Source organism: Anaeromyxobacter sp. SG64 (genome assembly GCF_022690745.1).
Taxonomy (GTDB): domain Bacteria; phylum Myxococcota; class Myxococcia; order Myxococcales; family Anaeromyxobacteraceae; genus Anaeromyxobacter; species Anaeromyxobacter soli.
Genome location: NZ_JALCZB010000002.1, coordinates 113,198 through 158,219, shown reverse-complemented (window position 1 = coordinate 158,219; position 45,022 = coordinate 113,198). Strand labels below are relative to the sequence as shown.

39 protein-coding genes and 1 pseudogene (1 of these 40 only partly in view) are annotated in these 45,022 nt (G+C 66.9%); 25 read left to right on the top strand and 15 right to left on the bottom strand.

The features are described from left to right. The first annotated feature begins 552 nt into the window (after window positions 1-552). The 7 genes from MNZ29_RS01405 to MNZ29_RS01375 all read left to right on the top strand — a co-directional run bounded on the left by MNZ29_RS01405 (window position 553) and on the right by MNZ29_RS01375 (window position 14,158). A complete protein-coding gene (locus MNZ29_RS01405) occupies window positions 553-2,067 on the top strand; it encodes a hypothetical protein (protein WP_242352385.1) in 1,515 nt (504 codons plus the stop codon). After that, complete coding sequence (locus MNZ29_RS01400; protein WP_242352383.1) at window positions 2,067-4,628, top strand: PglZ domain-containing protein; 2,562 nt, start codon at window positions 2,067-2,069, stop codon at window positions 4,626-4,628. Before MNZ29_RS01405 ends, MNZ29_RS01400 begins: the two co-directional genes overlap by 1 nt. A gap of 3 nt (window positions 4,629-4,631) precedes the next feature. Continuing rightward, window positions 4,632-6,674: a protease Lon-related BREX system protein BrxL gene (gene brxL, locus MNZ29_RS01395; protein WP_242352381.1), complete on the top strand. Its 2,043-nt coding sequence runs from the start codon at window positions 4,632-4,634 to the stop codon at window positions 6,672-6,674. A 697-nt stretch (window positions 6,675-7,371) separates the two neighbouring features. After that, window positions 7,372-8,823 (top strand): DUF4365 domain-containing protein, encoded by a 1,452-nt coding sequence (locus MNZ29_RS01390; protein ID WP_242352379.1) that lies wholly within the window; start codon window positions 7,372-7,374, stop codon window positions 8,821-8,823. Continuing rightward, complete coding sequence (locus MNZ29_RS01385) at window positions 8,813-10,258, top strand: hypothetical protein (protein ID WP_242352377.1); 1,446 nt, start codon at window positions 8,813-8,815, stop codon at window positions 10,256-10,258. Before MNZ29_RS01390 ends, MNZ29_RS01385 begins: the two co-directional genes overlap by 11 nt. A 49-nt stretch (window positions 10,259-10,307) precedes the next feature. Then, complete coding sequence (locus MNZ29_RS01380) at window positions 10,308-11,159, top strand: Hachiman antiphage defense system protein HamA (RefSeq protein ID WP_242352375.1); 852 nt, start codon at window positions 10,308-10,310, stop codon at window positions 11,157-11,159. Further along, window positions 11,156-14,158, top strand: a complete 3,003-nt coding sequence (locus MNZ29_RS01375; RefSeq protein WP_242352372.1) for a DEAD/DEAH box helicase — start codon at window positions 11,156-11,158, stop codon at window positions 14,156-14,158. Before MNZ29_RS01380 ends, MNZ29_RS01375 begins: the two co-directional genes overlap by 4 nt. A 209-nt stretch (window positions 14,159-14,367) precedes the next feature. Here MNZ29_RS01375 and MNZ29_RS01370 read toward each other — a convergent pair whose 3' ends face one another. Both MNZ29_RS01370 and MNZ29_RS01365 read right to left on the bottom strand, forming a co-directional pair. Further along, on the bottom strand, window positions 14,368-14,646 hold the full coding sequence (locus tag MNZ29_RS01370; protein ID WP_242352370.1) for a helix-turn-helix domain-containing protein: 279 nt from the start codon (window positions 14,644-14,646) through the stop codon (window positions 14,368-14,370). 113 nt (window positions 14,647-14,759) lie between these two features. Further along, the gene (locus MNZ29_RS01365) at window positions 14,760-15,881 is read right to left on the bottom strand and encodes a site-specific integrase (RefSeq protein ID WP_242352368.1); all 1,122 of its coding nucleotides are present in this window, start codon (window positions 15,879-15,881) and stop codon (window positions 14,760-14,762) included. Between MNZ29_RS01365 and MNZ29_RS24790 the strand changes: the two genes are divergently transcribed. The 3 genes from MNZ29_RS24790 to istB all read left to right on the top strand — a co-directional run bounded on the left by MNZ29_RS24790 (window position 15,814) and on the right by istB (window position 19,677). Continuing rightward, window positions 15,814-16,818: a recombinase family protein gene (locus MNZ29_RS24790; RefSeq protein WP_308197034.1), complete on the top strand. Its 1,005-nt coding sequence runs from the start codon at window positions 15,814-15,816 to the stop codon at window positions 16,816-16,818. The two genes, MNZ29_RS01365 and MNZ29_RS24790, sit on opposite strands and share 68 nt — an antisense overlap. 483 nt (window positions 16,819-17,301) lie before the next feature. Next, window positions 17,302-18,825: an IS21 family transposase gene (gene istA, locus MNZ29_RS01355; protein ID WP_242352363.1), complete on the top strand. Its 1,524-nt coding sequence runs from the start codon at window positions 17,302-17,304 to the stop codon at window positions 18,823-18,825. A 93-nt stretch (window positions 18,826-18,918) separates the two neighbouring features. Further along, window positions 18,919-19,677 (top strand): IS21-like element helper ATPase IstB, encoded by a 759-nt coding sequence (istB, locus tag MNZ29_RS01350; protein WP_242352361.1) that lies wholly within the window; start codon window positions 18,919-18,921, stop codon window positions 19,675-19,677. A gap of 340 nt (window positions 19,678-20,017) precedes the next feature. Here the strand turns inward: istB and MNZ29_RS01345 are convergent, their stop codons facing one another. Beyond that, a complete protein-coding gene (locus tag MNZ29_RS01345) occupies window positions 20,018-20,200 on the bottom strand; it encodes a hypothetical protein (protein ID WP_242352360.1) in 183 nt (60 codons plus the stop codon). Between the two features lie 872 nt (window positions 20,201-21,072). Here MNZ29_RS01345 and MNZ29_RS01340 point away from each other — a divergent pair. Further along, complete coding sequence (locus MNZ29_RS01340; RefSeq protein ID WP_242352358.1) at window positions 21,073-21,582, top strand: hypothetical protein; 510 nt, start codon at window positions 21,073-21,075, stop codon at window positions 21,580-21,582. Between the two features lie 140 nt (window positions 21,583-21,722). Here the strand turns inward: MNZ29_RS01340 and MNZ29_RS01335 are convergent, their stop codons facing one another. Both MNZ29_RS01335 and MNZ29_RS01330 read right to left on the bottom strand, forming a co-directional pair. Beyond that, window positions 21,723-22,859 (bottom strand): helix-turn-helix domain-containing protein, encoded by a 1,137-nt coding sequence (locus MNZ29_RS01335; protein WP_242352356.1) that lies wholly within the window; start codon window positions 22,857-22,859, stop codon window positions 21,723-21,725. Then, window positions 22,856-23,485 carry a hypothetical protein gene (locus MNZ29_RS01330; protein ID WP_242352354.1) on the bottom strand — a complete coding sequence of 210 codons (630 nt, stop codon included), beginning with the start codon at window positions 23,483-23,485 and terminating at the stop codon, window positions 22,856-22,858. Before MNZ29_RS01330 ends, MNZ29_RS01335 begins: the two co-directional genes overlap by 4 nt. A gap of 93 nt (window positions 23,486-23,578) precedes the next feature. Between MNZ29_RS01330 and MNZ29_RS25110 the strand changes: the two genes are divergently transcribed. The 4 genes from MNZ29_RS25110 (at window position 23,579) to MNZ29_RS01315 (ending at window position 27,753) form a co-directional block, all read left to right on the top strand. Beyond that, complete coding sequence (locus MNZ29_RS25110; protein ID WP_374109393.1) at window positions 23,579-23,899, top strand: ATP-dependent endonuclease; 321 nt, start codon at window positions 23,579-23,581, stop codon at window positions 23,897-23,899. 91 nt (window positions 23,900-23,990) lie between these two features. Beyond that, a complete protein-coding gene (locus tag MNZ29_RS01325; RefSeq protein ID WP_242352352.1) occupies window positions 23,991-25,400 on the top strand; it encodes an AAA family ATPase in 1,410 nt (469 codons plus the stop codon). Next, window positions 25,393-26,799, top strand: coding sequence for a UvrD-helicase domain-containing protein (locus MNZ29_RS01320; RefSeq protein WP_242352350.1), 1,407 nt, complete (start codon window positions 25,393-25,395; stop codon window positions 26,797-26,799). Before MNZ29_RS01325 ends, MNZ29_RS01320 begins: the two co-directional genes overlap by 8 nt. Before the next feature lie 30 nt (window positions 26,800-26,829). Then, window positions 26,830-27,753, top strand: a complete 924-nt coding sequence (locus tag MNZ29_RS01315) for a hypothetical protein (protein WP_242352348.1) — start codon at window positions 26,830-26,832, stop codon at window positions 27,751-27,753. A gap of 290 nt (window positions 27,754-28,043) precedes the next feature. On the opposite strand, the gene MNZ29_RS01310 is transcribed toward MNZ29_RS01315, so the two are convergent. The 3 genes from MNZ29_RS01310 to MNZ29_RS01300 form a co-directional block, all read right to left on the bottom strand. Beyond that, window positions 28,044-28,526 carry a cupin domain-containing protein gene (locus MNZ29_RS01310; RefSeq protein WP_242352347.1) on the bottom strand — a complete coding sequence of 161 codons (483 nt, stop codon included), beginning with the start codon at window positions 28,524-28,526 and terminating at the stop codon, window positions 28,044-28,046. A gap of 141 nt (window positions 28,527-28,667) precedes the next feature. Then, window positions 28,668-29,234 (bottom strand): dihydrofolate reductase family protein, encoded by a 567-nt coding sequence (locus tag MNZ29_RS01305; RefSeq protein WP_242352345.1) that lies wholly within the window; start codon window positions 29,232-29,234, stop codon window positions 28,668-28,670. Window positions 29,235-29,312: 78 nt separating this feature from the next. Next, window positions 29,313-30,218, bottom strand: coding sequence for a LysR family transcriptional regulator (locus tag MNZ29_RS01300; RefSeq protein WP_242352342.1), 906 nt, complete (start codon window positions 30,216-30,218; stop codon window positions 29,313-29,315). 212 nt (window positions 30,219-30,430) lie between these two features. On the opposite strand from MNZ29_RS01300, the gene MNZ29_RS01295 reads away from it, so the two are divergent. The 3 genes from MNZ29_RS01295 (at window position 30,431) to MNZ29_RS01285 (ending at window position 33,273) form a co-directional block, all read left to right on the top strand. After that, window positions 30,431-31,318: an aldo/keto reductase gene (locus MNZ29_RS01295; RefSeq protein ID WP_242352340.1), complete on the top strand. Its 888-nt coding sequence runs from the start codon at window positions 30,431-30,433 to the stop codon at window positions 31,316-31,318. Between the two features lie 33 nt (window positions 31,319-31,351). Next, window positions 31,352-32,113, top strand: a complete 762-nt coding sequence (locus MNZ29_RS01290; protein WP_242352338.1) for an SDR family oxidoreductase — start codon at window positions 31,352-31,354, stop codon at window positions 32,111-32,113. A 179-nt stretch (window positions 32,114-32,292) separates the two neighbouring features. Then, on the top strand, window positions 32,293-33,273 hold the full coding sequence (locus tag MNZ29_RS01285; protein ID WP_242352336.1) for an aldo/keto reductase: 981 nt from the start codon (window positions 32,293-32,295) through the stop codon (window positions 33,271-33,273). 19 nt (window positions 33,274-33,292) lie between these two features. Here the strand turns inward: MNZ29_RS01285 and MNZ29_RS01280 are convergent, their stop codons facing one another. After that, on the bottom strand, window positions 33,293-33,808 hold the full coding sequence (locus tag MNZ29_RS01280) for an SRPBCC domain-containing protein (protein WP_242333067.1): 516 nt from the start codon (window positions 33,806-33,808) through the stop codon (window positions 33,293-33,295). After that, window positions 33,805-34,149: a helix-turn-helix transcriptional regulator gene (locus MNZ29_RS01275; RefSeq protein WP_242333065.1), complete on the bottom strand. Its 345-nt coding sequence runs from the start codon at window positions 34,147-34,149 to the stop codon at window positions 33,805-33,807. Before MNZ29_RS01275 ends, MNZ29_RS01280 begins: the two co-directional genes overlap by 4 nt. A 298-nt stretch (window positions 34,150-34,447) precedes the next feature. Here MNZ29_RS01275 and MNZ29_RS01270 point away from each other — a divergent pair, with 298 nt between their 5' ends. Both MNZ29_RS01270 and MNZ29_RS01265 read left to right on the top strand, forming a co-directional pair. Continuing rightward, the gene (locus tag MNZ29_RS01270) at window positions 34,448-35,476 is read left to right on the top strand and encodes a hypothetical protein (RefSeq protein WP_242333063.1); all 1,029 of its coding nucleotides are present in this window, start codon (window positions 34,448-34,450) and stop codon (window positions 35,474-35,476) included. A gap of 430 nt (window positions 35,477-35,906) precedes the next feature. Continuing rightward, window positions 35,907-36,881 carry a hypothetical protein gene (locus tag MNZ29_RS01265; RefSeq protein WP_242352335.1) on the top strand — a complete coding sequence of 325 codons (975 nt, stop codon included), beginning with the start codon at window positions 35,907-35,909 and terminating at the stop codon, window positions 36,879-36,881. A gap of 8 nt (window positions 36,882-36,889) precedes the next feature. Here the strand turns inward: MNZ29_RS01265 and MNZ29_RS01260 are convergent, their stop codons facing one another. Then, entirely contained in the window at window positions 36,890-38,104 is a 1,215-nt protein-coding gene (locus MNZ29_RS01260) for an SUMF1/EgtB/PvdO family nonheme iron enzyme (protein WP_242352333.1), read from the bottom strand. A gap of 396 nt (window positions 38,105-38,500) precedes the next feature. Here MNZ29_RS01260 and MNZ29_RS01255 point away from each other — a divergent pair, with 396 nt between their 5' ends. The 3 genes from MNZ29_RS01255 to MNZ29_RS01245 are packed head-to-tail and all read left to right on the top strand — an operon-like array spanning window position 38,501 to window position 41,517. Then, entirely contained in the window at window positions 38,501-39,115 is a 615-nt protein-coding gene (locus MNZ29_RS01255) for a dihydrofolate reductase family protein (protein WP_242333057.1), read from the top strand. A gap of 49 nt (window positions 39,116-39,164) precedes the next feature. Next, on the top strand, window positions 39,165-40,163 hold the full coding sequence (ligD, locus tag MNZ29_RS01250; RefSeq protein WP_242352330.1) for a non-homologous end-joining DNA ligase: 999 nt from the start codon (window positions 39,165-39,167) through the stop codon (window positions 40,161-40,163). Between the two features lie 43 nt (window positions 40,164-40,206). Beyond that, window positions 40,207-41,517, top strand: a complete 1,311-nt coding sequence (locus MNZ29_RS01245) for a DNA polymerase IV (RefSeq protein ID WP_242333053.1) — start codon at window positions 40,207-40,209, stop codon at window positions 41,515-41,517. A 71-nt stretch (window positions 41,518-41,588) separates the two neighbouring features. Here the strand turns inward: MNZ29_RS01245 and MNZ29_RS01240 are convergent, their stop codons facing one another. Beyond that, the gene (locus MNZ29_RS01240) at window positions 41,589-42,062 is read right to left on the bottom strand and encodes a VOC family protein (protein WP_242333051.1); all 474 of its coding nucleotides are present in this window, start codon (window positions 42,060-42,062) and stop codon (window positions 41,589-41,591) included. Window positions 42,063-42,335: 273 nt separating this feature from the next. Between MNZ29_RS01240 and MNZ29_RS01235 the strand changes: the two are divergent. Both MNZ29_RS01235 and MNZ29_RS01230 read left to right on the top strand, forming a co-directional pair. Then, a pseudogene (locus MNZ29_RS01235) lies at window positions 42,336-42,602 on the top strand (cupin domain-containing protein); the annotation flags it as partial. A gap of 148 nt (window positions 42,603-42,750) precedes the next feature. Beyond that, window positions 42,751-42,906, top strand: coding sequence for a hypothetical protein (locus MNZ29_RS01230; RefSeq protein WP_242333175.1), 156 nt, complete (start codon window positions 42,751-42,753; stop codon window positions 42,904-42,906). A 518-nt stretch (window positions 42,907-43,424) separates the two neighbouring features. Here the strand turns inward: MNZ29_RS01230 and MNZ29_RS01225 are convergent. The 3 genes from MNZ29_RS01225 to MNZ29_RS01215 all read right to left on the bottom strand — a co-directional run. Further along, window positions 43,425-43,949, bottom strand: coding sequence for a membrane dipeptidase (locus MNZ29_RS01225; protein WP_242333049.1), 525 nt, complete (start codon window positions 43,947-43,949; stop codon window positions 43,425-43,427). 90 nt (window positions 43,950-44,039) lie between these two features. Beyond that, on the bottom strand, window positions 44,040-44,774 hold the full coding sequence (locus MNZ29_RS01220) for an ABC transporter ATP-binding protein (protein WP_242352328.1): 735 nt from the start codon (window positions 44,772-44,774) through the stop codon (window positions 44,040-44,042). Beyond that, window positions 44,771-45,022: the 3' portion of an iron ABC transporter permease gene (locus MNZ29_RS01215; RefSeq protein WP_242352326.1), read on the bottom strand. 1,335 nt of this gene lie beyond the right edge of the window; only the last 252 of its 1,587 coding nucleotides appear in the window; its start codon lies off the right edge, out of view; the stop codon is at window positions 44,771-44,773. The genes MNZ29_RS01220 and MNZ29_RS01215 overlap by 4 nt, the downstream gene beginning before the upstream one ends.

The window sequence follows — 45,022 nt, the reverse complement described above, 5'->3', positions numbered from 1 at the left end:
TGGACCGACCGTCGCTATCTGGACCTGTCGATGCTGAAGTCGAAGGACGTCGCCGCCGCCAAGGCGGCGTGATTCAGCCGAGGAGCTTCACGCGGAGTTCCATTCACACAGAAGACGGGACTTGACCACCGCTTCGAGGACGATGCGGACTCCTTCGCGAAGATTCCGGGCGCGCCGTTCTCATATTGGGTTCCGCTGAAGATTCGCCGGCTCTTCGCGACCGAGGAGCGATTCGAAGGCGACGAGCGTGTCGCTCGCACGACGAACAACATCGAGGATAACTTCCGCTTCGTTCGGCTTGCCTGGGAGGTCTCGAAAAGTGATTCGTGGCGTCCCTGGGCCAAGGGGTCTACGCGAAGATTCTATTCCGACATCGACTTCGTCGTCGCATGGGACAGTCGTCGACGTTCGTACCGAGCGTTTCTCGGGTCGGTGCACCGCCCAATGGAACGCCCGGCATCGGTGGACCTATTCGAGCGCCCTGGCATCACATGGCCGCTACGAGCGCGCGACTTCTCTCCCTCGGCCCTGCCTGCAGGCGCGATCTTCAGCGTGCGCTCCTTCATGCTGGCTGCTTCCGAGGCTGACCTGCCCTGGTTGCTCGGTCTCAGCGCGAGTCGCGTAGTCGACTACCTCTACAAGGTGCTCCTCGGGCGCTTCGAGTTCCCGGAGTTTGTTGTGACCGCGATGCAGCGTCTCCCGCTGCCGCCCGCGCTTCCCAGCGACGCCAAACGCGAACTGGCGGAACTTGCCGTTCGCGCTTGGGATGCCGGTCGGACGATTCAGTCGGTGGTCGAGACCTCGAGTGAGTTCGTGCTCCCGCCCGCCCTGCGAAGTCGTCAGCCGGGCTTGTCGACTACGGAGGCAAACGCCGAGCTGGCTAGCATCCAGCAACGCATCGATGAAATCGCAGCTCGCCTGTACGGTGTAGACCTCGGACAGCTTGCCCCTTCGGCTGAAGAGAACGACGGTACGGGCGCCGAACTGAACGGTGCTGTTGAGCCGGCTGAAGACGATCCTCAGGTGGCCGTCGTCTCCACCGACGATCACGAGGCGACAATCTCCTGGGCGGTCGGAGTTGCCTTCGGCAGGTTCGATGCCGGCCTCGCAACCGGCAAGACTGAGTTGCCTGGCGGGCGTCGAGAGCCGTTTGCGAAGCGTGCGTGGCGAGCGCCTGCAGTCACCGATGGCGTTGGCGCCAGCGATGTGCTCGTGGACGACGAAGGACATACCGGTGATCTCGTGCGCAAAGTCGAGGGGGTTCTTGACGACGTTGGCCTTGCTTCCATAGACAGCCTCCGCCGCGTCATTCGAAACGACTTCTTTTCGAGGCACCTCCAAGCGTACGGGCGATCCGGCAGGCGGGCCCCGATCTACTGGCAGCTCGCGACGCCTTCGGCGGGCTACTCGGTCTGGCTCTACATCCACGCCTTCAGCAAGGACACGCTCTTCCGCGTCCAGAACGACTACGTCGCGCCGAAGCTCGTGCACGAGGAGCGCCGCCTCGAGTCCCTCACGGGCGATCTGCGCGAGGGCGCCACCGCCGCCCAGCGCAGGGCGCTCGCCGCCCAAGAGGCGCTGGTCGAGGAGCTGCGCGCCTTCCTCGACGAGGTGAAGCGCGTCGCCCCGCTCTGGAAGCCGAACCTCGACGACGGCGTCATCATTAACTTCGCGCCGCTCTGGCGGCTCGTCCCGCAGAACAAGGCTTGGCAGAAGGAGCTGAAGGCGACCTGGGACGCGCTCTCCGAGGGCAAGTACGACTGGGCCCACCTCGCGATGCACCTCTGGCCCGAGCGCGTGGTGCCGAAGTGCGCGAAGGACCGCAGCCTCGCCATCGCCCATGGGCTCGAGGACGTGTTCTGGGTCGAGGACACCGACGGTAAGTGGACCGCGCGCAAGACGCCCACCCGCAGCGTCGAGGAGCTCGTGCGCGAGCGCACCTCGCCCGCCGTGAAGTCCGCACTGAAGAGCCTGCTCGAGGCGCCCGTGGCCAACGGCAAGAGCGCCGGGCGCAAGGGCGGTGGTCGTCGCAAGGCCGCTGCCGCCGCCGAGGGAGGAGACGCCTGATGCACCCGCTTCACGAGTACGTGGCGAAGCAGCTCGCCGACAAGCTCAAGGACCGTCGGGTCGTCGTCTGGTACGACGAGCGCCGCGAGTTTCAGCCCTTCGTCGACGAGGTGCGCGGTGGACCTCGTTCGGCGAGTGAGCCCGTTCCGGTCGCCGTCGGCGGCACCAAGGCGAGCCTCGCGGAGTACGCGGGCTCTCTTTTCGAGCTGCGCGCGGTCGTCGAGCCGCTCGTGAGCGGCGACAAGCCGGACGCGCTGGTCGTCTACATTCCCGGCCTCGCGCACGACGCGAAGGCGTCGGTGCTGATGGAGCTGGAGAAGGCCGGACGGACTTGGAAGCCGGAGCTGAAGCAGCTCGCGAAGAACGTCCTGCTTCAGAAGTACACGCTCGGCGTCGTCGACGAGATGCTGCCATTCGAACGCAAGGTCACCTACGAGGACCTCGCGCGCGCAGCGGCCGGCAATTCCGGCGCGGAGCCGCCGTCGATCTTGAAGAGCATCTTCCACGATGTAAGCGGCAACGACGGGCTCCTCACGGCGTGGCTCGTGAGCGACACGCGCGACGCCGAGATCGTGAGCAAGGAGGCGATGCGCGAGCTGACGAAGCTCGTGAAGGCCCGCCTCGGGCTCGATCTCATTGCGGACTCGCCGCTGGCGAAGCTCCGCGCTATCACGCTGCGCTACGTGCTCGCGAGCGAGTTCCGGCTCGACCTCGCGTGTGACCCGCCCGCGTCGCTCGATAGCGTCGCGAAGCCGCCCACGAAGGACGAAGAGGGCGCCGTGCGCGAGATCGCGCGGCGCCTCCGCACCGGCCACGCCGATGCCTACGCGACACTCGCCGACGGCGTCGAGGAGGAGCTGGGGCTCAAGAACGCCAAGCTGCCTGCGGGCGCGCTCGGGGCCATCGACACGTTCCGCTTCGAGGAGCGTGCGCTCCTGGGCCATGCCGGTGACCTCATCGCGAACGGCAAATTCGAGGGCGCCTTGGCGCTCGTGGCCGCGCGAGAACAGAGCTTCTGGCTCGTCCGTGACGTCGCTCGGAAGGCCCAGTGGGAGGCCACTCGGCGCATGGCCGAGCTCGGCAACGCGGCGGTTCAGGTGAAGGCGGCGGTCGGCAAGACATCAGGCGATGCAGCGGCGTGGCTCGATGCCTACGCCGCCACGCAGACCGGCTCCGGCTGGTTCCGCCTCGACCAGGCCCAGCGCCGCCTCGAAGCGTGGGTCGCGAACCTCGACGAGGAGCCCGAGGAACGCCCCCTCGCCGTCGTGCGCCGCGCCTACGAGGACACCGTCCACGCGATGTCCGAGGGCTTCACCAAGGCGCTCGGCAAGGCCGGGTGGACGGTGCCCGGCGCGCTGCACCAGACGCGCATCTGGAGCGAGGTCGTCGCCGACAAGCCGAAGCCCGTCGCCTACTTTCTCATCGACGCCATGCGCTTCGAGATGGGCGTCGAGCTGGCTGAGCGCCTTCCGAAGACCTCCGAGGTCTCCGTGCGCGCGGCCGTCGGCGCGCTGCCGAGCATCACGCCCATCGGCATGGCGGCGCTCATGCCCGGCGCGTCGGCGAGCTTCTCGGTCGTCGAGGAGAAGGACAAGCTCGGCGCCCGCATCGACGACACCTTCCTGCCCGACCTCGCGGCGCGAAGAAAGTTCGCCGCAGCGCGCGTGCCGAAGCTGGTGGACCTCACGCTCGACGAGCTGTTGAGCCTTCAGCCGTCGAAACTCGCGAAGAAGGTCGAAGGCGCGCAGGCCGTCGTCGTCCGCTCGCAGGAGATCGACAACGCCGGCGAAACCGGCTTCACGTTTCAGGCGCGCAAGGTGATGGACACCGTCATCGATAACCTTGCGCGCGCTCTCGGCAAGCTCGCGAAGGCGGGCATCGAGCACGCGGTGGTGAGCGCCGACCATGGCCACCTGTTCTTCGCCAGCGACCGCGACGAGTCGATGCGCACCGACGCGCCCGGTGGCGCCACCGTGGAGCTGCATCGTCGGTGCTGGATCGGGCGCGGCGGCGCGACGTCTGTCGGCTGCGTGCGTGTCTCGGCCTCGTCGCTCGGCTACGCGTCGGACCTCGAGTTCGTGTTCCCGGCCGCGACGGGCGTCTTCAAGGCGGGTGGCGATCTCGCTTTCCACCACGGCGGGACGTCGCTCCAGGAGATGATCATCCCAGCGCTGACCGTCCGCACGAAGTCGCGTGACTCGGCGCGTCCCTCGGCGGGCCCCATCGAGGCGACCGGGCTCCCGGAGGCGGTGACCAACCGCATCTTCAGCGTCACGTTCATGTACGGCGCGAAGCAGATGCTGCTCGGCGCGGCGGGCATCCAGGTGCGACCGTTGCTGATGGCGGCAGGCAAGCAGGTTGGCGGTGTGGGCATGGCCGTGGACGCGCAGTTCGACCGGGCTACGGGCACGGTGAAGCTCGAGCCGAACAAGCCCGTGACTGTCGCGTTCTTGCTGGGCGACGAAAGCGCCGCTTCGTTGCGCGTCGTGGTGCAGGACCCGACGACCGACGCGGAGCTGTACCGATCGCCGACCGACATCCCGGTCCGACTTGGAGTCTAAGCCATGAGCAACGGAGCAACCCCGACACGAGATGCGCTCGACGACAAGGTCAACCGCCTGTTCGCCGGAAAGGTGGTGCGCAAGGACCTCGTCCGAAAGGTGAAGGTCGGCGCCAACGTGCCGGTCTTCGTCCTCGAGTTCCTGCTCGGGAAGTACTGCGCCTCGTCCGACGAGGTGGCCATCCAGATGGGGCTTCAGGTCGTCAACGACACTCTCGCCAACAACTACATCCGCTCGGACGAGTCGATGAAGGCGCAGGCGATGGTGAAGGATCGCGGCCGGCACACCTTCATAGACAAGGTGAAGGTCCGCCTCGTCGACTCGGACTACTGGGCCGAGGTCACGAACTTCGGCCACAAGAACGTGCACGTCCCAGAGCACTACGTCCGCGACTACGAGCGCCTCGTGATGGGCGGCGTCTGGGCGCAGGTCGACATGCGCTTCGAGTACGACGAGGAGTCACGCGGCAAGAACCCGTTCTGGATCGACAAGCTCACGCCGATCCAGATCGCCACCTTCGATCTCGAGGAGTACCGCCGCGTCCGCAGCGAGTTCACGACCGACGAGTGGCTCGACCTCATCATGCGCAGCATGGGCTACGAGCCCAACGAGATGAGGCGGCGCCTGAAGTTGCTCTTCCTCGTGCGCCTCATCCCCCTCGCAGAGCGCAACTACAACCTCGTCGAGCTCGGCCCGCGAGGCACCGGCAAGAGCTATGTGGTGCAGGAGGTCTCGCCGTACTCCGCGCTGCTCACGGGCGGCACGACGGTGGCCAACCTCTTCGGGCACATGAACGGCCGGCAGAAGGGCATGGTGCAGATCTGGGACGTCGTCGGGTTCGACGAGGTCGCCGACCTCCAGAAGATGCCGAAGGAGGTCATCACGACGATGAAGACCTATTGCGAGTCGGGCACCTTCCAGCGCGGGCAGGAGGCCGTCTCGGGCGACTCGAGCATCGCGATGTTCGGCAACACGAACCAGCCCGTCGATGTGATGGTGCAGACCGGCCATCTCTTCGCGCCGATGCCCGACATCATCCGCGACGACATGGCCTTCATCGACCGCATGCACTTCTACCTCCCGGGTTGGGAGATCCCGAAGATGCGGAACGAGATGTTCACGAGCCACTACGGCTTCGTCGTCGACTACCTCGCCGAGGCCCTCCGCGAGATGCGGAAGCACAACTTCACCGAGGTCATCGACCGCCACTTCTCGCTCGGCGCGCACCTCAACGCCCGCGACCGCAAGGCGGTGCGCAAGACCGTCTCGGGCCTGATGAAGATCCTCTTCCCGCACGGCGAGGTCACGCAGGAGGAGCTCGGCGAGATCCTTGAGCTCGCGGTCGAAGGACGCCGCCGCGTGAAGGAGCAGCTCAAGAAGATGGGCTCCTTCGAGTACTACCACACGTCGTTCAGCTACTCGGACAACGAGACTGGCGAGGAGAAGTTCGTCGGCGTGCCCGAGCAGGGCGGTCGCGATCTCATCTCCACCGACCCGCTGGCCCCTGGAACCGTCTACAGCGCCGGCGTCACGTCCGACGGCACCGTCGGCCTCTACCGCGTCGAGGTCTCCGTCTCGTCGGGTACGGGCAAGCTGAAGCTCGCGGGCGGCGTGGCGGGCGCAATGAAGGAGTCCGTCCAGCGTGCCTTCAGCTTCCTGCAGGCGAAGAAGACGGAGCTCGGCATCGCGCGCGACCTCGACGTCTCCGACATCCACGTCGAGGTCATCGACCTCCTCGCGAACCGCGTCGAGGCCGAGCTCGGCGTGGCATTCTTCGTCGCTTGCTACTCCGCGCTGCGAAAGGCGCCCGTTAGCCCCGCTCTCCTCATCCTCGGGGACATGAGCGTCCAGGGAAACATCAAGCCGCTGCGCTCGCTCACCGAGCCCCTGCAGGTCGCCAAGGACAACGGCGCGAAGCGCGCCCTGATCCCCATCGAGAACAAGCGCAACTTCCTCGACGTCAGCGCGGATATCATGGAGCACGTCGACCCGATCTTCTACGGCGACCCGAAGACCGCAGCCATGAAGGCAATGGCGCTTCAGTAAGTGGTGCCCACTGGAACGAGAGTGCTGACGCAAGACCACGTAGACGCGCTCGCGACCGCGGTACTTTCGGTCGGCGGATGGCCGGTCGAGCGAGTCCGGTCGGCGTTGCCGGCCCTCCGAGCAGTGGAAGTCCTCTCACCGGCGGCGGTAGCAGGGATGGACCTTGGGACCCTGACAGTGAAACTGGCAAAGAACGGGTACAACCGAGGCCTGCTTACATCCATGTACGCGGAGCGTTTGCAGGCCGTCATGACAGCCATTCACCGCGGAGGACTGTCACGTCTCGCAGAGTTGGTGCGCGCTGGCGATCGCAGTGCGTTCGAGAGCCTCTTCCGAGAGATCCATGGCGTGGGACCAAAGGTCGCGAGCCGCGCTTGGGAGCTGATGCTGCCGCCAGTCGCGTAAGCGGTTTACGCGTACGCGGTTCGTCTTCGGTCCGCGACCGAAGCTCGCCTATAACCCGCGACGTGCTCGTCGCCGCCACCCCACAAGCAACTCGCAGGCCTCCGGCTGCGCGAGTCGCCGCCGCCACACGCTAACGCGTGGCTCCCACCCGCGGCGACGACATCGCGACATCGCAGGGACCTGAGGCGAGCGGCCGGCGCGTCCGCGCCGGCCGCTTGCCTCGACGTCCGAAAGCTCCAACCTGCCGGGTTCTCAGCGCGAAGGCGTAACCTCTTGATCAGCCTCACCGATCGTGTCTGACGGCAGCGTAGCGGTGTGGCAGGCATGTCGGACGCCACTGCTACGATACGACGGCATTGTGTCGCCGGGAGGAGGGGAATCGTTGGCGCGCTCAAGGGCTCGGCAGAGGCCAAAGCAACTCTCGAAGACCTCCCTGCTCGGGCAGAAGGGGATCGCGCTCATCGAGCAGATCGTGCTCGACATGGGCTGCCGCTGGAACGCGAGCGGACCGCTAGAGGTCGGCATTGACGGCGAGATCGAGCTCTTCGATGCCCAGGGGAACGCGTTAAGCAAGTTCCTGCTGGTGCAGAGCAAGGCGCACGAGGGCCCCTTCCTCCGCGAACACGAGCATGGCTTCGAGTACCCATGCGAAGCGCGCGACGTGGAGTACTGGCTCAAGTTCGAGACGCCAGTCCTCCTCGTCGTCAGCCGTCCGGCAACGAGGGAGGCGTACTGGATCTGTATCCAGCGCTACTACCGGGAAGCCAAGAACCGCCGCACGCGCGTCGTGCGTTTCGACAAGGCGAGGAACCGTCTAGCCAAAAATTCGCTGGTCGACCTCCTCGGCGACTCCTCGTCGGCGGAACCAGGGGTGCCGCTCGGCCCAGTGCCGCACGAGGAACGGCTGATCTCGAACCTGCTGCCGATCACGGCTCTGCCCAGGTTCATCTTCGTTGCGGAGACAAGTCACCGGCACCGGCCGCCAATCTGGGAAGCACACCGCGCGAAGGGGGGGCGTGGCGGCAATCGATTCATCCTCAAGAACAAGCGAGTGATTTCGTTCGAGGACCTGGAGGATGGGGCGTGGCCAGCGGTGTGCGACGTCGGCACGATCGAGAAGTTCGATACTCCCGAGTGGAGCGAGTCGATCGATCCTGAACGGAGCAAGCAGTTCGCAGAGTTGCTCGAGGCGACTGTGCGCGACAAGCTCTATCCGACCGCGAGGTACTGGAAGCAGCTCGATGCATTCGTATGGTCTGCTCCCGCGCCGTTGGACACGCAGGGCGTTCACTACTCCAATCTCAAGCGGATGAGCAGGATCTCCGCATTCACCAAGTACGAGAAGGAGTACGACGGCGAGTCCCGCGTCATATACCGCCACATGGCCTTCCGCTCTCGTTTCCGGCGGCTCGAGGGGACCTGGTTCCTCGAGATCACGCCGACGTACGCGTTCACCCGCGACGGTAGGGAGCTTCACCGGTTCCACTCTCAGGCGCTCGCTGGGATCAAGCGGTGGGAAGGCAATCGGGCCGTCCTGAGCGAGGTCCTGTTCTGGGCGGACCGTCTCCAGCGGTCAGGAGGGCTGTTCGAGCCGCCAGGGGCGGCAGTTCTCTTCGGCGATCTCAAGGAGATCAAGGTGCCTTACGGCATCTTGGACTCGCTCTGGCGGAAGAGCGATCCCGCGAGCGAGGCGCTGGAAGCTTCTCCACCCCAGACAGACTGGCTCTTCGATCATGTTCGCTGACGTGCTCAAGGAGCCGGAGATCGAACTCGGGGCGGGCCGACGCCACATCGATCCCAGGGCCGGAATCGTCCACTTCGGTCCGCTGGACGCGGGCGTTCGACCTGCGATCCGCGTCGGCCTCATCGGCTCGAGGGACACGACGGAGAAGCTCGTGCGCTGGCTGGAGCGCTGTGCCTCTGGGCTTGAGGCAAAGGAGAGCCGCCAGCCGAACCTCTTCCCACCATTTCCTGGTTTCTCTTTGGACAGTCCGTTCCAGACTGAGCTGGTGATCGACGAGCGGCGAGTGCGGTGCGTGCCATCACTCGAGATACAGCGCATCGCCGCGACTGGAACCGTGGAGGACGCGGTCGAACCGTTCATCGCCGAAATGGAACGGCTCGCTCAGATGGGTGGCGTGGACGTGCTCGTCTGCGCTCCTCCGTTCGATCTCCTGGCTTCGTTGGAAACCCGTCGCGCGGCCTTCGATCCGAGCGAGGCCGGGTTAGACGAAGCATCGGACGAATCGGGGCGACGTCCACCCTATCGACGGGACTTTCACGACGTCCTGAAGGCGAGGGCGATGCGGTTCGGCACGCCCTCGCAGATGATTCGCGAGGAGACCTACGACTCGACGAAGCGGCGTTCGAGAGGAGACGAGCGGCGACGCGAACTCCAGGATGAGGCGACGCGCGCGTGGAACTTCTTCACGGCGCTCTACTACAAGGCGGGCGGGAGCCTCTGGCGACTCGTACGCGAGTCCGTCGACCTCATGACCTGCTACACCGGCGTCAGCTTCTACAAAACGTTGGACAACGAACGCGTGCTCGCCTCGGTTGCACAGGTCTTCAACGAACGCGGTGAAGGCATGATCGTTCGAGGAGGGGAGGCGTTGCTGGACAAGGATGATCGCCAGCCTCACCTCGGTCGTGAGGATGCTTACCGCCTACTCCGGAACGCCGTCGCCGCGTACAGAGACGAACACCACACGAGCCCGGCTCGGCTGGTGCTACACAAGACGTCCACGTTCAGTGACGAGGAAAAAGAAGGGTTCGAGGCCGGCGGAGCGGACGAGAGGATCGCCTTCGTGGATCTCGTCTGGGTCCGGCGCTCGTGGACGCGAGTCTTCCGCGAAGCAACGTACCCGCCACTCCGTGGAACCTTGATCGGCCTCGATGAGCGCTCGGGTCTCATCTACCTCCGCGGAAGCGTCGACTACTTCGCGACGTACCCGGGAATGTACGTTCCCAGACCGCTGGAGTTCGCGCGCGTCAGGGGCGAAACGACGGTACGGGCCCTTGCCGGAGAGATGTTGGAACTCTCCAAGCTGAACTGGAACAATACCCAGTTCGACGGCGGCGAGCCGATCTCGGTCCGCGCCGCACGCCGCGTTGGCGACATCTTGAAGAACATCCCCGAGGGCGCGCCTTTCCAGGCGCGTTTCGGGTACTTCATGTAGCCTGAAGGCGAGCCTCCGCGAGAAGGTCCGGGAGCGATGGGAGGAAGTCGTGACCGACGATCTCGGGTTGAACTTAACGCTCGCCGCACAGTGGTTTCCACATGAGCACGAAGATCCGTACGTTCTCGTGCGGGTCAGCGACGAGCATGCGAAGTCCTGGGCTGACACTCTCGGTGTCGCGGTGCGTCGCTGCTACGTAAGCGACTCGCTAGTGATCGAGAAGGCTCTGGAACACAACGTCGACAAGACCCAGATCATTGCCGCGCGCATGCCGGATGCCGGAGCCACGATGGCGGGCGACTTCGGCGAGATCCTCGTCTACTTCTACCAGAGTGCGAAGGAGCTTCCGGTAAAGGCGATCGGCCCGAAGAAGTGGCGACTGAAGCAGGACCGCACGAAGCCGGCGCCGCACTCCGATGTTGTCCACTTCGTGCTCCCGACGTGGCCGACGTCGAGCGACAAGGATGTTCTGCTTTGCTCCGAGGTCAAGACGAAGTCTACCGCTGGCGAATCGACCCCGATACAGAGCGCCATCGACGACAGCGCGAAGGATCGGACCAGTCGCCTCGCACGGACCCTTGTATGGCTCAAGGAGCGCGCGCTGCTCGAGCCGCTTGGGGACGTCCAGATCGCGCACCTGGACCGCTTCATCAAGGCCACCGATCATCCGCCCGCGACGAAACGCTTTAGAGCAGTCGCGGTGGTGTGCCAGACGCTCCTTGATGAGGAGCTGAAGAGCGCCCCCATCACCGCATCCCCCGAGTACACGGTGGTTGTCATTGCCGTTCCGGATTTGAAGAACATTTACGCCGCGGTGTTCGACTCGGCCAAGAAGGCTCTCCCGCTCGCCCCGCACCACAAGTCCGCGCCACCTCCCGCGCTCGAGGTGACAGCGAAATGAGGCCCGTGCTCGCGAGATGGATCGGAGACGCCGACGCACTCCGGCACCTTGAGTACTTCCAGGTGCAGCAGTCGACGCTCGACCTAGCCGGCATCCGAACGCGTACCGACGACTACTTCCTCGCGCTCGTGGGTGAGCTCTTCGACCGGATGAGGGAGGGTTCCGCCGACGCGACTGGCTGGGCGCGTTTGGGCAATGCGCTCGCGCAGCTCGCGGCAGACAAGGACGAGCGGCTTCGTCGCGTAGGGATCTCCAAGGCCGAAGCAACGCTCTTTGCTGCCGCCGCTTTCTACTGCGGAGGCTTTCCTGCATCCGCGTATCTAACGGCTCGAGCCGTTACGCCGGGCGGGAGCGAACCGGAGTCCTACCACGCCTGCTTCGACCTCATCGCGCGCCCGAGCAATATGACCTCGCAGGTCGGGCGTAGGCTCGTCGGAGCCCTGCGCCACGGCGACATGGCGACGATCAGCGCGATCGGCGCGAACGCGGTCGAGCAGTCAGCAGCCGCCCTGCGTCTAGGGCCGGATGCTTGGATTCCCGCGCGGCTGTTCGAACACCTCACCAAGCGCTTCCTGACCACCAACGTGCGGGCGGTGCTGCCGCGCGGAGAGACCGAGTTCTGGACTCCATTCGTCGGTTCGCTGCTCAACCGGCGCTCGTGGGAGTTCTTCCCTTCCCAGATCGAAGCGCTGAAGCGCGGGTTGCTAGAGCGCAACGATACCTTCTCGCTGCAGATGCCAACGGGCGCCGGGAAGACGGCCCTCTGCGAGGCGCTCCTTTACTGGCATGCGAAAACTACCGAGTCGGAAGTGGCGATCCTCCTCGTTCCGTACCGTTCGCTGGCGTCGGAACTTCGAGGCAGCGTCGTCAAGCGGCTCAACGCGCTGGGCATCTCCGCACGTTGCGCCTATGGCGGAACGGTGCCCACGGGTGATGAGGTCCGCGACATCGACAGCACGCGAGTCGTCGTAGCCACTCCCGAAGCACTCTCCGGGCTTCTCGGTGCGAGCGGTGACTTACTCCGTCGAATCTCCTTGGTTATCTGCGATGAGGGGCACCTCCTCGACGGTGGCGGACGTGGTGTTGGGCTCGAGCTACTGCTCGCGAGGATGCGCGCACGCGAGAGCGGCGCGCCGCGCTTCGTGTTTGTGTCGGCGATCGTTCCGAACATCGATGAGATCAACGCGTGGCTCGGTGGGTCGCCGGATGCGGTAGTGCGGAGCGATTACCGGCCAGCGATCGCCGAATACGCGGTGCTGCGGTCGTCCGGGACGGGGGCGAACACGACCGTCGATCTCGACATGCACCCGCACGAGCCCGAACCGACGAGGTTCTCGGTCCAGGGCTTCTTGTCGCGCACCGACTTCGAGCATCTGAATCCCGCGACGAACCGTCGAAATACGTACAGCTTCGCGTCGGTGAAGACTCAGGCCGTCGCGACAGCCCGGAAGGCACTGCCGATGGGAGCGGCGGCAGTGTTCGCAGCTAACAAACGGGGAGATCAAGGCGCAGTCGGCCTGGCTGAGGAGCTCGTCGATCAACTCGCTCACGAACTCACGCTGCCCGCGCCGATCAAGTTCGCCCAGCAAGACAAACTCGCGCCGGTCGTTCAGTACCTGCAGCTTGAATACGGGGAGGGCTGGCTGGGCACACGGGTCGTTGCTGTCGGCGCGGTCCTTCACCACGGGGACATTCCGCAAGAGACTCGCGAGGTGTTGGAGAAGCTGCTGCGCCGAGGCGACGTGCGGTTCGTGATCTGCACGAACACGCTCGCTGAGGGCGTGAACCTTCCGATTCGCACGCTTGTCCTGTATTCCGTGCAGCGGCGCCGGAAAAAGGGGCCTCCGGAGAACCTGCTCGCTCGTGACATCAAGAACCTCGTCGGTCGAGCAGGGCGCGCCGGATCGACGACGAAGGGGCTGGTGATCTGCGCGAACGCACAGCAGTGGTGGCAGGTCGAACAGGTGGCGAAGCAGACGCCTGGAGAGCCGGTACGAGGCGCTCTGCGAGGTCTGGTCGACCGGTTGCGGCAGGCGCTTGCGCGACAGACCACACATTTGACGAACAGCGACCTTGAAGATACGCCGGCGCTCCACACGCTGATCGACGGGATCGACGCGACGCTCATCGATCTAGCCGCTGAAGAGATCGGTGAGGAGGCACTGGTGGGCGAAGCCGTACGCTTAGCCGATCAGACCTTCGCGTCTCAGCAGGCGGATGTGGCGTCGAGGCGGCTCCTCCAGAGCGTGTTTGAACTGCGCGCCCGCCGCGTATCGGGCATCCGCACCACCGGCCGACTTCAGTGGATTCGCGAGACGGGCGCGCGCCCTCGCATGCTCGACTCAGTGGAGTCGAGCCTACTGACGCAGCGGCCGACCTGGGACGATGTCGCTGACCCGACCGAGCCCACCGTCGTCGCGATCATGCTCGAGTGGGCCTGGGGCCAAGCTGACGTACAAGAGGCGTTGCGCGAAGCTCATCGACTCGAAGATGACGCTGACACGAGCGCGCTGAAGCAGCCGTTCTTCGACACGGTCGCGGCGTGGCTGAAGGGCTCGCGCTTCCGAGACATCGCGGCGATATCGGGGCTGGAACTCGATGACTTCCTGGGGGTTCATGCTCGCGTCATCTCGTACGTGCTGCAAACGGTGATCGAACAGGGAGTTGCTCTGCTCGCCAAGTTGCTGGAGGGGCAGGGCCGAGCTTTGGCTCCAGCCGTCCTCGCGTTTCCTGAGCATCTAAGATTCGGCGTCCCGACGTCGGCGGCTCGCGTCCTACTCGCGGTCGGCGGTGTTCGACACCGCAGCGCTGCCGTCGAGCTTGGCAACGCCCTCCGCAACAGTGGTGAAGAGCGGGAGACGCTTCTTCCTCTCGCGCGGGCCTCGCTGCGCGCGTACCCGACGGAGTGGAAGAGCCGTCTCGGAGCTCTCGTCTACGAGACCACGCTACAGGATCTGTCCTCCGCGATCGGTGATGAGCGAGAAGAGCAGACGGAATGACGACGCCCCGTCTTGAGCTGTCGCGAGCTGACCACTGCTGCGCTCGACAACATGTTGGCCTCGAGCCGTCCCATCTCCTACCGAAGACGAGGTCCCCGGCTTGACCGGGCACACTCGCCGGGAACATGAATGAGCGAGGGCTAGGCACGGTGCCCCCAGGTGAAGGGGAGGACGCTGCCAAAGTCCGCCGCCACGACTCAGATGTGCAGCTACTTGCCTCGGCCAACTAGATCGAGATCGTGCACACGGATGGCTCCGGACGAAACGCGCACTGCAGGCAGCCGCCCGCTGGCGACGAGTCGGTACACAGTCGCCCTGCAGACGCGAAGCCGGTGGGCCGCCTCGCGAATGGTCAGGAGGCGGGGCGTACCCACAGTCTGCTGTGCCTGAAACGTGACTGAGAGGGCCGGTCCCGGCCGGCTGGGCCCGTCTGTATCGGATCGGTCGCCGGAGCCCCTCCCAATGATTTCGGGCACATCGGTCGCCATCGGATCGGAGCCGACCGTATCGGATCCCGGCGGTGACCCTTCGGGACCAAGGGGTCGCAGGTTCAAATCCTGTCTCCCCGACTCTTTAAGTACCTGACGGCTCAGGGGTTCTTCTAGGACCCCTGGGCCGTCTCCCTTACGGCTCCCCGCGCTTCCCGGTTCAGCAGCTCAATGGCTGCAGACTTGGCCGACGGCGACAGGTGCATGTAGCGCATCGTCGTCGTCACGCTGGTGTGGCCGGCCAGTTCCTTGATGGCGAGCGTCGGAGCGCCAGCCATCGCGAGCCGAGAGCAGAAGGTGTGGCGGAGGATATGCAGCCCTCCCGTCACCTTGAGCCCGGCGTGCCTCTGAGCCCGCCGCATCCACTTCGCCAGGAGGACGCCGGTCACCTTCTCGTGGCCGTCGTCGCGCCAGAGGACTCGGTCGCCGCGAAGGTGGCGGTTCGCGACTAGCGCGTCCCTGAGCCGCTCGGTCATGTTGACCTGGCGCTCGCGGCCGCCCTTCGGGAGCGTCACCTGGCCCTTCCACTCCGACCGGCGCACGTGCTGGGTGCCCCTCTTCGTGTCGCAGTCGTTCTGCTCCAGGCCGATGATCTCTCCGCGGCGAAGGCCGGCATCGCCGGCCAGGAGCACGAGCAGCTCGATACGGGGGTCGACCTTGCGTGCCGTCTCGACGAGCTGCTCGTAGTCGCAGGACTCGTAGAAGTCGACCGTCGGAACGGTCGTCTTCAGCAGCTTGATCGAGCAGGGAAGGGCGGAGATGACGCCCCATTCCTTCGCGGCCTTGAGCATCGTGCTGAGCGTGACGAGGACGTTGTTGACCGTCTTCGGGCTCAGGTGCTTCAGGTCGGCCTTGAGCTTCGCCACGTCCGAATCGCGAACGTCGTCGAGCCTGCGGTCCCCGAACCTCGGCTTCACGTACAAGTCGAGGACCGCCTTCTTCTGAGCGATGGTCGACGGCTTGAGGCGGCTCGCCTCACAGTGCTCCTCGATGTACCGCGCGCGGAACTCCTCGAACGTCGGGACGGCCGCGCGCGGTGTCTCTTCTGTGCTCCTCCTCCCGCCTCGCGCGAGGACTTCTGCCTCGCGCTGCTGCGCCCATCGAAGGGTGCCGCTCTTCGACGTGACGGGGGACTTCACGCGCTCTCGCACGCGAGTTCCGTCGGGCATGGTGATGCGGATGTCCACTTCGAATCCCTGCTTCCCGTTTCTCTTCCACTCCTTGATTCGCACCATCGTCGGCTGTCCTCTCCGGCGACGACGCACGCTCTCGGGCTTCCCGCTCAACAGCCTTCGCCCACTCCGGGCGCGTGTCCATCCGCATTGTCTTCGGCTTCACGGCAGCACCTCGCTCACGGCGACGCACGTTTCGAGGCCGACCTGCCTGCAAACCCGCTCGACCAGCTCAACCATTTCCTCCAGGTGTGCGCGGCAAACGTCCATCGCGCTGAAGTCGCCCCGTCTAAGAGTGAAGCAGGCGTCAGGGTGGCAATCGGGCGAGTCGCAGCGTGCGACCTCTCCGCGCCACATCCGTAGCGCCGCGTCCGACATGGAGCGGAGGAATGAGTCATATTCCTCGGTCGTGACCGCCACCGCCAAGCCCCTCGCCGTCGCGTACCTGCGGGTGTCCACCGCCGAGCAGACCACGGCCAACCAGCGGGAGGAGGTCGTGCGCCTCGCCGGGGCTCGGGGCTACCGCGTTGAGGTCGTTGAGGAGACGGGCTCCGCGGTCAAGCGGCGGCCCGCCCTCGACGCCGTCATGGACCGCGCGCGCCGTGGCGAGGTGCGTGCCTTGGTCGTCGTCGCGCTCGACCGCATCGACAGGGACCACGTCGCGATCGTCGCTCGCGTCGCCGAGCTGGACCGCGTCGGATGTGCCGTCATCTCTGTGCGCGAGCCTTGGACCGACACCTCGGGGCCGACGCGCGGCCTACTCGTGAGCGTGTTCGGGTGGGTCGCCGAGCAGGAACGCCGAGTCCTCATCGAGCGCACGAAGGCAGGCATCGCCCGCGCGCGCCGCGAGAACAAGAAGCTGGGCCGCCCGTCGGTGATGCTGCCCTGCGACGTGGAGAAGGCGAAGGGGATGCGGGCGAAGGGGGCGACGTGGGTCGAGGTCGGCGCGGCGCTCGACGTCAATGCGGACACGGTCCGCCTCGCCTCCAAGAACTGGTGAGCGTCGCAGATCACGAGGGCCACGCGCTCGCCATCGTGCGGGCCATGGCCCTCGCTGCGTAGGGCTCTCGCGCATGACAGCCCGCGAACGCCTCGGCCGCCCCCCTTCCTCGATCCTGCTGGGCGACGAGACCCCTGGTACGGCCCAGGAACGGGCCCGGCATGCCCGATGACCCTCGTCCGGATGGCGGTTCGACTCCAGACCCATGTTACTGTTGGTCCGTGTCGCGCCGAGCGAGGGCCAGCAGCTCGTCGAGGCCGCAATTGCAGGTGCGTGCACCGGTCCATGCCGATCACCGATTCCGGCGGAAGCCGATCAGTGATTCCGGTCGAAGCCGATCACCGATTCCGGAGCAAGCCGATCGCTGAACGCATAGCCAGGTGACCGGCCTCGGCCGGGCGCTCGGGAGCGTTGACGCCGCTGGGTAGTCCGCCGCTGATGCCGCCTCCACAAGGAGGCGGGATGGCGGCCGAGAGGCTACCGATGCGGAAGCTGCGAGAGATCATCAGGCTGAAGCTCCAGGCCGGCCAGTCGGGCCGTGCGATCGCGCGAAGCTGCGGGCTGTCGCCGAGCACGGTGGCCGAGTACGCGGGGCGCATCGCGCTCGCAGGGCTCTCCTGGCCGCTGCCGCCGGAGCTCGACGACGACACCGCGCTCGAGCGGCTCCTCTTCCCCGACGAGCACCGGCCGGTGTCGAACCGCCCCGAGCCAGACTGGGCGTGGATCCACACCGAGCTGCAGCGGCGGCACGTCACGAAGATGCTGCTCTGGCACGAGTACAAGGAGGCGCAGCCGGGCGGCCTCCAGTACAGCCAATTCTGCGATCGGTACCTGCGCTGGGCGCGGCCGCTGTCGGCGACGATGCGCCAGGCGCACCGCGCCGGCGAGAAGACCTTCATCGACTTCAGCGGCGACGGCCTCGACGTCGTGAACGCCTTCACCGGCGAATGCCAGAAGGCGGTGCTCTTCGTCGCCGTGCTCGGCGCGTCGAACCTGACCTACGTCGAGCCCGTGCTTCACCAGGACCTGCCGACGTGGATCGGCTGCCACGTGCGGGCTTTCGAGTACTTCGGCGGCGTGACGCCGATCTGGGTACCCGACAATCCGAAGGTCGGCGTCACGCGCGCGAGCAAGTACGACCCCGATCTCAACCCGACGTACGCCGACCTCGCGCGTCACTACGAGGCGGCCGTGATCCCAGCGCGCCCGCACCGGCCGCGCGACAAGGCGAAGGTCGAGGCGGCGGTGCTCATCGCCGAGCGGTGGATCCTTGCCGTGCTGCGGAACCGGACGTTCTACTCGATGGAGGAGCTGAGGACGGCGGTGGCGGAGCTGCTCGAGAAGCTGAACGCCCGGCCGATGCGGCTGCTGAAGAAGTCGCGACGGCAGCTCTTCGACGAGATCGAGCGGGCTGCGCTGAAGCCTCTGCCGGTGCGCCCGTACGAGCTTGCCGAGTGGTCGAGGCCGAAGGTTGCGCCCGACTACCACGTCGCGCACGACGACCACTTCTACAGCGTCCACTTCGGGCTCATCGGTCAGCAGCTCGACCTGCGCGCCACCGAGGCCACGATCGAGATCTTCAAGAGTGGGAGGCGGCTCGAGAGCTACCCGCGCAGCTACGCGAAGGGAAAGTACACCACGCGGAAGGAGCACATGCCGCGTGACCATCGCGATCACGTCGAGTGGACGCCCGAGCGGATCGCCGGCTGGGCGAAGAAGTCTGGGCCGCAGACCGTCGCGCTCGTCGAGGCGATCATGGCCTCGAAGGTCCACCCGCAGCAGGGCTTCAAGCGATGCCTCGGGATCCTCCGGCTCGGCAAGGAGTACACGCCCGAGCGGCTCGAGCGCGCCAGCGCCCGGGCGCTGCGGTACCGGACGCTCACGTACACAAGCATCGCCGCGATCCTGAAGAACAACCTCGACCAGGAGCCGCTGCCCGGCGACGAGCCGCAGGGCTCGCTGCCGCTCCACGAGAACATCCGCGGCAGCCGGTACTACCTCAACTGACGCAACGAGACCGCGCCGGAGCGGCCTCGCGGCGCAGCGGGCGCTGGGCGATCACGCCCGCGGTCGTGATCATCGAGGCCAACGGAGAGACGCATGCTCGTCGAGCAGACGATGCAGAAGCTCGTATCGATGAAGCTTCCAGGGATGGCGGAGGCGCTGCGCCGCTGGCTCGAGCGGCCCAAGGAGAAGGACATGTCCCCGCTCGATCTCATCGGCCTGCTCGCTGATGCCGAGTGGAACGACCGCGAGCAGAAACGGCTCACCGCGCGACTGCGCAACGCTCGCTTCCGGCAGGACGCCAGTGTCGAGGACATCGACTACCAGCACGCGCGCGGCCTCGCGAAGTCGGTGATGCTCGACCTCGCCGCGTGTCGCTGGGTGACGGCGCACCAGAACGTGATCTTCACGGGGCTCACCGGCGTGGGGAAGAGCTACCTCGCGTGCGCCCTCGGCCAGAAGGCGTGCCGCGACGGCTACACCGTCGTGTACCGCCGGGCGTCGCGGCTGCTCGACGAGGTCGCCCAGGCCAGGGCCGACGGCTCGCACTTCCTCCTGCTCCGCCGCCTTGCCAAGACCGATGTGCTCATCCTCGACGACTTCGGGCTCGAGGTGCTGAACGCCGCCCAGCGGAAGGATCTGCTCGAGGTGCTCGAGGACCGCTACGGCACGACCTCCACGATCGTCACCAGCCAGCTCGAGCCCAAGGAGTGGCACTCCGTCATCGGCGACGAAACGATCGCCGACGCCGTCTGCGACCGGCTCGTCCACAACGCCCACCGCGTGAAGCTCGGCGGCGAGTCGATCAGGAAGGTGAAGGGCGACTTGACGAAGGCGCAGAAGACGGCGAAGTAGACCTACCCAGCGGCGTCACGCCCCGGGTGATCGCCTTGGCCGGAACAGGTGATCGGCATCGCCCGGAACGGGCGATCGGCATGGCCGGTACGCGCATGCAGGGGATGAGCTTCCCGTCCTTGTCGAAGGTCCGGCCGCGGAGTCGGTGTACGCAGCGAACCCGCGCAGCAACACGGCGGTCGTCATCGGCTGGAGATCAACGCCCGGCCGGGCGGCGGCAAACGGAACAGGGTTCCTTCGTCTGCCGACCGCAGGATGGTACGTCCGCGGTTCGTGAAAATTCTGCTCTCAACAGGAGGAAACCGGGATGTCGACTGCGCAGCCTGAGGGACGAGTCGGTTCAGCCGATCGCACGCTTCTCCTCGAGATCGAGGGCGAAGGAGGATTCTTCGACGTCCTCGACCATCGCGATCTTGGGACGACGTGCCACATTCGACTGACGTACGAGAATGCCCAGAGGCTGAAGCTGTTCATCGGCAACAGAGGAACGCTGACCGTCGATGATGGGACCGTGTTCATCCACGAACTCGAGATCGTAGCGGTCACACCAGAATCTGGCGAGGCGAAGGCGAACATCACGGGTTAGCAGTCTGCGCTCCCGTCGTGGAGCAGAGTGGCGGCGAGCCACATCGCCTATCTGCCGGAGGTCCTCGAGCCTAAGGCGAGTCTCCGCCCGAAAATGAAACGTCCCGGGACCGCGCGGCGGCGGTGCCCGGGACGGAGCAGAACTCGGCGTGCTCAGGCGCTCACGTTACGGGGGCTGCATGGGATGCCTCCTCGCAAGCAGCCGCCCCCTGCGCGGCCGGCTTGCAACGAGGCGGTTCGAGAGGCACAATGCGGGTTGGTTCAGGACCCGGTGCCCCCCCAAGGGGCCTCTTGGTTGTCTTGAAGAAGGGGCTCATCGGCGTTGGCGCGCCGGTGGGCCTCTTCGGCTTTCTGCCTCTCACCCGTCCGACCTGTACTTCGCGGGGCGGCCGGGCAGGTAGGACGCTAGCCGATGGCATCGCTGGGCGCAAGCCCGTCCGCTGTGCAGCCTGGCGGACTCCGTAAAACCGGCTACTTACGTGATGTCACGCATGGGGATGGCCGCATCGCCCCCATACCTCCGCCCGCATTCCCGGCGGCGGAACCTCGGACCCTCGGAAACAGGAAATCTGGAAACCGGATACGTGGGAAACGGTTAAGCGAGCTAACAGGTTGATCTTGCGATGTACGTGTGTCCACACAGAAGCAGATAAGCGCCAAGCATGTTGACGGGAGTGCTAGCTAACGTCAGAATGCCTGCGACTCGATCGCTCGGAGGTTCGCGTGGCGAAAGTTAGGAGCGCCCGACGCCGCGAAGGGCTTCGGAAGGAACTCTGGCCCGATGGTGGCCGCGAGATGTGGCGCGGCCCCATGAAGGAGAAGGGGTGGAGCGCTGTCCCTCGGACGCTGTCCGTTGTCCTGTGCGCGCTGCAGGACCGCGACGTGCGAGGGGCGGTGGATCTTTCGCGCGTCTACGTTGACCTCTGGACGCGAACGTTCGACGAGGGGTTGATCGAGATTCCCGATGAAGCCGAGGCAGCGTGGCTTTCGGGCTTCGCGAAAAATCGGACGCGCTCATGGCGCGAGCGCGTCCGTCACCTGGAGCGACTTGGCTTCATCAAGGTGTTCTCGGACGCAGTCCACGACATCGCCGCGATCGGGCTCATTCATCCTCACATCGCGATGATGCGACTGCGCCGGCAGGGAAGGGTGAACGACGGCATCTGGGCGCTGTACACGAAGAAGCTGGATGCCGCCGCCGGCAGCGCCCCCGTGCCCCCCGAGGACGAAGCGCAGGACACGACGCATGCGGACCAGCGACCGTCCGCCGAGTCGCACGGGTCGGGCATACGGCCACCCGGTCGCGTCGTTGAAGTCTGAGTCGTCCGGTCTGCCGTCACTCATCGTGACGATCGGCACCGTACTTCGCTCGTTCTGAGCCGCTGTTCAGGTTCGCTCGCACCGCTCGGGAGGGCGCACGCCCCCTCGTCGCATGCGGCGCGAACTCGTATCGTCCCGCGCTACTCCGGCGGGCGCACCGGACGCCGGGTCTTGACCTGGGCGAACGGAATGACATTGGTCGGCCCGGTGATGGTCGGTGGCGCCAAATCCGGGGCGATCTTCGCCAGCACCTCATCTGTCCACCCGAGCCGACGCACGACGTCCTCGCGTGTGACGCCTTGGTCCTCGAGGACCTTGAACGCCAGCGATACGATTTCGGGCACCTCGTCGGGCGGCTCCGCTGTCTCACCGCGGTGCATCCCCCGCGAGTAATACTGCTTAAAGGCAGCTTGGTACTGCGCCGGCGAGATCAGGCGAAGGTCATATGCTCGCCGCACGATGGCCGCGATACTCGACTGCCATCGCATCTTCATCGGAATCAGCGCCTCTAACCGCACGCGCCCGGCGCCCGGCCGCGGGAACTCACGGCTGAACGCTGCGCGAGGCATCAAGAATGCGCTGGCGAATCGATCTGCCTGCGCCTCCTCCTCGTAGGACCCGTGGTCAAGCCCGCCATGCATCACCAAGTGCCCGCACTCGTGGCCCTTGTCGTGGCGTGAGCGCGACGTGCTGCCCTTGTCCGTGTTGAGCACGATGACGCCGCGGTCGCCCGCCCGGGAGAAGGCGTCAATCTTGCCAGCGCTCGCGGCGAATCGGGCGATGACAATGCCGGCGCGCTCCAGCACGCGGGTCACGTTCTTGATAGGCGTGTCGAGCCGTAGCTTCCAGTGCTCGCGCACTCGCTCGGCCGCCGTCTCGATGTCCTCGACGGTCTTCACCCGAATCGAGGGCACGTCGTAGGGCGGCAACCGCACCGACGCGTCGAGTAGCCCGACCAACTCGTTGAACAAGGTGCCGGACGCCAGAACCTTGTTGCGCACCCCCATCGGCGTCGTCTTGCGCCTGCGGAAGTAGCACTCGTCGTCGCGGAACTCGGTGGGAGCGGGGGCGTAGAAGAATGACACGTCGAACCCGAGCACCTGCGCCATCTTCTCGACGATGGTGTCGCTCGGCTGCCGCACACCGTTCTCGGCCTGCGAGATTGACGCGTGTGTGACCTCGACGCGGGCTCCTAGCTCAGACTGGCTCAACCCGCCGAACACGCGAGCCAGTCGCAGGCGGTCGCCCGAAAATGCTTGGGTGCTACTCGGCATCATTCGTCTTCCGTCTCGGTCTTGCGGGCCGCCGGGGGCTTCGGCCCGACGTTCGGCTGGTCGAGGTCCGGTGCCTCGGGGAGGTCACCACCGAGGGGCGCGAGCGGCGTCACGACGTCGGTGAGGTCGATGTCCCAAGACTGCAGCGTCTTCCCGTCGGGGCCGACGCGGGCGAAGGCGACGCGGAAGACCTCCTTCGTCAGCGGGTCGTCCTGAAAGTAGAGCCGCAGGGCGGACCCGAGCATGTCGCCCGGGGCGCGCTGCGGCTCCAACGTTTCCATGAAGACGAACGCCTTCTGCTTCAGCACCATCTCAGGCTGGAGCTCCCGCGTGGTCCGCGGGTTCGGGTCGTCGGGGTCGGTACGGTGAAACTTGACCGGGACACCCTCGACGAGCAGGAGGAAGTAGTTGCCGCTCTCGTAGTACTTCAGCCATTCCACCTCGCCCGCCAGTCGGCGGAACGCCTCGCATCCGCGCTCGAAGGTGCGCGTGCCAAGGCTGAGGTTCCTCTCTCCGGACTCGGCGTCGTGGAGATCGAGCGCGGCGCGGCGCACGCGGACGATGACGCTGGCCAGCGCCTTCAGGCGTTCGGCCGTAAACGCGGGGTGGAACTGGCTGGGCTCGTTCATGCCCTCCAAGCCTAGACGGTCGGCGAGAATAGTCAACGGAAAATGTAACCGACTCGGACACGGCGACGGTAACCGGGCCGCTCCCCGCCTTGCGTGGCAAACGGCCGCAGGTCGTGCGGGCGCCACCTGCCGGTACGGCCCGCGTCAGTACCGCCTGTAGACTCCTGGTCCGTGCGCCTCTACCGAGTAGAGATCGAGCGTTTCCGCGGAATCCGACACCTACGCTGGTCGCCGGGCGGGGGGGTGGCGTGTCTTGTTGGGCCCGGTGACTCTGGGAAGACGACAATCCTGGACGCGATCGACCTGCTGCTCGCTCCTCGCTGGAACGCTGCGTTTGACGACTCCGACTTCCTCGGCGCAGACACCTCGCAGCCCATCTCGATCACTGGCGTGCTCGGCCCAACTCCCGAGTGAGCTGCTGAACGTAGATCGGTTCGGCTATCGGCTACGCGGCTGGAGCAAGGGCGAACTCGTCCCCGAACCCGAAGACGACGAGGGCGTTCTCGTGGTTCGGCTCCTCGTGGACAGCGGCCTCGAGCCCCAGTGGTTCGTTGTGGACGCCAAAGAGCAGCAGCACCGACTGTCCGCTAAGGACCGTGAACGGTTTGGTGTGATTGCGATCGGTCGCTTCTCTGACCGTCACCTGAGCTGGGGTCGAGGCGCTGCGCTGTCTCGGCTCACCGGCGACCTCGATGAGGTCCCAGCGATCATCTCCGCAGCATCTCGCGCAGCCCGGGAGGCGTTCCGTGGTGTCGAGTGCAGCGCGCTGCGAAAGGCCGCGGCGGACGCCGAGACTATGGCCCGCGGGATCGGGGTGAAGCCTGCCTCTGGATATCGGCCTGATCTCGACCCACTCTCGGTCAGTTTGAGCGCTGGCGGAATCTCGCTCCACGACGGTGCGATTCCGGTGCGACGCCTGGGGCAGGGGACGCGAAGGCTTCTCGCGATGGCGATGCAGGCCGACGGCGCACGCCCGGACGGTGTGACCTTGGTTGACGAAGTTGAAGCCGCGCTTGAGCCGCATCGACTTCGCCAACTGCTGCGGTTTCTGCGACGCTCCGCATCGAAGCCGGTCGCGCAAGTCGACGCGAAGCCAGCCGATCACGCTGGGGGGCATCGTGGATCGACGCATCTCATAATGACGAGCCACTCGCCCGTCGCGATTCAGGAGCTCGAGACGAACGAGCTGGCGATCGTCCGGCGCTCGGCGGATGGAACGGTCGCGATCCACACACTCGCGCCTGACCTACGTGACGTCTTGCGGGCCGTCCCCGAGGCATTTCTCAGTGCCCGAGTGATCGTCTGCGAAGGAAAGACCGAGATCGGCGTATTACGCGCACTCGATCGTGCCTGGGACGAGACGACAGGCTCATCCTTCGCGTACCGGGGAGTTGCTCTTGTGGATGGCGGAGGCTCGAACGCCGCGCGGCGCGCCGAGACCTTGGCGCTGGCGGGGTTCCCGACCCTTCTCGTGCGTGACTCTGACCAACCCTGTACCCCCGACGACAAGGCCCTCTGCGCTGCTGGCGTAAGAGTCCTGCAGTGGGAAGGCGGCGTTGCCATCGAGGAGCGTGCGTTTGCCGACCTTCCGTGGGCAGCCGTCGTTCAGGCGCTGCAGATCGTTCTTGAAGAGCGAACTGCAGAACAGGTGCGGTCGGCGATCGCGTCGCGGCTCAAGATCCCTGACAATGCACTGGACCTGAATCCCGCAAGGTGGCCGCAAGCAGCAGCGGAGCAGAGTCTGCGCGTTGCGCTGGGAAAGGCCGCCAAGGAGTCAAAGCCGGGTTGGTTCAAGCGAGTGGACCTGGGCGAGCGGTTTGGGGATGTGATCGTCGCGAACCTGGCCTCCATCCCGCAGAGTGGGCTGGCGCAAACGATCGGCGCGGTGAAGTCAGAGGTCCACAGGGATGCGTGACCTCGCCGCGGGGCTCTCGGGGTCGCCTCGCGGTCATGTGGTCGCGCCGGCTGGCTGCGGCAAGACGCAACTGATCGCGCTTGCCGTTCGGCAGGAATCCGGGAAGCCGCAACTCGTTCTGACTCACACCCACGCTGGCGTTCACGCAATCCGACGCCGCATGAATCTGCTCGGGGTGCCCGCCAACGCGTACCGACTGGATACGATTGCGGGCTGGGGGCTGGCCTTGGCGAGCGCGTATCCGCGAACATCTCGCCTCCTCGACACCGACCCGGTGGGCGCTGGATGGAACGAAGTGTACGACGCGGCGGCACGTGCCCTACGGGCTCCTGCGCTTCGTGCGGTTGTGCGTGCGAGCTACGCGGGCGCGTACGTCGACGAGTATCAAGACTGCACCGTACGACAGCACGAGATGGTGCTGGCTCTCGCCGATGTCCTTCCCTGCCGCGTTCTGGGAGACCCACTACAAGGAATCTTCGACTTCCGAGACGAACCATCGATCGACTGGGACCAGCACGTCTTCCGCGAGTTCGCCCTGGTCGGCACGCCTAGGGTGGCGTACCGCTGGAAGAGCCGGAACCCCTCGCTGGGCGAGTGGGTGGGGGCCGCGAGAACGGCGATAGAAGCAGATGAGGTCCTGAAGATCGGACCGGGAACACCGGTGCGGTGGGTGCCGGTCGATAACGAGAAGGAGCAGGTTCGGCTCTACTACAGCGCGGCGAATCGGCAGGGGACAACGGTCATCGTTCGCTGCTACCCGCAGCAATGCGCTAACACTGCCCGACGTCTCACCGGGACGTTCTCCGTGATCGAGACCGTTGAGCTTGAAGACTTGGTCGAGGTCGCAAAGATTCTCGATGCCGCGAAGGGCACCGTCGCTGCAGCAGCCGTGTTGGACTACGTTGCTGGGTGCGTGACAGGGCTGACGACTGAGGTGCGAAGCCGAATCGTCCGTGCGATCGCCGGGAAGACTCGGAAGCCGCTCCCGCTTGACCTGCAGCCCAGCCTGGCCGCGCTCCGTGAACTCGAGAGCAGCTGTACTCCGGATTCCGCGCTGGCAGCAGTCGACGCGCTCTGCGCAGACCGTACGGTCTTTCGGCGAGATGCGTTGAGAGCGTTTCGTAGGACTCTGCAGCAGAAGCGGGCTGATGCGGAGGTGAGCTATCGGGAAGCAGCCCGGCGAGTTCGCAATCGCGCTCGTGGTGGTGGTGCGCAGGTCCCTCGGCTTGGAATCGGAACGACGCTCCGAATCAAGGGGCTGGAGTTCGACCACGCAATCGTGGTTATCGACCCGAGGGGCAGGACGTTTGACCGCAGGAATCTCTACGTGGCACTGACCCGCGGGTGCCAGTCGTTGACGGTCGTATCAAGCTCTCCGTTCGTTCGCGCCGCGACGTGACGCGACAGCCGGCGCCGCCGGCGAACCGTGATGATGGCCTACAAGATTGTAAGCCGCCCCGTTCCCGCGAACCTTCGGCCGAAGAAGGCCCCGTACGTCCGGCAGCCCGGGTGGAGGTTCTTGCGCATCACAGACTGTGTACAGCAAGACACACTGCTCTCTATCGGTGATCGCTACCTTGTCGTCGCTCTGCACCGGGGTACTTGGCTAGCTGGCTCGAGGGCGAGTGAACCACTGACCCTCGAACTTGCGCTGCGGCTCTGTGCTCTGCTGGCGTTCGTCGTCGATTCGCCGGTACTCCCGACGCATCCGGAGGGCGCGCCTGGATGGCTCGGCGCGACGAACGCAAAGTACTTCAAACGGACGATGCGGCGTGTTCTTCGCGGTGAGCTAACGGGATATCTGCAGGCCCTAGCGGGCGTCGCTGAGACGATCGGAGACATGTTCGTCCGGTCTCCGTACGACCTGATTCTCGATACGCCACCGGAGGCCTTCCTGCCCATGCCTACGCAGGAGAAGACGTGGCGAGGGTTGACCGCGTACTGGTCGGGTCTGATGTCGGTCGCTTTCCCTGGCCGCATCCTGAACTTCTGGCGCGCGATGGAGGCCGTGACAGCGAAAGACGAGCGATACGCGCTGTTCGAGAACCTCGCAAGAGCGAAGGTCGCGCCGCTCTGGGGCGTGGACCGCTTCGCTCTTGATGAGGGGCGGTGGGTGAATGCGACTGCGGGACTTCGACGAGAGGCCCTGCGGCAGCAGAAGCGTCTCATCAGTATCCACACCTCAGCGAGGTCTGCGCTCGACGCACTGTATTGGCAGCGACGTGGGCCTGCTGCACACGCAGACAGGGTCGCGCTGGAGTACGACCACCTGCTCGACCTAGGTGAACAAGCGCGCGATTCGCTACTGCTGCAGTACATGGCGCGCGCGGCCCTTCAGGCGAGTTGGTCGTAGTGCGCGCCGACGGCAGGGTACGGAGCGTGCCCTTTCCGGCGCCGCGGTCGAGTCACGGGCACGGAACCTTGTCTCCGCGCGCGCTCGTTCACCCGGGGCACGAGCGGCTTCCAGCCGCTGTATCCGATCGACCCGACCTGAGGCTACGAGGGGGCGAGCGCCGCACGGTACCTCGCCAGAAGCCCCGTAAACACTGGGCGGGGACTTTGCTGCACCCAGGCTTGCAGGCCCCCGCAACCATCCGGAGCTCCGGTCACCTTGGCGGCGACCGGAGCTTCGCGTTTCGTGAGTCAGTACGGCGTCCCGTCCTTGTGCGTGAACCGCCGCTTCCCGTCGGGTCCGGTGACGAGCGCGAGGTCGTCGTTCGGCCAGACCACCTGGTCGCCCGTGCCGCGGTCCCCGACCTCGAGGAACACGACCTCGCGGCCGGTGCGGTTCTCGACGTGGTGGGCCGTTCCGCCTGCTGGGAAGCCCGCGCACATGCCCGGGGAGAGCGTCACCTCGCCCGCGTCGGTGACGAGGGTCGGGTGCCCGTCGAGCACGTAGACGAACTCGTCCTGCACGGAGTGCCGGTGGTGGAGGGCGGAGCGGTCGCCCGGGGCCAACCGGGCGAGGTTCACGCCGAAGGCCTTCAGGCCGAAGTGATCGCCGAGCGGGTGCTTCACACGGCCGGCGAGCATGGTCCGGAACGGCTCGGGAACGAACGCGGCCCCGCGGCGTGGCGGGACGGCGGTCGCGTCGACGGCTATCGGTGCGCTCGTGGGTTCGGGCATGTGGCGTCCTCCTCCCCCAGCCTAGCGCAGGAGCGCCGCGCCGTGGCCCCGGTCGCCGCAAGGCGGCAGGGGATCTTTGTCCTCGGGCCGCGTCGCGGCGGGTGCCTATGACTCAACGCCTGCACCGGAGTCCGGGATCCGCTACTGCGCGTAGTGGAGGTGCACGACGCCGCCCATCCGGCGCTCGCCCACGAGCGTGAGGGTTCGTCGGAGGTCTGGCGGGAGCCAGGGATTCCCGCCTCCGAGAATGATCGGACTGACGAAGGCGTGAAGCTCGTCGACGAGATCGGCGTTCAGCATCGCGGCGGCGAGGTGCGGTCCGCCCACCGTGAGCGTCTGGTCGCGCTTCAGGTGGCGGATCGCGTCGGCGTCGAAGGAGGGCAGGATGCGCGTTCGTTGCGTCGTCGCGGTGGCTAGCGTCGTCGAGATCACGAGCTTGTCGGCCCCGCGCCACACGTTCGCGAAGTCGCGCTCGAGATCGCCCAGGCCGGGCACGAACGACGGTGCATCGGGCGTCAGGTGCGCCGTCTCCCACGCCGCCATGACTTCGTACATCTTGCGGCCGTACACGTACGTGCCGGCGCCTCGCACGAGCTCGAGAATCGTCGAGAACACCTCGGGTGTCGGGACGGTGAAGCCGATGTTTCCGGCGCGGTCGGCGACGTAGCCATCGAGCGAGATGTTCGCGATGTAGATCAGCTTGCCCATGGTGTCCTCCGTTCGAGATACGCAACGAGACGCTTGAAGCGAACACAGCACCGGCGCCGCGCCGGGTGCCCCGCCGCTTCAAGGCGCCTTCGTCGCACACTCCTTGGCGACCTCGATGAAGAGGCGCAAGGGGCCCGAGCGCTGCGCCCGGCTCGGGAAGTAGAGGAAGAACCCGGGCACGGTCGGCGCGTACTCCTCAAGCACGGGCACGAGCCGCCCCGTGCGCAGCTCCTCCTTCACGGCGGGCTCGAAGGCGTACGCGAGCCCCAGCCCCTGCTCCACCAGCGCCAGCGTCAACCGGCGGTCGTTCGTCACGACGCTGCCTCGCACCGGCACCCGCCAGTTCCTCCGGCCACGCTCCAGCTCCCACGCGTACAGCGCGCCGCTCGACGGGACGCGGAACGTGAAGCACTCGTGCCGCAGCAGGTCCTCGGGGCGCCGCGGTGCGTCCTGACGCTCGAGATACGAGGGCGCCCCCACCACCACGAAGCGGAAGGCGTCGGTGAGGCGCACCTGCACCATGTCCCGCTCGATGGCCTCGTGCAGGCGCACGCCGGCGTCATAACCCTCCGCGACGATGTCCACAAAGCGGTTCTCGACGACGACCTCGACCTCGACGCGCGGGTGGCGGGCGCGGAAAGCGGCCAGCACGGGCGTGACCACGTACGGAACCGCGACCTCCGGCACGGTCAGCTTCAGCCGACCCACTGCCTCCCCAGGCTGCGCTGACACCTCTTGCAGCGAGGCGAGCGCCTGGCCGAGGCCCGGTCCCGCGCCCTCCAAGAGCCGCCGTCCCGCATCCGTGAGCGCCACGGTACGCGTGGTTCGGGTGAAGAGCACGACGCGCAGCTGCTCCTCGAGCTGACGCACGGACTGGCTCACGGCCGCCGGTGAGACGCCGAGCTCGCGCGCCGCCGCGCTGAAGCTCTTCCGCCGGGCCGCCACGAGGAAGGTCTGGAGCTGCGGGAGAAGTGTCGTCTTCATCGAGAGGCTCGGAGGTGGGGGAGGGGAGCCCGCCTCCTCGCCCCGTAGAGCGTAGCGCGTCAGCGGGGATCGATCTTCAAGCACAGCTTAAAGGCCCATTGCGGACTCGGCGCCTACTGCGCGGCTCGCGAGGCCGCTAGTTTCCCTTCCGACCGGTGCGGAGGGGTGCCGAACCGGCCAGAGACGGAATCCCACCCGAAGGAAGTTCGACCATGACCGCGAAGAGCCCCTCCATCACCCTCAACAACGGCGTCCAGATGCCGGCGCTCGGGCTCGGCGTGTTCCAGAGCCCGCCGGCCGAGACCGCGCGAGCCGTGGAGACCGCCCTCGCGACCGGGTACCGGCTCATCGACACCGCCGCCGCGTACGCCAACGAGCGCGAGGTCGGCGAGGGCCTCCGTCGCTCCGGGCTTCCCCGCGACCAGGTGTTCATTGAGACGAAGGTCTGGATCAGCGACTACGGCTACGACGCCACGCTGCACGCGTTCGACAAGAGCGCCCGCAAGCTCGGCGTCGACCGGCTCGACCTGCTGCTCCTGCATCAGCCGCTGCCGTCCGTGTTCGACCGCACCCTCGAAGCGTACCGGGCGCTCGAGAAGCTCCTGGCAGACGGCAGGGTGCGCGCGATCGGCGTGAGCAACTTCATGCCCGAGCACCTCGAGCGGCTGTTGAGCACCGCGTCCGTTGTACCGACCGTGAACCAGATCGAGGTGCATCCGTACTTTCAGCAGACGGCGCTCCAGCGTGTACACGCGGAGCACGGCATCGCCACGCAGGCCTGGTCGCCGATCGGCGGCATCACCGCCTACCGAGGCCTCGAGAAGACGTCGTTCGCGGACCCGACGCTGCTCGAGATCGCGCGCCAGCATGGCAAGTCGGCCGCCCAGGTGATGCTGCGGTGGCATCTGCAGCAGGGCCGTTCGGCGATTCCGAAGTCGGTGAAACCCGCCCGCATCGCCGAGAACTTCGCCGTCTTCGACTTCGAGCTCACGCGGGAGCAGCTCGCCGCCATCGACGCGCTCGACACCGGCGTCCGCGGCGGACCGGAGCCCGGCAGCATCACCCTCGAGAGCTACGGCAGGCCGATCCCCGAGGCGTGAGCCCACAGCGACATCAGCGACAGGAGCGTGAACATGAACGGACACATGAACGGCACCAACATCTCGGGCAAGGTCGTCGTCATCACCGGCGCCAGCAGCGGCATGGGCGAGGCGACCGCCCGTCATCTCGCCGAGCGGGGCGCGATCGTCGTGCTCGGCGCTCGTCGCGTGGACCGCCTGAATGCGCTGGTGGGGGAGATCACCAAGGTCGGCGGCAAGGCGCTCGCCCTCGCCACCGACGTCACCGACTCCGCGCAAGTGCAACGCCTCGTCGATGCTGCCGTGGAGCGGTTCGGCCGCATCGACGTCATGCTCAACAACGCCGGGCTCATGCCGCATTCGCCCCTCGAGCGCCGCAAGATCGCCGACTGGGACCGGACCATCGACGTCAACATCAAGGGCGTGCTCTACGGTATCGCCGCCGCGCTGCCCCACATGCAGCGGCAGAAGAGCGGCCACTTCATCAACGTCTCGTCCGTCGCCGGCCACAAGGTCCGTCCGGCGGGAGTGGTCTACTCGGCGACGAAGACCGCGGTGCGCGTGATCTCGGAGGGGCTGCGACAGGAGGTGAAGCCCTGGAACATCCGCTCGACGATCATCTCGCCGGGCGCAGTCGCGACGGAGCTGCCGCAGAGCATCACGGAGCCTGACATCGCGAAGGGCATCGCGCAGTTCTACGAGGAGTACGCGATCCCGGCGTCGTCGTTCGCCCGCGCCGTCGCGTTCGCGATCGAGCAGCCCGAGGACGTCGACATCAACGAGATCCTCTTCCGCCCGACGCGGCAGGAGCTGTGATGACCGCCTCGAATCGCAAGAACGGCCTCGGACGCCGCTCCTTCCTGCTTTCGGCCGGCGCCCTCGCTGCGGCGCCTCTCCTCGGTGGTGCCGCCATACAAGCCCCTGCGAAGCAAGCGGCGCGGAGCAGCGCCCCTGCGCCGAACGCGACGGGACGGCGAAGGCTGGGCTCGCTGGAGGTGTCGAGCGTCGGGCTCGGCGTCCAGAACATGAGCCGCACCTACCAGACGACGATCCCGACCCGACGCGAAATGCTGAACATCATCCGGACCGCGTTCGACCGGGGCGTCACGTTCTTCGATGCGGCCGAGGCGTACGGCCCTCACGAGGTCGAGCGCATCCTCGGCGAGGGCGTCGCGCCGTTCCGAGACAAGGTCGTGATCACCTCCAAGTTCGGCTGGAACATCGACCTCCAGACGGGAGAGCGGCGGCCCGGGCTCAACAGCAAGCCCGAGCACATCAAGCTCGCTGTCGAAGGGATGCTGAAGCGCCTCCGGACCGACCGGATCGACCTCCTGTACCAGCACCGGGTCGATCCCGAGGTGCCGATCGAGGACGTCGCCGGGGCGGTGAAGGACCTGAGGCAGCAGGGCAAGGTCCTGCACTGGGGCCTCTCGGAGATGGGGCTCGAGACGCTACGCCGAGCGCACGCGACGCTGCCGGTCACCGCCGTCCAGAACGAGTACTCGATGCTCTGGCGCGGACCCGAGAAGGAAGTCATTCCCACGTGCGAGGAGCTTGGAATCGGCTTCGTGCCGTGGAGCCCCCTCGGCGTCGGGTTCCTCACGGGAGCGATCGACGCGAACACGCGTTTCGCTCAGGGTGATATTCGCGGCGTCGAGTCGCGCTTTTCTCCAGAGAACCTCCTGCAGAATCTGGCGCTGGTCGAGCTGCTCGAGCGCTGGGCTGAGCGGAAGCGTGCCACGCCCGCACAGATCGCGCTCGCCTGGGTGATGGCGCAGAAGCCCTGGATCGTGCCGATCCCCGGGACGACGCAGATGCCGCACATGCTCGAGAACATCGGCGCCGCTGACGTGCGGCTCACGTCGAGCGAGCTCGCCGAGCTGAATGGAGCGGTGTCGGCGGTCCAGATCCGCGGCGCACGGCTCCCGGATCAGGTGCTGGTCTTCTCGGGGGTGGAGGCGCCTCTTAAGAAGTGAGTAGGAAGGCCAGGCGCCGTCAGCTGAGCGACGAGCTCCGGCGCGCCGCCAGCGCCGCGGGGACCTTCGTGAGCTGGCTCTCGAAGCCCTGAGCGGACATGCGAGTCCACTGCTCGTCCCGGTGCGGCTCGATCTCGACCACCATGCGAACGCGTGCGCCTTCCGGAACGAGCTCCACCACCATGTCGTTGTCGTACGGCTCGACGCCGGGGATGAAGTCGATCCGATGGCGGAGCTTGAGCCGGCGCTTCGGCTCGAGCTCGACGAAGGTGCCGTGCGTCCCGTGGCGGACCGCCCAGCCTTCCTTCTGCATGTACGCGATCTCCTCGGCGCGGGTCGCGATCATGTCGTAGTCGAGCCTGCCGCCGACGCGTGGCTCGATCCTCGACACCTCGACCCGGAACCCCTCGGGACCCCACCACGACTCGAAGCCGTCCTTCGTGGTCCAGAGGTCCCAGAGGTCGTCTACCGGGCCGTCGTAGGTGCGTTCGAACCGGACCGGCTGAGGGTTCGGTGCTGCGCTCTCGTTCTTCATCTCGCCTTCTCCTTGGAGTGGGTGGCGCGAGCCGCGCGCCGTTTCCGCAGCGCCTCGCCGAAGCGGTCCAGCCGCCTGTCCCAGAGGCTCCGGTAGCCCTCCAGCCAGGCATCCAGCTCCTGAAACGGCTCCGGACGTAGCGAGTAGAGCCGGCGAGGCCCATCCGCACGGACCTGGACGAACCGCGCCTCCAGGAGGATCCGGAGGTGCCGCGACACGCCGGATTGATGGATGTCCAGCTTCCCGACCACGTCGTTGACCTGCTGCTCCCCGACGCTCAGCGCCTCGACGATGCGTCGCCGGGTGGGATCCGCGAGGGCCTGAAACGCGTCGAGGTGCATGTCCGTGCATATGCATGAACACGCATATGGCATGGGCCAAGGCCCCTTCCCCGTGCGGGTGCAGGAACACCATGGAGCGCGCGGCTGGAGCCAAGAACGGCCGCGGAAATGGTCGGCGGTTCGCGCGGCGGTACTGTCGGTCCGGGACTCCCACAACGCGAAGAACCCCTGAGATTTTTCTTGCGTGGTCCCATGATCATGGTACGGCAGGAGAATGACGCTCCAACCGCATCGTTCCTCGTTCTGGACGGCCCTCGCGCTCGCCATTTCCGTCGCCGGGTGCGGCGGGGGCGCTTCCATGGGGCCACCGCCGCGGCGGCCGAGCGTGGAGGTGCGGGGCGCGCCGGTCGCGATCTTCGAGCCCACCACCGGGAAGACGACCGTCGTCCTCGACTTCGTCCTGCGCGACTCCTCGGGGAACTCCATCGACCCTACGACGGCGCAGATTCGGCGGCTCGTCGACGGCCAGGAGGTCGACCTCGAGTCGGTCCCCGACTTCCGCGACACGAAGATGATGGCGAACCTGCGCGTCGGGATGGTGCTCGACGCCAGCTATTCGATGACGCAATGGCAGCCGCCGGCGTTCGAGCCCATGAAGCAGGCGGCGCTCGACACGCAGGCGTCGATCCGCCAGCAGTTCACGACCTGGAACACCGGGACGTTCTCGTCGCTGCTCGACTGGTTCCAGGACGGTTACGTCTGCGAGCCGTCGCCCGCGATGCCGGACGCGGCGGTCCTCGACATCCCCGCGCCGGTTCCGGGGGACGCGACGAAGCTCTTCGCGGCGACGGCGCGGATGGTCGATCGGATGAAGCAGCAGTATGACGCGCTCGTGGCGCCGGGGTCGTCCGATCACTTCGCGATGGTGGTCTTCACCGACGGCTGGGACAATTACAGCTGGTACGACAACTCCACCGCGCCCGCGATCAGCTACCCCGCGGCGGGCGGCTCCTTCTCCTGCGCGGGGACGGCGCCCATGACGCTCGACGGCCTGCTCGAGAAGCTCAGCGCGTTCCCGCAGCTCGAGGTCCACGTCATCGGTCTCGGGAACACCATCAAGGCCTCCGAGCTGTCGGCGATCGCCACGGCGGGGCACGGCCGGTTCGTGTCAAACCCCGACAGCAGCCAGGTGGCGACCCTGTTCCAGCAGATCGCGCGCGAGTTCACGACCATCCGCCGCGACGGAATCACGATGCCGCTCCCGCCCGGCGAGTACCAGTACGAGGAGCTGATCGAGGTGAACGGCGGCGTCGCGCGCGTGAAGTTCCGCTTCCGCGCGGGCGACGTGAACGCCGGGGTCGTGCCGGGGACCGTCTCCATCGGTTGAGGCTGCTCGCACCGAAGGCCTCGGGGTCAGCCCGGGCGCCCGCCCCGATCCGACGCCTCTGCGACGCCGGTCGCCGAAGAGCGATCCTGTCGGCCTGAGATGACCGCCTCGACGTCGCGGCATGCGGAGCAGTAGGCCTGGGTCCGGTCGTCGGCCTGCTTCACCACCCACATCACGCCGAGGCACTGCGGCGAGTGCCGGCCCCTGCGCTCGGCGTGCGGGCGGCGGGCGGAGCGGCGCGGACCCGGCTCCTCTTCGCCCACGGACCCGGGGAGCGCGTCGAGCGCTGAGCGGCAGCGCGCGGCTGGTCCAGCGGAACGCGGCAGGTGGTCACACCGGTGAGACGTACACCGCAGTGGCCTACCCAGGAGCCGTTCTGATGGTCATGCAGCCCGGAGCATGATCGGCTTGCTCGACGAGAGGAGACTCTATGCAGCGAACAGCGATGGCTATTGCCAGTTGCTTGTTGCTGGCTTGCGGGGCGCCGGGCGATGCCGATCCCGTGAGCGGGTCGCATGCGACATCAGCGTTGACCCCGGACGCCGTCGAGCCTGGCACCGGCTCGACGGCATGGGACCGGGATTCCGTGCGCGCGAGCTCGGCGGCGAAGGTCTCCGTGTGCCACCGCGCCGGCGGGCGATGGGTTCCCCTCACGCTTCCCGAGGCCGCCGTCAAGAGCCACGTCGGGAACCACGGAGACTTCGTCTATGACGTCTCCGAAGGACAATGCTGCTCGGATGCAGACTGCGGAGGCCTGTCATGTCGGCTTTCCGTCGGCCTCGATGGCGAGAGCCTCATTGGCATGTGTCCCAGGGCGGGCGGTGGCATGATCGACCCCAAAGCCGCCCTGCTCGCCATGGGCATTTTCGGATCCGCCTCCGGCTTTGCCGTTCCCTTCACCGGCGTCTTGAGCCGAGACGCCACCGGCCTCTACTCCTTGTCTTTCACGCTCAACGGCATCGGTGCACAGGTTCGGCTGGCGAATTTCGTGCCCAGCAGCGGGACGACATTGGCGGAGAACTTCTCAACGCAAGTCACGGTCACCTTGCCCCCGCGAGACGTCGGCCTCATTACGTTCGACCCAGGTTCTTGGCGGAGTTACCTCAACCTCAACTTTTCCGTGACTCCGCCTACGTTGTTGGGTGTCGGCACCGTCGACCTGATCAACGCCGACGTGGCGGGATTCACCCTTGAGATTACAGCGCCCGACTACCCGGTCGTCTTCGTTGAATCGGCCGGTTCGTATGGCATCTTGGACAACCTGGGACCCTATGTGCACCCGACTTCCTATATCGGGGACGGGTCAGGGCCGGCCGGGTTCTATATTGATCTGCCCGACGGTATGCCGACCATTCACTCGAACGTCCTGGTGTTCAGGGAAGCCGCGTACTCGGTGAGTTTGTAGACACGCCCTCAGCGTAGCGGTCCAACCAGCGGCACGGCGGCCACGCGGAATCCGAGATCGTCGCTGCTCATGTCCGGCTGGAACTCCTCCCGGTACGCGAGGTTGAGCCGCACGTTGGCCGCGCTGTACCAGGAGCCGCCACGCGTCACGCGCATGCCGGGCAGCGCCCGGTCGTTGCGATCGTCCTCGCGGTAGGGTTGCTCGACGTTGTAGTGACGATAGAGCGACGCCGTCCACTCCGCCGCGTTGCCGGACATGTGGTAGAGGCCGTAGCGATTGGCGCGGTACCGCTCGAGGCTCTCACCCGCGCCGACGACGGTAGGATCGGCATCCGGGTTCTTCCTCCAGTTGTAGAGCGCCGCCTGCGGTTCGCTCAGCGCCATGCCGAGGCCGTAGTCGAAGCCGTCCGGACCGCGCGCTGCCTTCTCCCATTCCCCCTCCGTCGGCAGCCGGTACCAGAACCGGCCACCTCCGAAGCGCCGGGTCAGCCAGCGGCAGTAGGCGTCCGCCTCGTACCAGGTGACGAGCACGACGGGGAGCGGGTCGCGACCGAAGCGCGGGAACCGGGGGTCGCTCGGTGTGAGCCGGGCCGTCGTCTGCGAAGCGGCCCGCGCGCGCCAGGCCCACCCGGCGTCGGTCCAGTTGGCCCGATCGTCGTAACCGCCAGGGTCCGCGAGGAAGCGCCGGAACTCGCCGTTCGTCGTCTCGAACGTCGCGATGAAGAAGCCCGCCACCCACGGGTGGTGCGCCAGGCGCGGAGTGCTCCGATCCCCGATCTCGAATGGTCCGCTCGGCACGTAGACGAAGCCCGGACCGTCGTCGGTCGGCGGCGTCGGATAGGGCGGCATCGGTCTCACCACGAGGTCGAGCGAACCGTCGCCGTTGGGGCCCGGTCGCTCGGGATCGAACGTGACGGGATAGAGCAGGCGTCCCTGCGGACCGTTCGCCTCGAGGAAGTACCGCGCCGGCGGAAGCCAGGCGGAGGTGAACGACTCGACAGCGACGGGAACCGCTTCGCCCTGGTTCTGCCCCGCGCGGTACAGAGCGAGGCGGGCCGCGCCCGGGTTCGAGACGCGCAACTCGACCTCACCCCGAGCCCGGCGATCCGCGCGGTCCTGGGCGCGGCGCTCGATCCGCGCGAACACTGCGAGACTGATCGCGAGCGGCAGGGCGACGACGATCAGGAGCGCCGCCGTCGCGAGGGCGAGCGAAGGGTGACGCATGAGAGCTCCACCACAGGACCACGCGCGGACGAGGTTGCCAAGATCACGCTGCACACCAGCGCCCGTCCCCAAACCGTCAGCTCGCTGTCGGCCGCGCCGACGGCACGTATGAACGCCTGCTCGCAGGGTTCGCCCGTCGCCGAGCGGTACGAGCTGAGGTTACCGGTCAGCCCGTCGAGCGCGAACACCTCGCCTCCGCGTCTCGCCGCTGCACGGTCGTCGACGCTGGCGTCGATCTCGGCGCCGTCTCGCTTGGGTCGCGACCGATGGAGTTTCCCGGCCGCCGGGTCGAATGCGTGTGTTTCGCTTCCAACGGCTCGGCGGCAGACCATTCTTCTGTGCCGAATCTGTCGACTCGGGCCGGCGTGATTCGTAGCCCTGGTGGAGGACTTGAGTATGCCCAAGATCGTCGTGAATGCATTTCTGACCCTGGACGGCGTCATGCAGGCTCCCGGCGGCCCCGACGAGGACCGCGACGGTGGGTTCGCGCACGGAGGCTGGCAGGCCCCCTACGTCGAGGACGTCATGGGACGGCTGGTCACCGAGGGGATCACGGACGCCGACGGTTTCCTGCTCGGGCGAAAGACCTACGACATCTTCGCCAACTACTGGCCCAAGGTCACCGACCCCAACGACCCCATCGCGACCGCGCTCAACTCGCGGCCGAAGTACGTGGTGTCGCGCAGCCTCGATCGCGTCACCTGGAACAATTCCAGCCTGATCAAGGGCGACGTGGTCGCCGAGCTCCGGAAGCTCCGGCAGCAGCCCGGCCGGACCGTGCACACCTGGGGCAGCACCGAGCTGCTCCAGACGCTGCTGAAGAACGACCTGATCGACGAGTACCGGCTGTTCATCTTCCCGGTGGTGCTCGGCTCCGGCAAGCGGCTCTTCGGTAGCGGCACGGTGCCGGTGGCGCTCAAGCAGGTGGAGTCGGTCACGAGCAGCAAGGGCGCGACGTACCACCGGTTCGAGCGCGGCGGAAAACCGGAGTACGGGCGGATGGGCGCTTAATCGCTACGACGGCCCGCCCAAATGGGCGCCAACGGCAAGTTTAGCGAGCGTGATCACTCACCCCGAGAAGGTGCTCTTTCCCGACTCCGCCATCACCAAGGGTGAGCTGTGCGCGTACTACGACGCGGTGGCGCCGTTGATGATCCCGCACATTCGCGGGCGTCCCATCACGATGGAGCGATTCCCCGCCGGCATCGAGAAGAAGGGCTTCATCCAGAAGGATGTGTCGAAGGGGTTTCCGAGCTGGCTCGAGCGCGTCGAGGTCGAGAAGCGCAACGGCAAGGCGGGCGAGTCCGTGCACTACCCGCTGGTCGGCGACGCGCGATCGCTGGTGTGGCTCGCCAACCAGAACTCGGTCACGCCCCACGTCTGGATCTCGCGAGTACCGAAGCTCCATCAGCCGGACCTGTGCGTGTTCGATCTCGATCCCTCCGCGGAGGATCCGCAGTCGCTGCGCACGGCCGCGCTGGCGGTGCGCGAGCTACTCGACGAGTTCGGGCTGCCGTCGTACGTGAAGACCTCGGGCTCGAAGGGATTCCATATCCTGATCCCGCTCGACGGCGAGGCCGACGCGGAGAGCGTCTGGCGGTTTGCGCACGACGCTGGCGCGGTGCTGGTCAAGCGCCACCCGCACATCCTGACCCAGGAGTTCATCAAGGCCGACCGTGGCGACCGCATCTTCGTCGACACCGGGCGCAACCTGCCGGGCGCGACGTTCGCCGCGGTCTACGCGGTTCGTGCCAGGCCGGGCGCGCCGATCTCGGCGCCGTGCACGTGGGCCGAGCTCGAGGAAGGCACCGTCGGCCCGCGCACGTTCACGCTGCGCACGATGGCGGCGCGCATCGGTGAAGTGGGCGAGCTCTGGTCCGACATGGACGATCGGCGGTGCTCGCTGCGCGACGCGACGGCGAGGCTGCAAACGATGTTGACCGACGCGGAACGGAGCGAGGCGCTGGCCGCGTCGACGCGGCGGCCGGTGTCCCGCAAGGCACCGCGCAAGCAGGCCCTGAAGCCAACCAGGAGCACCCCCTCGAAGCCCAGGCGGTGACTTGTACCTGAACGGATGATCAGGTAACGTTCGGCACATGGGGATGGCATCGGAGCTCGCGCGCGCGCAGCCGCTCACGGCGCCGCGCATCTGCTGCCTGGATCTCGATACGTTCTTCGTGTCCGTCGAGCGGCTGCTCGATCCGACGCTTGAAGGCAAACCGGTCATCGTCGGGGGAAAGCCGGGAAGCCGCGGCGTGGTCACCGCCGCCAGTTACGAGGTGCGCCGCCTCGGCGTGAAGTCGGGCATGTCGCTCGTCGAGGCTGGCAAGCGCGCGCCGAACGCGATCTACCTGTCCACCCGCCACGAGATCTACGGCACCTACGCCGAGCGCGTGCGCGAGATCGCGCGTCGCTTCGCGCCCACGGTGCGGGTCGCCAGCATCGACGAGATGTATCTCGACTTCTCCGGCTGCGAGCGGCTCTATGCCTCCGGCGACGCCGCCTGCGGGAACCGCAGCGAGGACCGCGCCGGCGACGACGTCATCGAGGGCGCGGTGCTGCAGTTGACGACGGCCGTCTTCGACGAGATCGGCCTGCCTTCCAGCGCCGGGGTCGCGACGAGCAAGGTCGTGGCCAAGGTGGCGTCGGCGCTGGCCAAGCCACGCGGTGTGATGCTGGTGCCTGCGGGCGTCGAGCGCGCCGTGCTCGCACCGCTGCCGGTGCGATCGTTCCCCGGCATCGGTCCGGTCGCCGAGGCCAAGCTGCACGCCGCCGGCTACCAGACGCTGGGCGCGGTAGCCGAGGCGCCGGTGGCGGATCTGCAGAAGATCTTCGGCGCGTGGGCGGCGTCGATCTCGCGCGGCGTGCAGGGCCTGGGCTCGGGCGACCTCGGCCGCGAGCGCCCGGCGTTCTCCGAGCACGATCCCGAGGGCGAGACCGTCGGCAGCATCTCCAACGAGCGGACCTTCCGCGAGGACGTGAGCGACCCGGCGTCGATCGAGGCGGTCCTGTGCGGGCTGTGCGAGCGGGTCTGCTGGCGCGCGCGCAAGCGCCACGTCAAGGCGCGAACGGTGACCCTCAAGCTGCGTTACGCCGACTTCCACACGCTCACGCGTTCGCACACCACGATGGCAACCAACTCGGAGCTCGAGCTCTATCCCATCGTCAAGGAGATGTTCGCGGCGGCGCGTACGCGGTCGCTGGCGATCCGCCTGCTCGGCCTCCAGCTCTCGAACCTCGGCACGTTCGAGCAGCTCCCGCTCTTCGATCGCAACGATCGCGTCGGCGCGGTCGTCGACAGCATCCGCGAGCGCTTCGGCTTCTCGACGGTCTCGCTGGCGACCGCGCGCGGCAGCCCGACGAGGCACGCGCCTTCCGGGCCGCGAGCATGCGTACGGCCGCGCGGGGGGTGAGCCCGCGTGCGCGCGCGCCGTCCACCCTCGGCGTTCAGCAGGTCCGACGCGTGATGAGGAGAGTCGAAGCGTCAGCCACGCCTCGCGGCCTCGATCGTGGCGACGTCGATCTTCTTCATGGGCATCATCGCTTGGAAAGCGCGCCTCGCTTCCTCACCCCCTGCCGCGAGCGCTTCGGTCAAGACCCGCGGCGTGATCTGCCAGGACACGCCCCACCTGTCCTTGCACCACCCGCACGCGCTCTCCTGGCCACCATTGCCGACGATCGCGTTCCAGTAGCGATCGGTCTCTGCTTGGTCGTCGGTCGCGATCTGGAACGAGAACGCTTCGTTGTGCTTGAACTCGGGCCCACCATTCAAGCCCATGCAATGCACCCCGGCTACGGTGAACTCGACCGTCAGCACGTCGCCCTTCTTGCCGCTGGGGTAGTCGCTGGGCGCGCGAAAGACGCGACCCATCGCGCTGTCTGGGAAGGTCTGGGTGTAGAAGCGGGCCGCGGCTTCGGCGTCCTTGTCGTACCACAGAACGATCGTGTTCTTGGCCATGTGCTCCTCCTCCGTCTCGCAACGGTCGCTATTGGGTTGGGGCCATGTCGGCCAGATGACGAGGGGCAGTCGCTCCGTGTGAGGTGCTAGTCGTAGCTGCCGCCCCCTGCACCAGGAATCGTCCAGCGCCCCTCGATGCGACGACCGTCGGGAAGCGATGCCACTTCCACGTTGAAGCCGCGCTCCGTGTCGCCGAGGACCGCGAAGCATCAGCGTGGGGCACGCAGCGCCCTCGTAGCGCGCAACGTGGCACCGCGCTAACACCACTGGGTCATGCCACGCGAGAAGAAGCGCGCTCCCATCCGTCTCCCTCCGGGCGCAGGCCGCGCGTACGCGATGGGCCCGGTGCACGCCGTCTTCAAGGCGGACGGCGAAGAGACGCGCAGGCGGTACTCGATCTCGGAGTGGTGGCTCGAGCCATACACGCGCGGTCCGGGCGCGCACGAGCATGAGGAGGACGACGTCTTCTTCGTGATCGAGGGGACGATGAGCTTCTTCGTGGGCGGCGCGTGGATCGACGCGCCGAAGGGTTCGCTCGTGATCGCGCCCGGAGGCACGGCGCACGACTTCGAGAACCGCACCGCGAAGCCGGCGGGGGCGCTCAACTTTCGGCGAGAGCTCCGACACCCCGTACTTCAGGACCGCGGAGGACGGCGGGCCGTCCGACTTCACGCTCGGCGACGACGACATGGTCGTCGTGTACGGCGTGAACCATGCCGCGATCGGAGTCGCGACGTACTCGAGCTTCGCCGTGTACGGCGACTGGGTGCGCTACCCGTGTCCGGACCCGGGAGCCGCACCGCGCTACCTCAACGGCGCGATCTGGTTCCGGCTCGCCGAGTAGCCCGACGACGGTATGCGCACGCTAAGTGAGCCCGCCATGATGCGCCGATCCCAGGCATGGGGGTTCATGCTTCGGATGACCGAGGCGAACTCTCGAATCGACGAGGCACCTGGCGGCGCCGGAAGGCGAGCGCGACCGAGCTCCTCTTCGGCTTCGAGCGAGCGCGCGCGGTTTCGCGATCCGAGCCGCAAACGGCTCGAGCCGGCCGCTCGCATCCGCCCCATCGGGCCACCATCTCGCGACGCGGCTATCGTTGCGCGTGAAAAGAGCACATCGTGGCCACACGGCCGCGGTACTGCGCCGATGAGAAGGAGTCAGATGTCAGCCAACAACTCTTGGAGCACCTGGTCGCTCGGGACGAAGCTCACGGTCGGAATCGGAGGGGTCCTCGCGGTCGTCCTCGTCCTCGTCCTGAACTTCGCCTGAGTCGCTGCGGGACGCGCCCGTCATGGGCGCGTTCCCCCAGCTCGGCTTTCGCAGCGAGCGCGTCGTGCGTGCCGCCTCCGCTGTTCGAGAGCCTACCGCGCGCTCCCGCCCAGCTCGCGGGAGACGCGCTCGACGTCGCGGAGCACACGCAGGAGTTGCCGCCCAGGATCTTGCGGATGTCGTCGGGCGAGTGACCGCGCGCGAGCAGTGCGGCGGTGGAGGAACGGCGACCACATCCTCGTCACGAGGTCGGCGTTCTCGAGCGAGCGGGTGAGCGCCTCGAGCACGGGCGCGTGCGCCTTCTCGGCGGCGGCGACGCGCGCGGCGTGTGCGGCGTCCAGGAAGGCCGAGTGGAAGTTGACGCCGACGACGCCGCCGTTCGCGGCGACGGCGCGGACGAGGTCGTCGGGGAGGTTCCGGCGGTGGTCGGCGAGCGCGCGGGCGTGTGCGCCGGACTCCGGTAGCTCCGGCGCGTGCCAGAGCACGAAGAAGACGGCGCCGACGTTCCCGCGGCGGGGCGTCTCGAGATTCACCTGGCCGAAATCGCGGAGCGGCTCGCCGAGGTCGAAGCGCCGGTCGAGGAGCCGCTGCGGGGTGTCGAGGTGCAGGTCGACCACGATGGCGTCGCGGTGGACCGGCGAGCATGATCCTTTCGGGGATCTCCGGCTCTGCCGCAGCTCGAGGTGCTCGGGCGTGCCGAGCTGTGTCTACGCGAGCGCCTGCAGGATCTGCCTGGCGAATGGCAGGTCCGTCCGCGAGCGCAGTCCGTCCAGGCTGCCCAGGTGCACGATCCGCCCCTCGTCGAGAACCGCCGTGTGATCCCCGAGCGCCTGCGCCTCCCGCGGATCGTGAGTGACGTAAAGAGCGGTGGCCTTGCGTTCGCCGAGGAGCTCGCGAAAGAACGCGAGCAGCTCTTGCTTGAGACCGACGTCCAGGTTCGAGAGCGGCTCGTCGAGCAGGACCGCGCGCGGGTCGAGCACGAGCGCCCGGGCGATGGCGACGCGCTGGCGCTCGCCACCTGAAAGCTCTCCGGGATGGCGACGCTCCTTTGCGGCGAGGCCGACGCGGGCGAGGATCGCGGCGATTCGGTCCTCCCGCTCGGCGCGCGTCACGCTTCTTCCAGCGAGCCCGAAGGCGAGATTCCCGTGGACCGTGAGGTGGGGCCAGAGGGCGAGGTCCTGGAAGACCATCGCGATCTCCCTCTCCTCCGGCGCGATCACGATCCGCCCTGGCTCGCTCACCAGCGCGTCCCCGATGCGCACGACGCCCGACTGCGGACGGACGAAGCCCGCCACGACTCTCAGGAGAGTGGTCTTTCCCGACCCCGAGCTGCCGAGGACCGAGAGGATCGCGCCGGCCGGCACCCGCAACGAGACCTCGTCGAGAACCTTTCGACCCTGGCGAAGCACGGCGACGCCGTCGAGCTCGATGGACGTGCTCACGCCTTCCTCCGAAAGAGAAGAACGGATCCTGCGACGAGCACCGCGGCCGTCATCGCCACGTGGACGCACGACAACGCCGCCACGACCGACTCCGGCCCGTTGGCCTCGAGCGTGAAGATCCGGACCGTCAGCGGCTCCTGGCCCGCCGGATAGAGCAGGACCGCCGTCTCGAGGTCTCGCAGGCAGAAGACGACGGCGAGGAGCCACGCCGCTGCGAGCCCGCGCCCGTGGAGCGGTACGAGGATCCG

Coding starts and splice junctions, on each gene's coding strand:
- MNZ29_RS01245 (WP_242333053.1), top strand. CDS start 40,207: ATGGCATCGGAGCTCGCGCGCGCGCAGCCGCTCACGGCGCCGCGCATC.
- istB (WP_242352361.1), top strand. CDS start 18,919: ATGCTCGTCGAGCAGACGATGCAGAAGCTCGTATCGATGAAGCTTCCA.
- MNZ29_RS01230 (WP_242333175.1), top strand. CDS start 42,751: ATGGTCGTCGTGTACGGCGTGAACCATGCCGCGATCGGAGTCGCGACG.
- MNZ29_RS01330 (WP_242352354.1), bottom strand. CDS start 23,485: ATGAACGAGCCCAGCCAGTTCCACCCCGCGTTTACGGCCGAACGCCTG.
- MNZ29_RS01280 (WP_242333067.1), bottom strand. CDS start 33,808: ATGAAGAACGAGAGCGCAGCACCGAACCCTCAGCCGGTCCGGTTCGAA.
- MNZ29_RS01240 (WP_242333051.1), bottom strand. CDS start 42,062: ATGGCCAAGAACACGATCGTTCTGTGGTACGACAAGGACGCCGAAGCC.
- MNZ29_RS24790 (WP_308197034.1), top strand. CDS start 15,814: ATGGTGATGCGGATGTCCACTTCGAATCCCTGCTTCCCGTTTCTCTTC.
- MNZ29_RS01340 (WP_242352358.1), top strand. CDS start 21,073: ATGAAGGAGAAGGGGTGGAGCGCTGTCCCTCGGACGCTGTCCGTTGTC.
- MNZ29_RS01320 (WP_242352350.1), top strand. CDS start 25,393: ATGCGTGACCTCGCCGCGGGGCTCTCGGGGTCGCCTCGCGGTCATGTG.
- MNZ29_RS01305 (WP_242352345.1), bottom strand. CDS start 29,234: ATGGGCAAGCTGATCTACATCGCGAACATCTCGCTCGATGGCTACGTC.
- MNZ29_RS01365 (WP_242352368.1), bottom strand. CDS start 15,881: ATGGTGCGAATCAAGGAGTGGAAGAGAAACGGGAAGCAGGGATTCGAA.
- MNZ29_RS01370 (WP_242352370.1), bottom strand. CDS start 14,646: ATGGCGACCGATGTGCCCGAAATCATTGGGAGGGGCTCCGGCGACCGA.
- MNZ29_RS01290 (WP_242352338.1), top strand. CDS start 31,352: ATGAACGGACACATGAACGGCACCAACATCTCGGGCAAGGTCGTCGTC.
- MNZ29_RS01295 (WP_242352340.1), top strand. CDS start 30,431: ATGACCGCGAAGAGCCCCTCCATCACCCTCAACAACGGCGTCCAGATG.
- MNZ29_RS01310 (WP_242352347.1), bottom strand. CDS start 28,526: ATGCCCGAACCCACGAGCGCACCGATAGCCGTCGACGCGACCGCCGTC.
- MNZ29_RS01300 (WP_242352342.1), bottom strand. CDS start 30,218: ATGAAGACGACACTTCTCCCGCAGCTCCAGACCTTCCTCGTGGCGGCC.
- MNZ29_RS01385 (WP_242352377.1), top strand. CDS start 8,813: ATGTTCGCTGACGTGCTCAAGGAGCCGGAGATCGAACTCGGGGCGGGC.
- istA (WP_242352363.1), top strand. CDS start 17,302: ATGCGGAAGCTGCGAGAGATCATCAGGCTGAAGCTCCAGGCCGGCCAG.
- brxL (WP_242352381.1), top strand. CDS start 4,632: ATGAGCAACGGAGCAACCCCGACACGAGATGCGCTCGACGACAAGGTC.
- MNZ29_RS01260 (WP_242352333.1), bottom strand. CDS start 38,104: ATGCGTCACCCTTCGCTCGCCCTCGCGACGGCGGCGCTCCTGATCGTC.
- MNZ29_RS01275 (WP_242333065.1), bottom strand. CDS start 34,149: ATGCACCTCGACGCGTTTCAGGCCCTCGCGGATCCCACCCGGCGACGC.
- MNZ29_RS01270 (WP_242333063.1), top strand. CDS start 34,448: ATGGGGCCACCGCCGCGGCGGCCGAGCGTGGAGGTGCGGGGCGCGCCG.
- MNZ29_RS01265 (WP_242352335.1), top strand. CDS start 35,907: ATGCAGCGAACAGCGATGGCTATTGCCAGTTGCTTGTTGCTGGCTTGC.
- MNZ29_RS01375 (WP_242352372.1), top strand. CDS start 11,156: ATGAGGCCCGTGCTCGCGAGATGGATCGGAGACGCCGACGCACTCCGG.
- MNZ29_RS01315 (WP_242352348.1), top strand. CDS start 26,830: ATGATGGCCTACAAGATTGTAAGCCGCCCCGTTCCCGCGAACCTTCGG.
- MNZ29_RS01255 (WP_242333057.1), top strand. CDS start 38,501: ATGCCCAAGATCGTCGTGAATGCATTTCTGACCCTGGACGGCGTCATG.
- MNZ29_RS01335 (WP_242352356.1), bottom strand. CDS start 22,859: ATGATGCCGAGTAGCACCCAAGCATTTTCGGGCGACCGCCTGCGACTG.
- MNZ29_RS01400 (WP_242352383.1), top strand. CDS start 2,067: ATGCACCCGCTTCACGAGTACGTGGCGAAGCAGCTCGCCGACAAGCTC.